Raw genomic sequence first — 57,127 nt, 5'->3', positions numbered from 1 at the left:
CATCTGGGTGGTCCGGTCCGCCTCGATCACCGCGTCGAGCCCGGCGGAGAAGGATCCGTTCTTCGCGCCCAGCGGCGACAAGGTGTATCGGCATCCGACGTTCTACGAGATCCCCGACCACGTGCCACACATGTGAGGCGGCGCAGATGACCGAAGCATCGGAGCACAACGCCTACGAAGGCCTGGTCGACGCGAATTCCCACGGGCAGTGGGCGTTCGGCACCGGCTTCGACGATCCGCTGGCCGGCGTGGACACCACGGTGCCGGACGACGTCGAGCCGACCGCGCTCGCCACGTACTGCCTCATGCTGGCCGACGACGCCCTGATCAGCGCCCAGAGGCTCGCCCAATGGTCCACGCGGGCACCGGAACTCGAAGAGGAGGTCGCGCTGGCGAATGTCGGCCTCGATCTGCTGGGACAGGCGCGGCTGTTACTTGCCCGGGCCGCCGCGGCCGATGGTTCGGTGGTGCCGTTCATTTCCGATACCTCCCCGGTGCCCGCCGAAGACGCGCTGGCCTTCTTCCGGCCGGAGAACGAATTTCGCAACGTCCGCCTGTGCGAGCTGGACAACGGCGACTTCGCCAAGTCGATGGTCCGGTTGCTGATCTTCTCGACCTGGCGCCTCGCACTCTTCGATCGACTCCGCGCGTCTCGCGATCCGGTGCTGGCCGCCGTCGCGCACAAGGGCGTCAAAGAGCTGACCTATCACCGCGACTACGCAGCCCGGTGGACGGTCACTTTGGGTTGCGGCACCACCGAATCCAGGCGGCGCACCGGCGACGCGCTGGAGCTGGTGTGGCCCTACGTCGATGAACTGTTCGTCCCCACCGACGAAGAGATTTCCCTGTCCGAGGTCGCGGTCGGCGTCGATCCCCGTGACGTCCGTGCGGAATTCGACGCAGTGCTCGACCAGGTCCTGCACGCCGCCGAGCTGGCTCCCCCGCTCGCCCGCGTGGGCACGGTCGGCGGACGCGCGGGCAGGCGCGGCATCCACACCGAGGCGATGGGCTCGTTGCTCGCGGACATGCAGAGCGTCGCCCGCGCGCACCCGGAGGGACGCTGGTGAGCGCCGGCGAATTACGCGCCCGCGCCGTCGCCGCATCGGTGACCGACCCGGAGCTGCCACCGCTGACCCTCGACGACCTCGGCGTGCTGCGCGAGGTCACGGTCGACGCCGACGGGAGTGTGCTCGTCACCATCACCCCGACGTACTCGGGTTGCCCCGCCATGGCCACCATGCGCGACGATCTGGAGCACAAGCTCCGCCAGCACGGATACAACCGCGTGCGGATCAGAACTCGCCTGACGCCGGCCTGGAGTTCGGATTGGATCTCCGCCGAGGGTCGCCGAAAGCTGAGCGCGGCAGGCTATTCCGTGCCGGGTCCGGCGCCGCGGCGCGCAGCGGGACCGGTCCCGCTGACCCTCACGCCCAAGCCGCGCGCCCTCATCTGCCCGCAATGCGGATCACCGAACACCGTCCTGCACTCCGAGTTCGGCGCGACGCTGTGCAAAGCCCAATACCGCTGCTCGGACTGCCTGGAACCGTTCGACCACGTGAAGGAGATCTGACCATGACCTCCGCACGAACCAAAGCCTTCCACCCGCTGACCGTCGCCGATGTCGAACCACTCTGCGCCGACGCGGTCGCCATCCGCTTCACCGTGCCCGAGCGGCTGGCCGGCGAATTCGACTTCCGCCCAGGCCAATCGCTGATGCTGCGGCGCACCGTCGACGGCGTCGAGCATCGCCGGTCCTACTCGATCTGCGCGCCGGCCGGCGCACCGCCGCGGGTCGGCGTGCGCGAGGTGCCCGGCGGGGTGTTCTCGTCCTGGCTGGTCCATCAGGTCAAGCCGGGCGACATCATCGACGTACAGGGACCGACCGGAACATTCACCGCCGAGCCGGCGGAGGGTGGCAGGCACGTCCTGATCGCGGCGGGGTCGGGTATCACTCCGATGCTCTCGATCGCCGCCTCGATGCTCATCAATCCCACTGCGGAAGTCGTTCTGCTGTACGGCAATCGGCGCACCCGGTCGGTGATGTTCGCCGAGGAGATCGCCGATCTGAAGGATCGATTCGGCCCGCGACTCGACCTCGTCCACGTACTGTCGCGGGAACCGCGGGAAGTGGAGTTGTTCAGTGGCAGATTGGACGCGCAGCGCCTGCGCGCGATCCTCGGCAGCGTCGTGCCGACCGACGACATCGACCACTTCTGGCTGTGCGGACCCTACGGCATGATCACCGACGCGCAGGAAGTCCTCGCTGAGTTCGGTGTCGACCGGAGCCGGATCCACCACGAACTGTTCTACGTCGACGTCCCGCCGCCACCGGTGATCCATCGCGAACCCGGAACCCGCGGTCCGACAAGCGAAGTCACCCTCGCGCTCGACGGTCGCTCGGTGACCGGCGCCCTCCCCCGGGACCAGCCGCTGCTCGATTCGGGCGCGCAATTGCGTTCGGATCTCCCGTTCGCCTGTAAGGGCGGCGTCTGCGGCACCTGCCGCGCCAAGATCACTCGAGGCGACGCCGATATGCGCCGCAATTACGCGCTCGAAGAATCCGAGGTCGCCGCCGGCTTCGTGCTCACCTGCCAGACCTATCCCCTCAGCGACACCCTGACCGTCGATTTCGACGACTGAACCTGGAGTTCCCCGATGACCGGCGTCCTGCCCACTCCCACCGACACCCCCGACATCGAATTCGCCACCCGCGACCGCATTTCGGCTCTGCAACTCGAACGATTGCGCTGGTCGCTGGAGCACGCTTACGCCAACGTGCCGCATTACCGCCGGGCATTCGACGATGCCGGAGTCCATCCGAGCGACGTGCGTGATCTCGGCGATCTGGCAAAGTTCCCGTTCACGACCAAGCAGGAGCTACGCGAGAACTATCCGTTCGGAATGTTCGCGGTGCCGCAGAGTCAGGTCGCGCGAATCCACGCGTCCTCGGGCACCACGGGGTGGCCGACGGTGGTCGGGTACACCGCGAACGACATCGGCAACTGGGCGGAACTGGTCGCGCGCAGCCTGCGCGCGGGCGGGGTCAGACCGAACGACAAGGTGCACGTCGCCTACGGATACGGTCTGTTCACCGGCGGGCTCGGCGCGCATTACGGCGCGGAACGGCTGGGCTGCACCGTGATTCCGATGTCCGGCGGCATGACCGAGCGCCAGATCCAGCTCATCACCGACTTCGCGCCGGACGCCATCCTGGTCACCCCGTCCTACATGCTCACCATCGCCGACGCGATGGTCGCCAAAGGCCTCGATCCCGCGAAGACCTCGCTGCGCGTCGGGGTATTCGGCGCCGAGCCGTGGACCGAACACATGCGACGGGAGATCGAGCAGACTCTCGCTATGGACGCCGTCGACATCTACGGACTCTCCGAGGTGATGGGTCCCGGCGTCGCCATGGAATGCGTGGAGACCAAGGACGGCCCGCACATCTGGGAAGACCATTTCTATCCGGAGATCATCGATCCGGAGACCGGTGCGGTGCTGCCCGACGGCGCGGAGGGCGAATTGGTGTTCACCTCGCTGTCGAAGGAAGCGACACCGATCATTCGCTATCGCACCCGCGACCTGACCCGCCTGCTCCCCGGCACAGCCCGCACGATGCGCCGAATGCAGAAGGTCACCGGCCGCACCGACGACATGATCATCCTGCGCGGGGTCAATCTGTTCCCCACCCAGATCGAGGAACTGATCCTGGCCGTCCCGGCCCTGGCCCCGCAATTCCACTGTGTGCTCGAACGCACCGGCCGGATGGACACCCTCACCATCCGAGTCGAAGCCCGCCCCGGCGTTTTCGACGATCAACGATGGACGTCGTCCGCAGCGCTGCGCGAATCGATCAAGAACCGCATCGGCGTCACCGTTGCCGTCGACGTGGTCCCGCCCGCCACCCTCGAACGTTCGATCGGCAAGGCGCGCAGGCTGATCGACAACCGCCCCCGGACCTGAGGGTCGGCATTATCGAAGTCAGGCGGCGGGCCGGCCGGTGGCGTGGGCGTCGGCGAAGTTCCACAGGAGCGGGATCAGTTCGGCGGGGGATTCGATCTGCGGGAGGTGGCCGGTGTTCGGCATGATGACGAATTCCGCGCCGGGGATGGCGTCGGCGTAAGCGCGGCCGTTTTCGGGGTCGACGATCCGATCGGCTTCGCCCCAGATGACGAGGGTGGGCAGGGTGATTTCGGGGAGGCGGCCGAGCAGGGTCGGGTCGGTCATCGAGCCACCGTAAACCTCTAGGGCGCTGCGGTTTCCAGCCATCATCCGCAAGACGGCGGGGTTGAGTTGAGTCGGTTCGATCCGATAGGGGTCGGGGTCCGCGTAGCTGTAGTCCGCGATCTGGGTGAGGTCGAGGGCGAAGAAATCGATGACCGGATGGTCGGGGACCTCGATGCCGACGGCGTCGACGAGAACCAGGCCGGACACTCGGTTCTGTTGCAGGAGAGCGAGTTCCGCGGCGATCCAGCCGCCCACGGAGTTGCCGACGACGGTGACGTCGGTGAGGTCGAGGGTGTTCAGCAGCTCTGCGTAGAGGGCGGCGAGTTCACCGATGGTGGTGAGCCGTTCGGGGCGGTCGGTGCCATCGAAGCCGGGGTGGGTGGGGGCGTAGACGTGGGCGTTTCGTTCGGCGGCGAGGCGGTCGGCGAAGCCGGTGACCGACATGGAACCGGCCCCGCCGTGCAACAACAGGATCGGGCGGCCCTCCCCTCGTTCGTCGACGCGGACCGCGATGGTGCCGAGTTCGGGCAGGGGCACGTCGACGGTGCTGGTGGTGCTCATGTAAACCTCCTGAGATCTATATCAGTAACCTTATACAAGCATACTGATATAAACAACCTGAGTTATGCTGCTGCTATGACCTCGATCGGAGACGTGGCCCTGTCGATCAAGCGCGTCCAGCACCGCCACCACCGCGCCCTCACCGCCGCCCTCGCGGATCTGGGCGTCTCGCTGGTGCAGTGGGACACCCTCCGCCACCTCGATCGCCATCCCGACGCCTCACTACACGACCTGGCCCAGTTGACTTTTCAGACTGACCAATCGTTCGGGACACTGGCCACGAGAATGGCCGAGCGCGGACTCATCGAGCGAATGCAAGGCCCCGGCCGCGCCGTCCGCCACCGCCTCACCCCCAAGGGTGAGCAGATCCGCGCCGAAGGTGCTCAGCGAGTGCGCGCCGTCCAACGCCGATCCTTCGCCGCCCTCTCCCCCGCCCAGATCGATACCCTCGGCGACCTCCTCGACCTCATCCTGACCACGCCGCTCGACCACGAGCCGGGTTGACGACGTAGCCGACTCACCAAGCGCCGATGAAGAATTCGAGCACGGACAAGCGCTCGCGGCGAGCAGCGCGATACCCGCCGAGACGACCAGCGTGCGGGACCGAGCGCGACCGGCGTCGAGCCGAGCGGCAACGAAACCGCCTGTGCCGCCGAGGATTCCGAGCACCGGCGCACCACCGAGGAGCAGATAGAACACGCTGGCCAGTGCGGCATCGCCGGCACCACCGAACCCACGAGCGTAATCCTGCGCCAGCGGCACCGGAAACCGGTAGACCACCGCGACCAGAGCCGCCGCCAACGGCGCCAGCACAACCGCGGCCACCGCGCCCAGGCCGGCCGTTCTCAGGGCGAACACATTCTCCGTGGAAGCATCGGACATAGCTCGAGCATATGGACCTCGCCCGCCCCCGGAAGCTGGGAAACTACCCGTGTCGGTGAGTAGAACTACCGGACCGGCCGGCACTACCGAACGCACGTACTCACCGCCGACCGGAGTTACGCATCAGTCGGCGCTCACGATCGTGAAATCGCTTGCGCCGCTGCTTTTCTGCGTGAGCGTGAGTCCGGCGTCACCGCTGGTTCCGCGGGCGGACCAGTACATCGGTTTGTCGCTCTTGTTCCGCACCAGGCCGCCGGATTCCTGCTTCCACATGAGACGCTCAGGCTTGGCGCGTTTTTCGCACTTGTCGGCGTTCGTCGCGTACGCGTTCTCGTCTATGCATACGCCTTTCACGCTGTAAACCATCCCGTAGCCTTGGTCGTCCACCTCCCGCTGGAACCACTGCTGGCTCTCGTTGCCCTTGTCGCAGGCGGTGAACTTGATCGCCGTCTTGCCATCGGTCTGCGTCGCACACCGGGTTCCGCCGTCGCGGATCTCGGCTTGGATCAGAAACGTCACGTTCGGGTCCGGAAACGCAGTCGTTGCGGCGTCGGCCGTTACGTCGACCAACCACAGCGGCAGCACTGCGGCGATAACGAGAGCAACGCGGACGTAACGATTACCAGTGTTCTCGCCCGGTAATTCTTTGTTGCGCACGATATCTCCTGACTGTGAATGTCGGCCAGCACGACTGATGTCGGCTGCACGGACCAGCAGCTGCCAAGGTACGAGCGCAGAGTCGGCCCCGGGGAGTATTCGGTGCCGGGACTCGCGCGGATGGGTGCGCGGTGAGCTCGCGCACCTCCTCCGGGTCCCTGTCGTCGCCCGCACCACTGGCTCGGACCGGTGCTCGGAATCAGCTCGACGGCAGCGCTCCGGGGCGGCACACGGCAGGTCGTACGGGATGGTGACTACGGCACGCGAAATGGCGCCACTATAACGACGAAACGTCTGCGGTACAGCGCTGATTCAACAAACTAACGTTAGTTCCAGGCCAGTCTTAAAAGCGTGTTTTCAGCAGTTAAGACGGTGCTTACATGGGGTGCTCATTCGATGTTTCGGCAGTACAGTCGCCGGTGCCGAGCAGCGAGTGGTGGAGCTCGCTTTCATATACACGGAGGTTTCCAGGTTATGCCGACTGTTGCCGGACGTCGCAACTATCACGGGAAGCATCGGGCCGCGAAGTCGCCGAGGAACGGCACACCCCGACTGTTCGCCGCGCTGGTCGCGGGCACCCTGCTCACACCCGTCGGGCTGAGCCTGACGACCACCGCCACCGCATCGGCGGCGGCCCCGAGTTTCGGCTTCCGAGCGAAGGTTCAGGGCTACGACGCGGACGGCCGGGCGATCATTCACTACAACAACAGAATCAAAGATGCCGGCATCGAAAATGCGGTCAAACACTTGAATTCGACGCCGGGCCTGAACTTCGTGCTGAAACCGGGAACGGGCAACGGCGCGATCAACATCAGCAACGAACGTTTCGAAGGCGGCGTGGCCGGCCTCGGCGGCTGGGATAACGGCGGCCCGTTCGTGAAACTCGATCCGAAGAATCAGAACTTCGATCCGGACGACCGAACCGAGATCGCCGCTCACGAACTCCTGCACTCGATCGGCCTCGATCACAACGACAGCGGATGCAGCATCATGGCCAGCTCGGTCAATCGCTGCAACAGTGGCCCGACTCCGTTGAGCAAGAACGAAATCGGTCAGCTCAACAGCATGTATCAGCGCGGGAAGGCGGACCCGAACAAGCCGACGAGCACCACACCGGATAGCACCACGAAGCCCGGCGGCCCGAAAGACCCCGGCACCCGGCCGAACTCACCGCAGCCCGGGCCGGGACAGGACGCGGGAGACGACTCGCAGAGCGGGCCGGGGCAAGACAGCGGCGACGATGAGCAAAGTGGGCCGGGCCAGGATTCCGGCGACGATTGGCAGAGCGGGCCCGGAGCAGACGACGGAGACAGTTCACCGAGCGATCCCGGTGACGAATTCGATTGGCTCGGCGGCGACAACTCGTCCGACGACGGCATGTTCAGCGACGATGGCGGCAATCCGTTCGACGGCGACGGCTTCGACTGGCTCGGCGACAGCCGCACCGACGACTCCGGCGACCTCTTCGGCAGCGACGTCAGCGACCCGTCCAGCAGCGGCGACGGTTTCGACTGGCTCGGCGACAGCGGAGGCGACCCGTTCGGCGACGCAAACCAATTCGGCACCGGCGACCTGTTCGGCGACAGCAACCAGTTCGGCCGCGACTCCGGCAACTTCTTCGACACCGGCGACTTGTTCACCGGCGGCGGCAACGACGGCTTCGATTGGTTCGGCAAGTCCGGCAACAAGCAATTCAGCGGTGGCGACATGTTCAGCGACCTGGCCGGCAGCCTGTTCTGAACTCACCTGAGGAGTAGATGTCGAACTCCCCTGCACCCCAGGGGAGTTCGACCTTCAAAACCCCTCCGTTTTGGCACACTGTGCAACATTGCATGCCTTGCACACTTGCAGCCCAAGCCATTTCGAGCCGAAACGGAGCTACGCGGGGTAACCGATCACCCGTTGCCCGGGAGGGCCGCGTGAGGGTCCAGCGAGATGCCGAGACCGCGGAGGCGGTGGTCGATGAGCAGCCAGGCCTCGGTGGCGAGTTGGTCCACCAGTTCCGGTTCGCTCATGTCGCGGTGGACGAGCCACCAGCGGACCGAGGCGTCGATGAGGCCGAGCAGGGCGACGACGAGGCGGTCGGCGGCCACTGAGTCGGCGCCGAACTTGGGGATGTATCTTGTTGCGGCGGCAGAGATCTCGGAGGCGAAGGCGCTGCCGCCGATTCTGGGTTCGTCGTTGCCGCGGCGGTAGTTTCGTCCGAGCAGGAAGATGTACAGGTTCGGATGTTCGCTGGCCCAGCCGACGTGTTCGGCGATCGGGGCTCGGATGATGGCATACGGGGAACCCTCGATCTCGAGCGCGGCCCGGATCTGCCGGGTGAGATCGTCGTGCGCCCGGCGCGCCACGGCCAGGTCGAGCTCTTCCTTGCTGGCGAAATGCCGGTAGACGTGGCTGCGCGCCAACCCTGCGCGATCCGCGATCTGGCCGGTCAGCGCCTCGGGCCCGTGCTCTTCGATGACCGCGATGGCCGCGTCCACGATGGTTCGGCGACGCTCGTCCCGGCCCGGGGCGCGACTGGTCGAGCGCCGCGCGGCGGCGGTGTCGGTCCAGCGTCGTTGCTCCACGGGGTCTCACGCTATCGGACGTTCAGCCAGGCCATACCGAATCGTGTCTTGTCCGCGCGGCCGAGTTGGTACACACTGTTCCCGCCGGGTACATGCTGTACCCGCGAACCCTGGTTACATATATTTGCCAGTGGTGCGCCGAACCAAAGGAGCTTCGATGGCCGCCTACCGGTCGAGTTGGATGAACGACGATCTGGACGCGCTGCGTGACCTGGCCCGCGCCTTCTTCCAGAAGGAGGTCACCCCGAACATCGACAAGTTCATCGACCAGCATCATGTCGACCGCGACCTGTGGAACAAGGCGGGCGAGCTCGGGCTGCTCTGCCTGTCCATCCCGGAGGAATACGGCGGCGGTGGCGGCACGTTCGCGCACGAGGCGGTGCTGATCGAGGAGCAGGCGAGGGCGCTGGACACGGCGTGGGGCGCGAGCCTGCACAACGGCATCGTCGCGCACTACCTGCTCGCCTATGGCACCGAGGAGCAGAAGCGGCAGTGGCTGCCGAAGATGGCCAGCGGTGAGGTGGTCGGCGCGATCGCGATGACCGAGCCCGGCACCGGCTCCGATTTGCAGAACATCAAGACCAAGGCGGTCCGCGACGGCGACGAGTACGTGGTGAACGGATCCAAGACGTTCATCACCAACGGCGCGCAGGCCGACCTCATCATCGTGGTGGTCAAGACCGACAGCACGCAGGGCGCCGCCGGCGTCAGCCTGGTGCTGGTCGAGGCCGACCGGGCCGGATTCCGGCGCGGCCGGGTGCTGGACAAGATCGGGCAGAAGGGCCAGGACACCTCCGAGCTGTTCTTCGAGGACGTCCGCGTCCCGGTGGCCAATCTGCTCGGCACCGAGGAGGGCCAGGGCTTCGTTCAGCTGATGCAGCAGCTGCCACAGGAGCGCCTGATCATCGCCGTCGGCGCGGTGGCGGGCATGGAGACCGCGCTGGAGCACACGCTGCGCTACACCAAGGAGCGAGAAGCGTTCGGCCGCACCATCTTCCAGTTCCAGAACACCAAGTTCAAGCTCGCCGAGGTGGCCACCGAGGCCAAGATCGCGCGCGTCTTCACCGACGACTGCATCGCCAAACACATTGTCGGCGAACTGGATATCGCCACGGTCGCGATGGCCAAGTGGTGGACCACCGACCGCGCCATGTCGGTGGCCAGCGAATGCCTGCAACTGCACGGCGGCTACGGCTACATGACCGAGTACCCGATCTCACGCCTGTGGGTGGACAACCGGGTGCAGATGATCTACGCGGGCACCAACGAGATCATGAAGGAGATCATCGCCCGCACCCTCTGAGGGCACCAGGCCTGCGCGGCGGACTCAACCGCGCAGGCTCAGCCGTCTTTTTTCCAGGTCGGGAACGCCCCCGGCGCCAGCTCGACGAAATCCGGCAGCCCACGCAGGGCGGCCTCGGCACCGCCGGGCGTGTACGTCGCCACCAGGCGCAGCGGTCGCCAACCGGTGTTGTACGTGGAATGCAGGGTGCCACGCGGGATCCACACCGCGTCGCCCGCATTGATCGCGAATTCGCCACTGTCACCGACGGTTTGCCGCCCCTCCCCCTCGATCACGTAGAGGATCTCGTCGGACTCGGGATGCTCGTGCCGGTCATGACCCTTGTTCGGGTTGATCACCACCTCACCGAGCGTCGACGACGCTCCGTCGACGGTGTCGGGCGAGACATGCCATTTGATCGATCCCCAGTCGAAAACCATGGTCGCAACGGCGTTCGGATCGCGGTACATAGGACTCTCCTTCGAAAGATGAAGCCGGGCGGGATCTTCCACTCAAGACCGGTCGGTCGGGACGTCCTTGAACGCCCGCAGCTGCTCGGCGATGGCCCGCTCGGTGGGCAGCCGCTCCATCGACGAGGCACCGAAGAACCCCGCGACGCCGTGGGTGCGCTCGAGCACATAGCGCACGTCGGCGGGCTCGGCGATCGGACCGCCGTGACAGAGCACGATGATGCCGGGATCGACCGCGGCGGCCGCGTCCCGCATCTCCTGCACCCGCCGCACCGCTTGGTCGAGGGTGATCGCCGTGGTCGCGCCGATGCTCCCCTTCGTCGTTAGCCCCATGTGCGGCACGATGATGTCGGCGCCGGCCTGCGCCATCGCGGTCGCCTGTTCCGTGTCGAACACATAGGGCGCGGTGAGCAGTTCGCGCTCGGCAGCCAGTTGGATCATCTCGATCTCGAGATCGAAACCCATGCCGGTCTCTTCCAGATTCGCGCGGAACACGCCGTCGATCAGCCCGACGGTGGGAAAGTTCTGCACGCCGGCGAATCCGATCGCGCGGAGTTCGTCGAGAAACCGCGGCATCAGCCGGAACGGATCGGTGCCGCACACACCGGCGAGCACCGGGGTCCGTTCGACCACGGGCAGCACTTCGGCGGCCATCTCGACCACGATCGCGTTGGCATCGCCATAGGGCATCAGTCCGGCGAGCGAGCCGCGCCCAGCCATCCGGAACCGCCCCGAGTTGTAGATGATGATGAGGTCGGCGCCGCCCGCCTCGGCGGACTTGGCGGAGAGTCCGGTGCCCGCGCCGGCGCCGATGATCGGGTGACCGGCCTCGAGCTGACTGCGGAACCCGGCGAGAGCCTGTACACGATTCACGATGCGCTCCTGATGAGTCGGTGCAAATGCTCGGCGGCCGCCGTCGCGAACGCCGTGCTGTTGATGTCCTGGTCGCTGTCGATCACCTCGACCGGGGTTCCGGCCACCGCCGCGAGTACGGCCTCGACGCAGGCCGCGTCCGCCGCGCGGTCCCAGAACGGCCCGCCGTCCACATCGACGGCGGACAGTCCGCCGCGCGGCACGAACAATGCGGTGGGTCCCGTTGCCGCCGCCAGCTTCTGGCCGAGTACCGCACCAATTCTGGTCGCCTCCATGGCATTCGTCCGCATCAGCGTGACGGTCTCGTTGTGCACGAGCAGGTGTCGTTCACCGAACCGCTCCGGCACGGTATCGCGCGGCCCGAAGTTCACCATGTCCAACGCGCCGAGGCTGACGACCTGCGGAACGCCCGCCGCGGCCGCCGCGGTCAGCCGATCCGGCCCGGCGGACAACACCCCACCGACGACCTCGTCGGCCAGCTCGGTGGTGGTGAGGTCGAGGACACCGGCGAAATACCCGTCGGCGACCAGGTTTTCCATGGTGCGGCCGCCGGAGCCGGTCGCGTGGAATACCAGCACCTCGTAGCCCAACTCGGTCAATCTCTTTCGGGCCGTGTCCACCGCGGGGGTGGTCACGCCGAACATGGTCGCGGCGACGAGCGGTTTGCCTTGCCCAGCACCGGAATCGGACCGTCTGCGCGCATACTCACCGGCCATTGCGGCTATCGCGGCGGCGGCGTTGCCCAGCACCTGACGGGAGATCGAATTGATCCCCGCCACGTCGACAACGCTGTACATCAGCGTCACGTCCGTCGTCCCGACGTAGGGCGAGACATCCCCGCCGGCCATGGTGGAGACCAGCAGCTTCGGCACGCCGACGGGCAACGCCCGCATGACTTTCGCGGCGATCGCGGAACCCCCGCTGCCGCCGAGCGCGAGCACCCCGCTGAGCCGGCCCCGCGCATGCAACTCCAGCGCGACGGCGCGCGCACCGGCCGCCATCGCGTCCAGGGCCGCGCCACGGTCACGCCGCTGTCGCAGCTCGGCGAGATCGGCGCCCGCCGCGGCGGCGACGGCCGACGCGTCCACATCGGCCGCGAGAGACGCGGTGCCCAGCACCCCGGCATCGACGAGAACGACGTCCGTGCCACCCTCGGCGATCACGTCACGGACGTACGCGTACTCCTCCCCTTTGGTGTCGAAGGTTCCCAGCAACATGACGGCCACGCGACGTCCCTCCTGTCGATCCGCTTCCGACGTCCCCTCCCAATCTGTCCCAGATCAACCGCCCTCGAGGGCCGAATGCGGGATAGGCATTGGCCGGCAAGGCGTTTCCTTACCCGATCTCGACCACCCTGGCCCAATCCGGTGGCGCGTCGGGAACGTAATCGGGATCGTCCTCGTTCCACGAGTCGCCGGCCGAGCGGCGGAAGAGACCGACCACCGTCCGGCACGCCGGCCGCCTGGCCGGCCACGGTGTCTGACCATCGGTGAGCACCACGAGCACATCGGGGCCCGGCCGGTTTCGCAGCGCCTTCGCGAACCCGGCGCGCAGATCCGTGCCACCACCGCCCACCAGCGGTATCCCCTCCGCCCGGCACAGGGGGTGCACGACCCCGGCCGCCGCGTCGCACGACAAGACGCTGACCAGGTCGCGGCGCCCACCGACGGCGCGGCTGATCGCGGCCACCTCGAGCAACGCCGTGCCCAGTTCGGTGTCACTGACCGACCCCGAGGTATCGATGAGCACCGTGACCCGCGGCGGCGTTCGCCGCAGGCTCGGCAGCACGACGCCGGGTATCCCGGCCGAACGCCGAGCCGGACGACGGTAGGTGTAATCCTCGCCGACACCGGGACTGGAGACCGCGGACCGCAGAGCCGAGCCGAGCAGGTCGCGCCACGGCTGCGGTGGATGAAAGGTCTCCTCCGCCCAGCGCTTCCAGCCTTGGGACGCGTTCCCCGGACGCCCGATGATGCCCCGCGCCACCAGGAATCGGACCGCCTCGCGTTCCTGCGCGCTGAGACCGTCGGCACCGTCCGGGCCCAGATCCCACTCGCGATCCAATCCGTCCGCACCGCTGCCGCAGTCGAGCCAGGCCATGCCGTCGGTCAGCGGACCGAGCCGGAACTGGCGCAGATAGTCCTCCATGAGTTCGCCGGTGCCCAACCGCAGCATCGACGGCACGACGGCGCCCGCCGGCTGGACCAGTCCGTCGCCGAACGCGTCGTCGTTGATCTCGCAGTCCGCGGCGATGTTCATGCGCAGGCGCTCGGCCGGGCCGGTCAGTCCGTGCTGCTCGGCGAATCGGTCGCTGCGACCGTGATGGTCGCGCAGCAGGTGGGACACCTCGTGCACCCACACCGAGGCCAGGTCCTCCACCGGCATCCGGTCCACGAACGCGGGCGAGACGTAGCACCGCCAGTGCCGATCGACCGCCATCGTCGGTACCGTGCGGGACTCGACGACGGCCAAGGCGAACAGGGCCGTCGCCAGATAGGGCCGGACCCGGGCGGCGTGCAGCCGGGCGGCGAAGAGCTTCTCGCGATCCAGCGTTTTCGGCGCGGTCATCGGCCTGCCCGCGCGGCGACGCGTCCGGCCGCCTCATCGGCCTCCTTGGACACCGACACCACCCCGGCGAGCTTTTCGATGGCCGCCGGAACATCCCAGTCGCCCTGCCGCAGCGTCGCGAGAGTCGTTGCGGGAACGACGATCAGGTCCGGAGCGCCGCTTTCGAGGGCGCGGACCAGGATGGTCCACGCGGCGTCCCAGCGCGACCGCTCCGGACGTTTCCGGACCGCTGCCACCACTCCGTCGAGCACCGCTTGGCGCAGATCCCCGCGTTCGGGCAGCACGGAGCCGACCGGATCGGCGAGCAACTCCTCCGGGTCCGGCAAATCCATCCGGTCCAGCCCGGCCAGCAGTTCGAAGCCCGGTCCGTCGCCGACCGTGCCCCGGACCAGCAGGGAAAGCACATCGCGGGAAGATCCTGCCGCCGTGGCGAAAGCGACGAGCGACAACGCCATCTCCCAGCTTCGGGGCGACGGCCACGGGCCACCCCTGCGCGCTTCGCTGGTGGGGATCTGATGCACGAGCGCGGGCCGCGCGGCGAGCAGGACGCATACCGCGCGGCGCGCGAAAGCCACTGCCTCGGTAAGCTTTTCCGGCGCCAGGCGGGGCAGCGTCGCGTGCGGCCAGGTGCCGCCGAGACCGCGGACGACGACCTCGTGCTCGTGCGTCCACTGGAGGTGCACGAACCGGTTGGCCAGCGGCGGACTCAGTTCCCAGCCGTCGGCCGCCGAGGAGCGCGGGTTGGCCGCCGCGACGATGCGGACATCGGGCGGCAGTCGCAGGGTGCCGATTCGGCGTTCGAGGACCAGGCGGAGCAGCGCGGCCTGCACAGCGGGCGGCGCGGTGGACAGTTCGTCCAGGAACAGTAGTCCGCGGCCGGCGCGGACGAGTTGCACGGCCCAGTCCGGCGGCGCCATCGGGACGCCCTGTACCGCCGGATCGTCTCCGATCACGGGCAGGCCCGAAAAGTCCGACGGCTCATGGACACTCGCGATCACGGTGGTCAGTGGGAGGTCCAGGTCGGCGGCGAGCTGGGTGAGGGCGGCGGTCTTGCCGATGCCCGGTTCGCCCCACAGGAGAACCGGAAGGTCGGCGGCCACGGCCAGCGCGAGGGCTTCCAGTTGGTTGTTGGGGCGTGGTTCGGTGGTGACCTCGCGCAGCATGGTCAGCAGTTCGCCCGCGACCTCGAGTGGGGCGAGCGGGGCGGGGTCGGCGGGCGTGCGGACAGCAGTAAGCATGGGTGATCACCTTGGGGTCGAGTTCGAGTGCGACGAAGCGTCGTCGGGTCAGTGCGCGTGGCGCGGGTGGGTGCGGTGTTGGGCGGGACGGGCCTTGCCCCGCGCCGGAATCCGGTTCGTACCGGTATTCGAGAGACCGGCCTTGAACAGCCCGTACGTGATACGGCGGTGCACGGCGGCCTCGAGTTCGTCGAGCAAGGCGCCGTGGCGCAGGGACGCGTCGGCGCCGAGGAGTCCGGTCACGACGGCCAGTGCGCCCGCGGTATCGCCGTGGTCGAGCCGTTCCCGGACGCCGGTGAGGGCGTCCGGGTGACGGTGTACCGCGTCGATGACCTGTAAGCAGGGCAGCGGCGTGCCGGTCAGCGCGACCAGCAGTTCCTCGCGGCGCAGTTCGTCCCGGTCGTGGTCGAGCGCGGCCAGAACGCCGTCTACTAGGCCGATTCGGTGTTGTTCGCCTCGGCACTCCACGAGGCGTGGCCGGCCGGGCGGGTCCTGGATTCGCGGCGTGTCGCCCGTCGCGAGACCGGGCATTAGGGCCGCGGTGACCAGCGGGTGCAATTGATCGGCCGACATCACGCCGGAACGAATCAGTTCCAGATCGGGCAGGACCCACGTCGCCGCGTCGGGCAGGACCGGGAGCGCGCGGACCTGACCGGCCGGGTATTCCGCGGCGATCCGCAATTCGGGGCCGTCCCGGTCCAGCACCAGCCGTTGCCTGCCCCGAATCCGCACGGCGAACGTATTGGACGCCAATCCCTCTGCACGGCAGAGGATCTCGCCCTCATCCGCCCATCGGCCGACGGCGCAGGTTTCCGGCACCGTGGCGAGCCACCCTGGGTCCGGCAGGACTCGATGCTCCGCGGCCCCGCACCGTACCGGCAGTTCATCCGTCCTGCGGGCATCCCACAGGTGACGATGCAGATCCAGGCGGAAGCGCCGGTCGGGGCGCGGGTGCGGGTGCAGGCCGGTCGCGGATCCGTCCCACAGCGCGAGGCTGATCCGTTGGCCGGCCTCGGCCCAGGCCGGCGCGGTACGCACCACCAGGTGCACGGGACGTGGGCCATCGCGCTCGTATCGCGCCAGCGTGACGGTCAGCCCCGGCCGGAGCAGTCCGTCCGGCGCGACCCGCGGCATATGCCAGCGCAGCAGGTCGGGAGCCAGGTAGCGAAGGTCGGCCCGGACTCGGGCAGCGAGTTCGGACCCGTGGGCCCGCGCCACGGATCGTAGATCGACATCGACATCGAAACCTGTTGCGGCGCAAGCGCCTGCCCAGTCTCCCACGCGACGGCGGGCGGTGGCGGTCCGGATCATGTCGGGCGGCACGGCGAATTGGCGCACGCGCGGCCAGAAGGAAAAGCGGGAGTGATCTCCATTCGAGTGGTCAGTGCGCATCAGCACTCACCTTGCACGAATGGGACCCCCAATCTTTGCACAGAATGAGTAGTCATCGCCTCGATCATAGAGGCACTCCGGCGCCGCGGCCAACCGGGGCGGGTCAGTCGTCACGGCACCGCAAGAACTGACCGATTCTCGGCAATCCGGCGCATAGTCCACGACCCGGAATTCCCGTGTACTCGGATGCGGATCGCCGATTCAGCGATATTGCGCAGGGACACAACGAATCTCAGTACACCGGCCACCTGCAGGAGGTAGCCCTGACCGGGAGCAGCACAGATTTGACCATCGACCACAGCGATACCGTCCAGGACCTGCGTGCGGCCTGGGTGACCGACGTTCTGGCCGGGTATACGAACGACCACAGGCCTGCCCATGAGTATCTGCAGGCGAGCGGTGAATGGTCCACGATCAGCAGACACGACCTGCTCCGGCGCGTCCGATCGGCCGCACACGGATGGCGCACGGCGGGGCTGTGTCCCGGCGATCGGGTCGCGGTCGAGGCGGCCGATCCGGAGATTTTCATCCCGGCCTTCCTCGGCGCGCTCTGGAGCGGCGTGGTTCCGATTCCCCTCCCGCCGCCGCCTCCCGGCGCACGTCGCGCGGAGTGGGACGCCTATGTCGCGGCGATGGCATATGTCGCGCAACCCCGGGCGATCGCGTTGCGCGACACCACCGAAACACCCTCGGCCGGTCTACCTTCGATCGTCCTCGACGATGTGGTCACAGCGACGCCGGACGAGTCGGTACCGCACCGCCCCGGGCCGGACGCGACGGCCTACATCCAATTCAGCAGTGGCAGTACGGGAATCCCCCGCGGAATTCCGGCGCGGGTGGCTTCGGTATCGGCCAACGGCCTGGCGATCATGCGCGACGGCTTGCGCGGCGATCCCGCCGTCGACCGAGGTCTGTCCTGGCTGCCACTGCACCACGACATGGGTTTGGTCGGATTCGTCCTGTCCCCCTTGCTCGTTGGTGTTCCGGTCAGCTTCGTGCCGACTCGATCCTTCGTCCGTGACCCCGCGGTGTGGATACGCGCCATGTCCGAACGGCGCGCCACGATCAGCTTCGCGCCCAACTTCGCCTTCGCCCTCAGCACCCGCCGGACTTCGGCCGAGGAAATCGACGCCCTGGATTTGCGGCACGTGCGGGTGCTCGGCTGCGGCGCCGAGCCGATCAATCACCATGTGCTGCAACGCTTCCTCGACACTTTCGCACCCGCAGGACTGCGACCCGAGGCGCTGGCGCCGTGTTACGGACTGGCCGAGGCGACCCTCGCGGTCACGCTCTCACCCCCGGACCGCCGCTACCTCACCGACCGGGTACAAACGGCCGCGTTGTCCACCGGGCGGGCCATCCCGGCCGATTCGGATCAGGCCGACACCCTTGTCGGTTGCGGCCCACCACTTCCCGGGCACGAGGTCGCCATCCGGGACACCGCCGGCACCGCCGTCGAGGACCGCGTCGCCGGTGAGATCTGGGTCCGCGGCCCGTCGGTCGCGCACACTTATGTAGGCGCCTCGCCCGAGACGAGCACGACCTTCGCGGCCGACGGCTGGCTGCGCACCGGCGACCTCGGCTATCTGACCGACGGTGAACTGTTCGTCACCGGCCGGGTCAAGGATCTGCTGATCCTCAACGGCCGCAACATCGATCCGCAACGGGTGGAGTGGCTGGTGGAGTCCGTTCCCGGTGTGCGGCCGGGTGGCGTCGTCGCCTGCACCCGGCCCGGTCCGCAGTCCGAGGAACTGGTGGTCGTCGCCGAGTCCCGCGCCGCCGACGACCCCGGGCTGGCGCCCGCCGTGCGCGAAACGGTCGCCGCGGCCCTCGGCATTCCCGTCCACGACGTCGTGGTCCTGCGGCCCGGCAGCGTGCCCAAGACGACCTCCGGCAAGCCGCGGCGCCAGGAAACCCGGCGCCGATACCTGGAAGGAGCCCTGCGTGTCCAGCAAGGCTGAGATAGCGGTCAGTTACGACCTCGATCCGGAGTTCTTCCGGCTGTGGCTCGACCGCCGGATGAACTACACCTGCGCCGTATTCGACGACACCGACGACCTCGACACCGCGCAACTCGCCAAGCTCGACATCCTGCACGACTTCGCCCGGATCTACCCCGGGAGCCGGGTCCTCGACATCGGGTGCGGCTGGGGCAACAACCTCGCCTACCTCACCCAGGAGCGCCATGTCGCGCAGGCACACGGCATCACCCTCTCCGCGACCCAGTACGACGACATCGTGCGTCGCGACCTGCCGGGAGTTACCGTCTCCTGCTCGGACTTTCGCGACTTCGAACCGGCCCGCACCTTCGACGCGGTGCAGTCCATCTGCATGATCGAACACGTCTGCACCCCGGAGGAGGCCAGGGCGGGCCACGCCGTCGCGCGCTACCGCGAGTATTTCCGCAAGGCGTGGACATGGACCAGGCCCGGCGCCTACTTCGCGCTCCAGACCGGACTGCGCGACCGCATGCCTCGCCGCCCCGAGGAAGCGCGGGAGCTGCAGTGGCTCAGCCGGACCATCTTCCCCGGTGGCATGACTCCCCGGGCCGAGGACCTCATGATGGCCGTCAGCCCGTACTGGGAGGTCATGCAGCTGCGCACCCGGCGCGAGGATTACCAGCGGACCACCGCGCATTGGCGTACTCGGTTGCGCGCCAACGAGATCGAGATCCGCGACCGCTGGGGCGGCGAACTGTTCGAGACCTACGACCGCTACCTGACCTGTTGCGTCAATTCGTTCGCCCGCAGGCATATGTCGCTGTCGCAATGGTGCCTGCGCCGAGTCGACGATCCGGAGTGACCCGCTCCTACGAACCACCGGTTTTACCGCACGAAAGAGGAACCTCCATGACCAATGACGAACTGCTGGCCCTCCTCGAACGCGGCCTGCGCCAGCTCCATTCCGCCGCGCATCCGACCCTCACCGCGCATTCCGATCTGCACTCGGCGGGCATCGACTCCCTGCAACTGCTGGAGCTCGTCACCTGGACCGAGAAGGAACTCGGCATTCGCTTGCCGGACGAAAAGCTCTATGCCGTCACCGAAGTCAGCGGGCTGTGTGACCTCATCTCCGCCGAACTCGCGAACCGCCCCGTCGGATGAATCGCGACCTGCGTGAGTCCTTTCACCGCGAGTACATGACATTCTTCGAGAAGGCGGAGCGGACTCGCCGGTGGAATCTGTTCACCGACATCGACTGGGATGCTATCGATACCGCGCCACCCGATCCGCAACTCGCGACCAACGCCGAGACGTTCTGCGGCGTCGAGATGTTCCTCCCCGACTACCTCCAGACGCATCTGGAACTGTTCGGCCGCGACTACGCTCAGGCCTGGTTCGCCGCGAACTGGGGATACGAGGAGTCCAAACACTCACTCGCCCTGCGCGAGTACCTGCGGCGCAGTGGTCAGCGCAGCGAGGAGCAACTGCACGACTATGCCGGCACCGTCCTGTCCAAACGATGGGAGCGTCCCTACCCGAGTGCCCGGGAGATGCTGATCTACGGCATGATTCAGGAACTCACCACCTTCGTCGTCTATCGCTCCCAGCGCACGGTCGCCATCGAGACCGGGCACTCGGTGCTCGCCGATATCTACCGGCTCATCGGCCGGGACGAGATGGCGCACACCAAGTTCTATCAGCACATGGTCGCCCTGCATCTCGACGATGATCGAGAGGGAACCCTCCGCGATCTGGCGCATGTGCTGCGGACGTTCCGCATGCCCGCCGAGCAACTGCTCCCGGACGCCGAGGCACGGACCGAACTGATGCGTTCGACCGGGATCGATGGTCGCGTCTACCTTCGCGACATCGTCGCGCCCACGCTCACCGCACTGCGCCTGACCCGCCATGACCTGCCCGGGCCGCGGCAAGCGCCGCCGGTGGAACCGTCAGGTCTCGTCCTGCCCACGCGAACCCGGGAGTGACCGTGTCCGACCCGCAAGTCACCGATCTGTTCAGCGATCCGCTCTTCGATCCACACGCCCGATACGAACTGGGTACCGACGACCTCATGCTGCTGACGGTCGAACGAGCAAAGATATTGCACCAGAAGGGATTCGTCGGTAGCGAGGCGTGGTGCGGCGGAAGCAGACAAGCGCGGTTTGCCGATCTGATCCGCACCATGGGGTGGGTCAGCGCCTTCGACATCGCGCTCGTCTCGACGATCGGCAACCAGCAGCTGGCCGGCAATGCGCTGCTCGCGCACGGCGATCCCGCGCAGGTGGCGGCCTATCGCGACGAAATCGACCGGATGGAGCGGGTTTACGCGTTCGCGGCGACCGAGATCGGGCGGGGAACCAATCTCATGTCCATCGGGACCGAGGTGCACTACCGGCACGAGGATCGCTCGCTGTGTGTAGTGACGCCGTCCGATGACGCGGCGAAGTATTGGATCGGCAACAGTCTGTTCTCCGCGACGCATGCGATGGTCCTGGCCCGGCTGGTGATCGATGGTGACGATGAGGGGCACCATTGGTTCCGAGTTCCGTTGCGGGCGGCGGAGGGCGCGCCGCCGTTTCCCGGCGTGCGTATTCGCCGCGCCGATCCGAAGGGCGGCTTGGCCGGCAACCAGACGGGCATGATCCATTTCGATCAGTACCGGATTCCGCCCGACGCGCTGCTGAGCGCTTGGGCACGGATCGACGACGGCGGCGGATACGTGTGCGAGATCCCTAGACGTGAGCGCTATTTGCGTTGCCTGGGGACGTTCTCGCAGGAACGTATCTTTCCGGTGACCGGAGCCGCCGGGGTGCTGCGGCGCTGTGCCGCGATCACCCTTCGCTACAGCACGCACCGGGAGTCTTCCGGTCGGACCCTGCTGAGCTTTCCGCATTACCGCGAACGGCTCATGCCGGTGGTCGCCGAGGCCTTTGCGCTACAGCATCTGACCGAGCAGCTCATCGAGGAGTGGACGAGCAGGTATCCGTCCGAACCGATCGCCATGCACGGGCGGGCGCTCTACGGGCTCACCTCGGCCGCCAAAGCGCACGCCTCCTGGGTGACCAACGCGGCTTTGGTTGTGCTGCGGGAACTTTGCGGTGGGCACGGGTTCCACAGCTACAACGAGATCGTCACCGCGCGGGTGGACGGGGAGATCAATACCACGTTCGGCGGCGACAATACCGTGCTCTGCTACGAGAGCGTTCGCGTCGCGACGCGGAACGCCGACGCGATCGCGCCCACCGTTTCCGCCGTCACCGAGGACGGGCTGACCGCGGGTGAACAAGGCATCGACTTGCTGGAAGCGCTGGCGCAACGGCTGTTACGGCGCTGGCAGGCGTCGCAGCGTGGTGCGCTGTGCCGACCGCACGTACACGCGAGTTGTTCCGCCCAGTTGCTGCGTCGCTGGACGAATCGTTCCCGCGGTGCGGTCGACGATGCCGTGCGACTGCTGTACACGGTGAGCTGCCTGCTCGGCCTGTCCGACTATCTGGTGGCGGAGGACCTGATCGACGGCGCGGGTATCCGCGGTCTGCTGGCGCAGCGTGCCGCCCTCAGTGACCGGTGCGCCGACCGGTACGCCGAGGTGCTCGACCAGCTGGACGTGCCGGCGGCACTGCTCGACGTGCCCCTCGCTCATCCGGATTACGTCCGGCGCACGGTGACCGCCGCCCGCGCGATCGGTGAATCAGACTAGCTGACAGTCGTTTTCGGGCACCTTCGTGCCCGGCAGCATGACGCGCATCAGTGCGCCGCCGCGCTCGGAGGTCTCGACGGTGATCGTTCCGCCGTGTCGCGCCACGACCTGCTTGACGATCGCCAGGCCCAGTCCGGATCCGGGCATGGATCGGGCGGCCGTGCTCCGGTAGAAGCGTTCGAAGACCAGCTCTCGCTCGTCGGGCGGTATTCCGGGGCCCGCGTCGTGCACCGCGAGTTCCAGTAGGCCGGTGCCGGTTTCCCGCATCGACACGACTACCTCCGCGCCTTCGGGGCTCCACTTGGCGGCGTTGTCGAGCACATTCAGTATCGCTCGCTCCATGTCCGCCTCGTGACCGTAGAGGAACCACGGACGCAGCTCGGCGACGAAGGTGATACCGGTGCGGCGCCGGCGCGCGCGTTCCAGCGCCCGCTCGGCGACCTCGCTGACATCGACCTGCTCGTAGGCCTCCGCGGCGACATCCTCCCGCGCCAGATCCACCAAATCGCTGACCAGCGTGGACATTTCCCCGATCTGCGCGAGCACGTCCGTGCGCAGCCCGACCATGTCCTCCTCCGGAATCGCGGGCGCGCCGGGACGATACGAGGCGATCAGCAGTTCCATGTTGGTGCGCAACGAGGTCAGCGGTGTGCGCAGTTCGTGCCCGGCGTCGGCGACCAGGCGGCGTTGCCGGGCCCGCGATTCCGCCAGCGCCAGCAGCATGGTGTTGAAACTCTCGGTCAACCTGCCGAGTTCGTCGTCGCCGGTGACCGGGATCGGGGTCAGCTCGCCGGTGCGGGCGATCCGCTCGGTCGCCGAGGTCAATCGCGCGACCGGGCGCAGTCCGGTCCGGCCGACAGCGGCTCCGGCGGCGGCCGCCAAAACCACGCCGCTGCCGCCGATCACGAACATCAGCAACGCCAGCCGGTCGAGCACGCTTTGCGTCGGCCGCAGCGACTGCCAGATCACCAGCGTCGTACCGGTTTTCATGCGCTGGGCGAGCACCCGCCGGTTATCGCTGGTACGCAAGGAGAACTCGGCCGCGCCGCGCGCCACCGCCGACTCCACCTCACCGATCGGCACCCGCACCTCACGCGGCAGCGCGACCCACTCGTTGGTGCCCGGATATTGCAGCGCGATCGACACATCACTCGAGTACAAACTGCCCAACGTGAGCACGAACCGGAAATCCAGCGCATCCAGATCGCTGTCGATCATCCCCGTGGCCCGCGCCTGCAACTGCTTGTCCACGTCGGCGTACAACGCACGCGACACCATCGCGTACGCGGCGATCGCCGCCAACGCGACCGCGACCGCCACCACCGACGCCGCCAGCAACGTGACCCGCCACCGCAACGTCACCGAACTCGTCCCCGCCACCTGCCGCGGCTCCCGCGCACCCGCCCGCGGCGACACCCGCGCAACCACCGCCCGATGCGAACCCGCCGCCCCGACAGCCCCATTCCCCCCGCGAACCACCTGAATGCGCATGCCTACAAATCTGGCCCCACCGACTGAGAGGCGACTGAGAGCACCCCCAGTTCGGTCAGCGAACCGAACGATCGACGTCGTCCCGGTGCCGTGTCAGGCTCGGCGGCAGCAAGTGGATCGGGCATTCGACAGAGGGGCGGAAATGAGCAATCCCAACGGAGACACCACGGTGGTCGGAGTGAACAACTCCCCCGCGCCGGGCGGCAACGGCGGCTGGTTCGAGAGCGCGGAAGGCGAGGGGGTCCGCGGCTGGTCCAAGAACCCCAACCACGGCGGCGTGGTCGGGGTCAACACCGGCGGTGGCAACGGCGGATACTTCGAAAGTGCCGACGGCGAAGGTGTTCGAGGGATTTCCAAGAATCCCAACCACGGCGCGGTCGTCGGCACCAACAGCGGCGGCGGCAACGCCGTCTACGGCCTGAGCGACAGCGCGAACAGCATCGTCGGCGAAAGCCAGGGCGCGGGCGCCGGAGTCGTCGGACTGAACAATTCGTCGCCCGGCGGCAACGGCGGCTGGTTCGAAAGCGCTGGGGGCGAAGGGGTCCGGGGGTGGTCCAAGAACCCGAACCACGGCGGCGTGGTCGGGGTCAACAGCGGCGGTGGTGACGCGGGATACTTCGACGGACACGTGAACGTCACCGGCAACCTCACCGTCCACGGCGACATCTTCCTCACCGGCGCCGACTACGCCGAGGCCTTGGCCACCACCGATCCCGCGGTCGAACCCGGAGTGGTCGTCGTCCTCGGCGCGGACGGTGAGATTCATCCGTGCCGCCGCGAGTACGACACCGCGGTGGCCGGCATCGTGTCCGGAGCCGGTGGCGTGCGGCCGGCCATCGTGCTCGACCGCCAGGACAACAGCGCCCATGTCGCGCTGATGGGCAAGGTGTGGTGCGCCGCCGACGCGGACGCGGCGCCCATCCGCCCCGGCGACCTGCTGACTACCTCGGCGACCACCGGTCACTGCCGCCGGGTGACCGAACCGGAGCGCGCGTTCGGCGCCGTGATCGGCAAAGCGTTGACGCCACTCACCGGCGGGCGCGGTTTCGTCCGCGTCCTCGTCAGTCCGCGCTGAAACCCGTTGCGGCCATGGGTATCTACACGTTCACGCTGGAGCAGTTCCATATCGACAACACGCGCTCCCGCAACGACGACACCGACACCGTACAGTTCGGCCTCGCCGCCGGCCGGCGGTCGTTCGGCTCCCAGTCGCACGACGCGGGCGATGTCGACAACGGCGATCACGGTGTCGGCCTGAGCTTTTCGTCGGTCGTGCTGGCCGACGCGGCCACCCCCGCGGTCATCGACTACCAGATATACAACGGCGACACCGGACATTTCGAGGGCGGCCTGGCGGCAATCAGCGATCGGCTCTCGGCCAAGGCGCTCGACTTCTTCACCGAGGCGGCACAACCCGGAAACGAAGTCACCGAACTCAACTACCTCGATGTCGGCCAGACCACCCCGGACGACTTCAACGCCGCGGACTTCAACGACGCGTCCTGGTTCGACTTCGTCCGGCTGATCCGCATCGGCACCTTCTTCTTCCCCGACTGCGACGGCTTTGTCGCGGTCGGCACCGTCGGCATGAACAAACTGGGGTGGGACCGCGCCATAGACGCCGCCGGCGGCACGACATTCCGGAAAACGATCCGTTACCCGGGCTCGGACTCGAATGCCGGTTGCGGCAGCAACTCCGATTACACGGTCACCTGGTCGGTGACCAGAAACCGCGCACACGGACCGAGCCTGCGCGGGTTCCTGCGCGAATACGGCCTCGGCGCGGCGGGAGGCTTGCGCGCGTTGGGGCCTGACCTACGGATGAGCGTTCGACAACTGATGACCTGAAGGGGACAGCGATGGGGGTTTATCGGTTCACCCTGGAGCACTTCCATGTCGACAACACCCGCTCGCGCCACGAGGACTCCGATACGGTGCAGTTCGGCGTGCGGGCCGGGAATCGGTCTGCGGGATCGCGATCGTTCGACGCGGGCGACGTCGACAACGGTGACCATGGTGTCGGACTGACATTCGCCGCGGCAATTGCCGACCCGGCGACACCCGTGGCGTTCAGCTATCAGATCTACAACGGCGAACTCGACGAATTGCCGAAAGACCTGGCCACCATCAACGATCTGTCGATCACCGCGGCGATCGACGCTATGCGCAGTTCTGCCGCCGAGCCCGACGGCGCGGTCGAATATCCCGCGGGCAGCGAACTCGATGGCAGCGGCATCGGCTTCCTCGATTTCTCCTGGCTCAATGTCTTCAACGACGTCTATCGTCTCGGTCAGTTCCTGTTTCCCAACTGCGACGGCTTCGTCGCCGCGGGCACGGTCGGCAAGAACAAGACCGGCTGGGACCGGGCCATCGATGTGGCGGGCGGGACCACCTACCGTCAAACTATCCGCTACCCCGGCGACGACTCGCGCGCCGGCTGCGGCAGCAACTCCGACTACACCGTCACCTGGTCGATAACCCGCAGCCGGGCGTCCGGCCCGAGCCTGCGCCACTTCCTCCGGGAGAACAACCTCACCCCCACCCCAGGGTTACGCTCACTCACGCCGGGCGAACCACTCACGCTCCGCCGGCTCATGCATTGAGAGCCGCGTACGAGATTCCACCGACCTCGCGGTCCGGAGCGAGACCGCCCGTGGTGCGGGTTTTTCCTGCGCCACAATGACATTCACCGGCTCGGTCACGAAGGACCGGGCCGGTGAACGGGTCGTGCGGGCAATCAGCGGACCGGGCTGGTCTGTGATTGCTTGTAGGGGGCGCCGGACAGTTGGGCGGCGGTGGTGAACGACTTCTTCATCTGCGGCCAGAGGGTGCTGTCCACGCAGGTGTAGCGCGGCATGAAGCCACCGCACGTTCCGCCGTTCGGGCCGACCTCGATGGTGAAGCTGGCCAGTCCGAGCGCACCGTGCGCCTGGTCGTCGGTGGTGCCCCAGGTCGAGTAGCCGACGGTCTCCTCATCGGTGCCGACGGTGAACCCGGCGGGCACGACCTTCTTGATCAAGGCGCGCAACTGTTCCCGATTCTTCGGCGTCGCGGCGGTCGGAATGATCCCGTATTGCCCGTAGGAATGCAGATCGATCACCACGCCCTTGGCGGTATCCGGGACGTCGGCACTGCCGGCCGGGCGCTGATTGGTGAACAGCTTCGCGTAAAGGCTCTGAATCGCTTGGGTTTCCGGCTCCGAGGCAGCGCGCGGACCCTGGAAGGTTTGCGAGCAGGGATTGCGCGAATCGCCACCCCAGCGGACGGTGAAGTTACGGTTCAGATCGACGCCGGGACCGTTACCGGACCCGTCGACGACCGAGCAGGACGACGGCGTCTGGCTGTTGTCGACGTTCTTGCGCTGCATCTTCGGCCGGTTGCCGCCGCTGGCCACCACGTCGACACCGTCCGGGTTGGTCACCGGGACCACCCAGACCTCGGTGTTGTCCAGGATCGAGGTCGCCGTGCTGTCGGTGCCGTAGCCGTTGGCGAGATAGTCGATCCAGCGCCACGCGATTTCGCCGGTCGCCAGTTCGCGGGCGTGAATCTGCGCGGTCAGCAGGAAACGCGGCTTGGTCGACGTGGGCGACAACGCGCAGCCATTCGGCGCGAGAGTCGTTTTCGCCGATGCCTTTTCCTGATCGGTCGCCTGCTTGGCGATTCCGGTCAGGCAGATGACGTTCATGGTGCTGCCGCCGGAACCCCGTCCGGCCAGCCAGGTTTTGCCGATATCGTGCACCTGCGCGATTCCGGGATACTTGGCGGCGACGTCGCGGGTATGGTTCAGCAATTCCGCCGAGGTATGGTATCCGCCGTAGTACGACTTGTTCGCCTCCGGGGCGCGCAACTCCCCCGGCGTCGACTTGTATACCGGCTCGCGCTTCGACGGCTTCAGGCCCTTGTCCCGCAGTGCCTGGGCGCCTGCCTCGTCGACCGCGATGGTCACCTTGCCCGGACCTGCGGGAACCATCTCGATTCCGGCGCCTTCGATGATGTCGCGCTGCGCTTTCGACGGGACCGAGACATCCCAGTAGTACGGGGTGTCATCGGCGGCGTGCGCGATCATCGGTTGCAGCGCAACCGTCGAGAAACCGCCGACGACCACGGCGCTGATACAGGCGAGCAATTTCCGAGATCTGCTCATAGACTTCCCTTGTCTCTCGCGCCACTGTCCGGCAACATATTTCGCGGCGTGGCGTTGTTCGATGCGGGCCATGTCGGCTCCTCCGAAGGGACGGGTGAATTCCCTATGGGCGGAGATTAAGCCTGTAGGTCGGCCCGGTGCAGCCCCAGTCGAAGTGGGGAAAAGGGTTGTCCGTGTTTACCTGTCCAGTGCCGCTTCGAACAGCGGCCAGGAGTTGTGCAGATCCTGTTGCCAGTAACCCCAGGAGTGGGTGCCGGACGGTCGGATTTCGAAGGTCGCCGGAATGTTCAGCTCCCGGAGGCGGTCCCGGAGCTGGAGCGTGCACACGCTGGTGATCGCTTCCAGCAGCGCGCCGCTGGTGAGCTGACCGACGAGTTTGCCTGCGTCACCGCGGGTTTGGTCGAGCGTGTCGAGTGGTCCTGGTTGTCCGGTGCCGGTGCTGATGTAGAGGGTGGTGTGGTGGAGGTCTTGGGCGTGGAGGTAGGGGTCGTTGGCGGTCCAGGTGGGGTCTTGGGGTGGTCCCCACATGTTGAGGGGGTTGCCTTTCCAGCGTCCGACGACGGCGGCGACCATGGCTTGGCCTTGGGGGTCGGAGGTGCGGATGCAGCCGCTGTAGGAGCCCAGGGCGCGGTAGAGCCCGGGTGCGGTGAGGGCGAGTTGGAACACCGAGGTGGCGGCCATGGAGATGCCGGCGATGGCGTTGGCTCCGGTGCCGTGGAAGGTGGTGTCGATCAGTGGTGGTAGTTCCCGGGTCAGGAAGGTGGCCCAGCGTTGGCGGCCCAGGACGGGGTCGTCGGTGTGCCAGTCGGTGAAGTAGCTGCCCGATCCCCCGATCGGGATCACGATATTGACCTGTTTATCCGCGAAAAACGACACCACATCGGTCTGATCCGCCCAGTTGCTGCCCTCGCTGCCCCCGCTGGCGCCGTTGAGCAGATACAGAACCGGCGCGGGGCGCGAAATATCTTGCGCCGTATAGACTTCCAGCTCGACAGGAGCCGCCATCGCGGTCGAGTAGACCGTCACCAGCAACTGCCTGCCCACCCCCGGCCGCATCGAAACGATATGCGATCCGTCCGATTCGGGCGCGCCGGCCGCCGGATCAGCGACCGCGACCGGGGTCGCCCCGGCGATCGAAAGCACGACAGCGGCGATCAGGCGACACGCGACGCGTCGAATGCGTTGCCGCACCGGCATATTCGCAGCGAAGGTGGCCACCTGCTACCTCCTGGCCGATCGATGGTTGTGCTGGCGTGGCACCGAACCTAAGACGCGCTGGTGAGCACCGACAAGGTATCCGCGGGTTGTTTGGACAGCGGACCAGTCGCGCGGCCTCGCGGCTGGTGCACTTCACAGAATCGGCCGTTCTTCATGGACCACGATGTGGTTCATATCGTTAACTCGGTAACTGTGACGGCGGTTGCACCGCCTTTTCTGGGGTTTCCCCTACGGCACGAATTGAGGGTACCTGTGGTTGGTTTCGGGTTCATCGAGGAATGGGTTCCAGCGCCGGGACGGCTCACCAGTTGGACCGCGACGCCGCAATCGCTGGACGCGGCGCGACGCGCGCCGATCCATCCGATACCGCCCGCCCATCAGCAGGAGCAATATCTGCGCGTCTTACATCGCGACGCGGAGGCGGGATTCGGCGAGTCCCGGCTGTGCATGATCTCGTTCACGATACCGGGATCCCCCGACTACACCGCCTGGACCAGCGCCTTCACCGCATTCCTGCGCCGCCACGACACATTTCGCAGCTGGTTTTCCGTCGCGGACGACGGCAACGTCCGACGCCATGTGATGTCTCCCGCGGACATCGACTTCCAGCCGACCGAACACGGCGAGTTCGCCGACAGCGCGGGAATCCGCGCCAACGTGGAAATGCGGACACCGAGCGCGCTGTGGTGGGATTGCTTCAGTTTCGGCGTAATCGAGCACGCGGATTCGTTCACCGTATACGCGGCCGTGGACCATGTGCACACCGACGGGGTCGGGCAGGCATTGACCTGCGTCGATCTGTTGCTGCTCTACGGCAACGAATTGTCCGGCGGCAAACTCGAACCGCAGCCGGTGGACGGGCACCTCACCTATTGCGAGCGCGAACGCTTCGGCAGCGCCGAATTGACCGCACAGTCACCGCCCATTCGCACCTGGCTGGAGTTGCTGCGCCGCAATGACGGCGACGTGCCGCATTTTCCGGCGGAACTGTCGGCGGGCACGGAACGCGGCGCGCAACGCACGGTGCACCTGATCGACGAGGCCGACGCGCTTCGTTTCGAGCAGGCCTGCCAGGCCAACGGCGCCCGCTTCACCGGCGGCCTGTTTGCCGCGGCGGCCTTGGTGGAGGCCGAAATGTCCGGCGTGGACTGGTATTTCGGCCTCACCCCGGTCAACACGCGCAGCACGGCGGGTGAGACGAGTTCGATCGGCTGGTACACCAGCCTGGTTCCGGTGGAGTTCGAGGTCGAGCGCGCCGACACCTTCGCGACGATCGTGTCGCGGGCACAGCGGGCATACGACCGCGGCAAGGAGCTCGCCGATGTGTCGCCGCATCGCGCGTTGGAGCTCGCGCCGCCCGAGCTCGGTATCCGCACACAGCTCGGCTGGACGGCGCGGATGCTGTCCTACGTCGACGTGCGCAAGATCCCCGGCGTCGAGATGTTCGATCAGATCAACGGCGGCATGTACGCCAGTCGCGGCCGGTCGAGCGACGTCTACATCTGGATCAACCGGTTCAACGACGTCACGCAGTTGAGCCTGCTCTTCCCGGACACCCCGGCAGCGCACGCCGCGATCGAGCGCTACATCGCCGCGACCAGAACGGTTTTCGCGGCCGTCGTCACCGACGGCGACTACGCGCCGCGCGTCGACGCGTTGTCGTGACCGCGTCCACCGCACTGCCGGTCGAGCCGGAGCCCACCGCGATCCCCTTGTCCGCGTGGGGTTCTCTGGGTGCGTGCCTGCTCGCCGTGTTCTTGCAGATGCTGGATCTGACGATCGTGAACACCGCGCTGCCGGAGATCGCCGACGACCTCACCGCCTCGGGCGCGGCTCAAGTGCTCGTGGTCTCGATCTACAGCCTGACCTTCGCCTGCACCTTGCTCACCGCCGCCAGGGTGGGTGCGATCCTGGGGCGACGGCGAGTGTTCTTGCCGGCGCTCACCGTGTTCGTGGCGGCGTCGCTGTGGTGCGGGCTGTCGCGGTACGGCGAGGAACTGATCGTGGCGCGGGGTGTGCAAGGCCTTGCGGCGGCGGCGATGTCGGCACAGACGATCGCGATCATCACCGCGTCGTTCCCGCCGGCCCGGCGTGCGCTGGCGTTCGGAATCTACGGCGCCGCAGCCGGTCTCGCGGCGATCGCGGGGCCGCTGGCGGGCGGTGCGCTGGTGGCCATCGATCCGTTCGGGGCGGGCTGGCACGCCATCTTCCTGATCAACGTTCCGCTGGGCCTGGCCGGACTCGCTCTGGCGTACAAGTATCTGCGGCGGGATTTTGCGGAGGACCGGGAAGGTCTCGATCTGCCGGGAGCGGTGCTGTCGACGCTCGGGCTGTTCCTGGTGATCTGCCCCGCGACGATCGGACGTGAACGCGGCTGGCCCCCTGCGCTTCTCGTGCTCGTTCTGAGTGGATGCGTGATTCTGGCGCTCTTCGCACTCCATCAATATCGGCTGACTCGCCGCGGGGGCACGCCGCTGGTGTGCGCCGAGCTGTTCGCCGATCGCGGCTTCGCTCTCGGCGCGGTGCTGACCGTGGGGTTCTTCGGCGTCTTCGGTGGGTTCCTGTTCAGTGTCTCGGTCGCGGCCCAGTCCGGGCTCGGCATGACCGCGATGCAGACGGCGGCGCTGATGGTGCCGTTCGCGCTCGGCGGCGCGCTCGGCGCGCTGACCTCACCGCTGCTGGTGGCCCGCTGCGGGGCGCGCGCGCTGACCGTCGGCATGCTGGTGTTCACGGTCGCCGTCGTCGGCATCGCGGTGCTGATCGACCCGGATCGGGCAGCCGTCGATGCCTTGCTGCTGAGCGGTCCGGTGTTTCTCGCGGGTATCGGCATGGGCTGCTTCGCCGCTCCGCTGCCCGCCCTCATGCTGGCCGGCGTCGCCGACCGCGTCACCGGTTCCGCCTCCGGCACCGTGCCCACCTTGCAGCAACTCGGCACCTCGGCCGGGGTGGTCGCGCTCGGCGGGTTGTTCCTGCACCGGGTCGGCGGCACCGCGTCGGCGGCGGCAGTCCGGTCGGAAGCCGTTCTGGCCGAACAACTCACGACGGCAGGCGTACCCACGGACCGCCAGCGGCCGATCCTCACCGGCTTCGCCGACTGCACCGAACGCGTATTGACCTCCCCCACCCCCACTTTCAGCAGGCACACCTGCGCGGCAGGCCGGGACATCTTCGGTCCCGCGCTGGACTCGGCAACCGACATCGCCACGGCCCACGCCTATCTCAGCGCCTACACCACAGTGCTGTGGGTGGTCGCCGCCACCGCCCTCGCCCTGACCTCGGTCACTCTCGCGATGCCCCGCCGCCCTGTTCGGGACGACCGATGAACAGCGACGCCGGCGGGACATCGAGTGCCTCCGGGCTGAATCGGCCCGCGGCGAGATGCGCTGCCCCGCCCTCGAAGCCGGATCCGGAATTCGCGGCCGCACGCATCACCGCGACGGACGACGCGCCTGCCCTTTCCGGTTTCGATCGCCGCGGCGTGCAAACATCTGCTGGACAAGTTCCGGATTTCGCGGTCGTACCGGTCGTCATGGTGGCGGTGGCGACAGCGGCATTCCTGATCGCCAGGGCAAGTCGCTATGGCTACTTCGGTGACGAGCTGTATTTCCGCGCGGCTGGGCGTCGGCTCGCGGCCGGGTATGTCGATCAGGGGCCGTTGATTCCGCTCGTGGCGCGGCTCGCGGATGCCCTGGCTCCGGATTCCCTTGTCCTGCTGCGCCTTCCCTCGATAGTGATGGCCGTGGGCGGCATCCTCGTTGCGGCAGCGCTGGCGCGCGAGTTCGGTGGCCGGGCCGGCGCTCAGCTGCTGGCGGGCTTTGCCTACGCCGCGTGCCCGTTCGCGATCACCCAGTCGGCGACGTTGTCCACGTTCGCTTTCGACGCGACGCTCTCGGCGACTGTGTTGTGGCTCGTCGTGGCGTGGGTCCGGCTGCGGCACGACCGGCTCGTCCTCGCTGCCGCCGTGGTCGCCGCCGTCGACCTGCAGGTCAAGTTGCTGCTGCCAGTGTTGTTGGCGGGCATCGTGTTCGGCGTCGCGCTGTTCGGCCCGCGCGAGGTGGCGCGTCGGCCCACGGTGTGGCTCGCGGCAGTGATCGTCGCGGTTGCCATGACACCCGGTCTGCTGTGGCAGTCCACGCATGGCTGGCCGCAGCTGGAGATGGGCGGGATTATCCGTGCCGAGCAGGTGGCCGCCACCGGTGGATCATCCGGCCTGCCGGTGCAATTCGCCTTGCTCGCCGGACTGCTCGGCACTGTGCTGGCGCTGTATGGGTTATGGGGGCTGCTCTACCACGCTGCCCTGGCTCAGTACCGATTCCTTATTGTCGTTGCCCTCACCCAGCTCGGGTTCGTGCTGGTCAGCGGTGGGCGGCCGTACTATCTGGCGGCACTGTTGCCGGCGCTGTTCGCCGCGGGGGCGGTGACGACCCGGGACAGCGTGCCGCGGCGCTGGCGGCGCGGCGGTGCGGTAGCGCTCACGGCGGTGACGGTGACGATCGCGGCGGCGGTGGTCTCGGCACTGCCGCAACAGGTTTCGCGGCTGTCCGGGCCGACCGCCGATCAGCGTGAGTTGTCCACGCGACTGCGGGTTTACGGTACAACTGGCTGGCCGGAGCTGATCACCGCCGTCACCGACGCCTCCGCCCGCATCGATCCGGCCGAACGCGGCCGCACAGCGATCATCACCCAGACCTATTGGCAGGCAGCCGCGATCGACCGGCTCGGCGGTATCGGCCACCCACCGGTCTACAGCCCGAACCGAGGGTTCGCCTATTTCGGCACCCCGCCGGACACCGCGACCACGATCCTCTACGTCACGGTCGGCGACGCCGAACCCGCACTGCGCCCGCTGTTCTCCCGGCTGCGCGCACTGACCCGAGCCGACGACCCGCTCGGCTTCCCGGGAATCGACCGCCGCGTCACGGTATGGCGCTGCGACGGCCCGATCCGCCCCTGGTCCGAAACCTGGCCCCGGCTCCGCACACTCACCCTCGACTCCGGCCTCTGACCTGAAAGGACCGCCACATGGTCGCCTCGCCGCTCGGAGCTACCGTGTTCCACCCCGCCTGGTCCAACGACGAGTTGCTCGAACGCAAAGGCGGCCGCACCGTTTCGGTCGTGCTGCCCGCGCTGAACGAGCAGGACACGATCGCCGGGGTCATCGCCTCGATGCACGGGCTGCTCGGCACCTTGATCGACGAGCTGATCGTGATCGACTCCGGCTCCACCGACCACACTGTCGCCGACGCCCGTGCCGCCGGGGCCACCGTCTACACCCGCGAGCAGGCCCTGCCCGCCATCGAACCGCGCCCGGGCAAAGGCGAGGTGCTGTGGCGGTCACTGGCGGTGGCGGCCGGCGATCTGATCGTGTTCGTCGACTCCGACCTGATCGCGCCGAGCCCGCTGTTCGTGCCGTCCCTGCTCGCGCCGCTGCTGCTGGATGACGAATTATGCCTGGTGAAGGGCTTTTATCGACGTCCGCTGTCCGGCACGGGCCGGGCGGATTTCGGTGGCGGGCGGGTCACCGAACTGCTGGCCCGCCCGCTGTTGACCGCGCTGGTCCCCGACCTGGCCGCGCTGATCCAACCGCTCGGCGGCGAATACGCGGCGACCCGGGAGTTTCTGACCGCCATCCCGTTCGCCCCCGGCTACGGCGTCGAGATCGGGATCCTGCTGGACGCGTGGAAACGCCACGGCGCCGGCGCGATCGGGCAGGTCGATCTCGGCATCCGCGCGCACCGCAATCGCCCGACGCACGAACTCGCCGTGATGAGCAGGCAGGTGGTCGTCACCCTGCTCGCCCGGATCGGCATTGCGGATTCGGGAGTGGCACTGCGGCAATACCTTCCGCACGGGTCGAGCTGGCGGACCGCCGAGACGGAACTCTCGCTGCTCGATCGCCCGCCGATAGCCGAGCTGATCGAGGCCGACCGCATGGTCACGCGCGAGATCGGAGTCCGCTGATGGCACCGGCGAATTCGGCGCGCACGCGCCGCGGCACCGGCTGGTTGACGACGCTGATCGTCGGCATCCTGCTGGCTGCGGCGAATCCCGGTGTCACTGCGGCGGATCCAGGCGCCGTCGCTTCACACATCGACCACGTGCGGTTCGAACAACCGCGCCTCATCGATGCCGGGGTCTACTCCGCGGCGATGAACTCCGTTGTCCGCGTGCGGATCCTGCGTGCGGTCGACCCGGAAGTGCCCGCACCCACCCTGTATCTGCTCAACGGCGCCAATGGCGGTGTCGACGGCAGTTGGCTCGACAAGACCGATGTGGTGTCGTTTTTCGCGGATAAACAGGTCAACATCGTGATCCCGATCGGGGGATCGGGCAGCTACTTCACCGACTGGCACACCGACGACCCCGTCCTGGGCCGCCAACGCTGGGCCACCTTCCTGACCCGGGAACTACCACCACTGATCGACACCACCTTCCACGGCACCGGAGCCAACGCCATCGCCGGCATCTCCATGGCCGCCACCTCGGTGTTCCAACTCGCCCTCACCGCACCCGGGCTCTACCGCGCCCTGGGCTCCTACAGCGGCTGCATCCGCACCTCCGACCCCCAAGGCCAAGCCATGGTCGCCGCCGTCGTCGGACGCTGGAAAGGCAACCCCCTCAACATGTGGGGACCACCCCAAGACCCCACCTGGACCGCCAACGACCCCTACCTCCACGCCCAAGACCTCCACCACACCACCCTCTACATCAGCACCGGCACCGGACAACCAGGACCACTCGACACCCCGGAGGCACTGCACGGCGACCTGATCCAATCGACCTGGCAGCTCCTGTTCGGCTCTCCGCTCGAGGCCGTCATGAACCTGTGCACCCTTCAGCTGCGAGATCGCTTCCAGCAGTTAGGCATTCCCGCCACCTTCGACTTCCACCCGATCGGCACCCACTCCTGGGGCTACTGGCAACAGGACCTGCACAACTCCTGGCCCCAATTCGAAGCAGCCCTCAGCCAGCGCTGAGCGGCGGAACCCTGACGATGCCCCGCCACCTCAGCGGTGCCCCGGTCAGGGTGTCGCTTTCAGGTGTGCCAGCGCCGTGATCATGCGATCCGCGATGTCCGGGGGCCACGGGAAGGCGACCGTCGCCGCGCGCTGATGTGCGAGGCCGTGCAGGCCGAGCCATAGCCCGATCGTGTCGGCGGACAGGTCGTCACTGGTGGCCTGACCGGCTTCGACGCAGTCTTGCAGCAAGCCGGTGAGCAGGTGCAGGGTCGTGTCACCGAGCGAGACGACCTCGGCCTCGGTCAGCGTCGTGTCGTCCAGCGCGGGCATCCACAGGCCGCCGAACATGGTGCGGTAGCGCTGCGGATAATGCTCGGCGAACTCCAGGTACGCGTGGCAGAGCACGAACAGCCGCTCTCGCGGATCGTCGCCCGCCGCGGCCAGCGCCGTGCGCAGATGCTCCTCGAGTTCGGCGAACGCCTGTTGCACCACCGCCAGCATGATCGTCGGCTGATCGGGAAAGTGCCGGTAGATCGAGGGCGCGGCGATGCCGACGCGCCGCGCGACGGAGCGCAGCGTGACGGCCTTCTCGTCGCCCGTCTCATCGAGCACCTCGACGGCCGCGGCCACGATCTCGTCGCGCAGGCGGGCGCCTTCCCCCCGGCGGTTGCGTACCCGAGCCGGAGACTCGGTCATGTTGTCAGCCATACCGTTAACTTACACCTGAAAACTTATCCGCGTTACCCCTTGATTCTGCAAAGCTAACGTGTGTATGTTTACAGACGTAACCACTCACTGAGCGCGGAGAACGACATGAACACGACCACTGTGACCACCGAGGTAGTGCTGCCAGGCAAGGTCGAGGCGACCGGCCTGCTGATCCGCACCCGCGATCTGTCCGCACCCGCCACCGGCCAGGTCGTCCTGCGGATGGACGCGACCGGCGTGTCCTTCGCCGAGCAGCAGATGCGCCGCGGGAAGTACTACGACCAGCCGCCGTTCCCGTTCGTTCCCGGCTACGACGTGGTCGGCACCGTGACCGCCGTGGGCCCCGAGGTCGATACCGCGATGATCGGCCGCCGATACGCCGCGGTCGTCAAGGTCGGCGGCTGGGCCAGCCACCTGCTGATCGACGCCGCGGATCTGGTGCCGATCCCGGACAGCGTCACCTCGGCCGCCGCGGAGACGGTCGTGGTCAACGGGATCACGGCCTGGCAGATGCTGCATCGGATGGCCGAGGTGCCGAGCGGCGCGACGATCGTGGTGCTCGGCGCCAACGGCGGCGTCGGTTCGACCCTCGTCCAGCTGGCCAGGCACGCCGGTATCCGGGTGATCGGCACGGCCTCGCCCCGCCATCACGAGATGATCCGCGAGCTGGGCGTGATCCCGGTCGATTACCGCGACCCGGAGATGTACCAGCGCATTCGGCAGCTCGCGCCGGACGGTGTGGACGCCGTATTCGACCATGTCGGCGGCGCCGGGCTGGCGCAGTCCTGGTCGTTGCTGCGCAAAGGCGGCACACTGGTGTCCTACGGCACCGCGGCGACCAAGGACGAGGACGGCAATTCCCAACTGCCGGTGCTGAAGTCGTTCGCGCGGCTGGCCGCCTGGAACTACCTGCCCAATGGCAAGAGCGCCTACTTCTACAACTTCTGGGCGGGCAAGCGCCGGCTCGGCGCGTTCCGCAATCGGCTGCACGAGGACCTCGTGGAGGTGCTGCGTCTGCTGGCCGATGGGGTGCTGACGCCACAGATCGCCGCGCAGTTCCCGCTGGCCGACGCCGCGCAGGCGCTCGCGCTCGCCGAGTCGCGCACCGTCGCCGGCAAGGTCGTCATCACCGCATAGCAGATCTCCCCCACCTGCCAGTTCAACCCCGTTCGTAATCAAAGGAATTCAGCGATGGCCACCATGTCCCTCTCCGCTCCGTCCACCTCCGCCCCCGACCGGCCCGGCGAGGTCGACAACCGCGCGACCTATCTCAGCTTCGCGTTCGCGTACGTGTTCGGGCACGGCGCCGCGGCCCTTTCCAGGGGTTCCGATCCGGTGCTCGGCCTGCCCGGCTGGCTGCCGATGGTCCTACTCGGCGCCGGTCTCGCCGCCGGCACCGTATTCGCGACCGTGGCCGCACTGCGCGCTCAGCGTGCGGCCGACGCCTCAGAGGTGTTGTCCGGCAAGCTGCTTGGCGTTTCCTGGGCCAGCGCGTTCGCCGCCCTCTTCCTCATCATCACCGGCATCACCTCGCTACTGGACCGGTCCGACCTGCAAGGCGTGCTCTGGCCCGTCGGTTCCGGTCTCATCGTCGGCCTGCTCTACCTCGGCGAAGGCGCCGCACGCCGCAATGTCCTGCACTATTGCCTCGGCACGTGGCTCGCCCTGGTCTCCACCGGCGCGCTCCTGCTCGGCACCCCCAACCTGTTCTGGGTGCTCACCCTCGGCGGCGGAGGCGGCTACGCCGTCGCGACCGTCCTCGAGCGTCGCCGGCTCGCCGCCCTGCGCTGAAAACCGTTGGCCCGCAAGCGACCGAGCGCTGAATGTTCGGAGTCCCAGCGGCTCCGGGCATTCCGCTGTCAGCGGTGCCCGCCCTGCATCCGGCCCTGCACGAGCTGCAAGACCTGAAGCACGCTGCCCGCGAAGTTCTGAATGTCGCGCAGGTCTGGGAGTCCGCCGTGCGGGTCGGTCAGGGCACTGAGGTCCAGGTTGGTCGCGGTGAAGAAGAAGGCGTAGCTCTTGCCCCGGACCGCCGCGTCGAGCTTGGGGGTGATCGTGTGCAGTCGAGTGAAGAGGAGTTCGAAGTTGTCGCCGGTGGCGGCGAGTGCGCTCATCAGCTGACGGGTGTTGACCAGGAGGTCACCGAGTTGCCGGCCGGTGGTGTTCGCGTAGTCACCGAGCGCCGCCGTCGTCACCGACACCTTGGTGAGCAAATCGGCTACCGCCCGGTTGTTTTCGGCGATCGTGCCGATCATCTGCGGCAGCGTGCCGGCCACCGCGCCGATCTCCGCGCGGCGGCCCTCGATCGTGTTCGCCAGCGTGCCGAACTCTTGCAGCAGGCCATCGACTTTCGCGCTATTGGCGTTCAAACCGCTGACCACGCCGGTCATTTCGGCGATCAGGTGCGACAACTCACCGCCGCGTCCACCGACGATCGAATCCAGCTCCGACGTCAGCTTGCCGAGCCGCACGAGGCCACCGCCGTCGAACAACAGCGAAACCGTCAGCAACAGCTGCTCGACGGTCGCACCCGCCGAGGTCTTGTCCTGACCGATGGTGTCACCGTCTCCGAGTATGCGCCCGCCTGGTTGGGCCTTCGGCCTCGACACCGCGACGAACATATCTTCCAGCGGAGCGGCCTGCCGCAGTTCGGCGGTGCTGCCCTCCGGCAGTTCGATGTCCCGGCGAATGGTCAGGTCGACGATCGCCTGGAAGTTCTTGGTCCTGATGCCGGAGACCACCCCGACGTCGGAACCGCCGATCCGCACCTTGGCCCGGTCCGGCAGGTTCAGCGCGTTCTCGAATACCGCGTGCACCGTGTAGGTCTCGCCGCCGACGCCGGGCATGGGTAACGGCAACTTGTCGACCGTGAGGCCGCACCCCGCCGTGATCGCCACTACGGCCGCTGCCACCACAACCTTGAAAGTCCTTCGTATGTCGAGGGTTTCGAGTCTCACGAGCACTGTCAACTCCCCTCGTCATGGTTCGGAGATTACCAGCGGAACAGCGGCCGACGCGGCGAAATCGAAGGTTCAACTGGACATTTGCCCAATAGCGGCGGTCCGCTGGGCGACACTGAGCCCTGACTCCGCGGAACGCCGAACCTACGCTCCCCAGCAAGTGCTCGAACTCCGTGACGAATGGGGGAACTCATGTTCACCGGACGCACACTGTGGTCGTCCAACCAGCCGGTCGCCGCACCGGCATTGACGGTGTACAACAACAGGCTGGTCATGGTCTGGTCGACCCAGAGCGGCACCATGTACACGGCGTCAGGAATGGAAACCGACGGCGTGGTGAATGCGAAACCGTTGCCGGCGGATTTCAGTTTGCAACGCCCGTCACTGGCAGCGCATGCCCAGACCGGCCTGCTCTACCTCGGCTATACCCGCACCGATGGCAAGAGGTGGCTTGCGACCTGAGCCTCGGCGCGGTGCAGTCGCAGAATCCGCCGTTCAGCAGTTACGGCAGGTCGCCTCAGCCCGCCGAATACAGCATCGATACTCCGGGATTGGTGATCCATCAGTCCAGGGGTGTGCTGCTGGCCTGGACGGGCATGGACAGCGCGAACAATCTGAACGCGCGCTACATCGGCGTCAATGTCCCGCCGACCAGGCCTACTTTCACCGATCGGCTCATCGGCGGCCCGAATCTGTTCACGCTCGGCGGGCGCTACGTGGCGGGATATACCGGCAAGAACACCAATATCTACCTGCTGTTCGGCGTCGACAATCTCGACGAGAACCAGGCCGAGCGCTGGAAATTCGCCGATACCAGCCCGTGGCCGCCCGCGGTCGCGACCATCAACGGGGTCACCTACGTTGCCTGGTTCGGCACCGATGGCGAGAACAAGCTCAACTTCGCCGACCTCGGTTCTATGCCGACCATCTACCGCGGAGGCAGCGGGTAGCCGAATCCAATTGTCACAGTTGCTTTCTCGTCGTCTCAGCCGTTCCCGTACACGCGCTCCGGGACGACGAGAACAACTGCGCGCCGATCTTCGGCCATCACCCGGTCGTACTCGTCCCAGTCGTCGTGCGTCCCACCCGCCGCGGTGAACACCTCCCGCAACAGCACCCGCAACCGTTCACCATCGATGCCCGGCACCTCGTCGTCGGGACCCACGATCCACACCGGCCCCTCGACCGCCGTCCAGGCCCAGCCGACCCGCGCGACCACCGTCATCCGCGCCCGGAGCCGCAGATTCTCCAACTTCCGTGTGCCACCGCGAATCACCATCCCCACCACCTGCTCACCGGTCTGCGGATGCGCCAGCACACCCGCGTTCACCAGCGAGGATTGAACGGTGCCGTCGGCTCGCGAGGTAGAGACGACACAGAGGCCATGATCGCCGTCGATCAGCCGGGCAAAGTCCGCGATATCGGTCACGGAGGAAAGTCTACGGACCCGGGTCTGCCAGTGCGGCAGTGGCGGAGGGTCCGCTTCTCGCCAGGTGAACGTGACCGTGGGGGCAGGCCGCATGCGCTGCCGTCGACCAGCCGGCCGGCCCGGCATATCCCGCCGGTCGTGGCGAAATCGGGGTTACGCGAGGACACTGGGGGTGGAGCGCTGAATTCACCTCCAGGAGCAATGTGATGGCATCCGACAGACCTTTCGGGATCGGTCCGGAAGAATTCGAACGCGCGCTGCGGGAGGCGGGGATCGAGATCCGCGACCTCATCGGGAAGGCCGGCGAGTACGTCGATCGCCGCGGCGTGAACACGCTGGCGTCGCTGTTCGGTCAGTTCGTGCAGCCGGAGCGGCCGCGGACGACGAAACCGGAGGACGAGACCACCGGCGAGACCGGCAGCGGGGTGTGGGTCATCTACAGCATCGTCGACGACGGCGAGGCCAGGATCGAGCAGGTGTTCCCGAGCGAACTCGAGGCACTGCGCGCGCATCGGGACAACACCGACGAACGGCGTCGCGTCCGCTTCCTCCCCTACGGCGTTCCCGCGACCGCACTGGACACCCCCTGACCCTGGTCGACTGACCCGATCGCTGGCGAGGGCCGACACGCGCGACCTACCATGCGGGCACCGGCTTCGAGCCACGCCCGGATGGAGGAGCACGATGACCATCTCGTTCGACGGTCCGCCCATCGAGATCGACACTCGCCCCGCGGTTCTCGACCAGTTCACGGTCGACGAGACAGGGCAGGCCGGACAACGCCCCTGCGGAGTCGCCTATCCGGCCGACGCGGACGAGGTTGCCGCGCTGGTCCGCTGGGCGCGCACGACGCGAACCCCACTCATCTCCCGTGGCGCCGGAACCAGCTTGGAGGGACATCTGCTGGCCCAGGGCAATGAGCTGATCGTCGACCTGTCCCAAGCGAATTCGATCCTGGACATCTCCCCCGCGGATTTCACCGCGACGGTACAGCCCGGCGTCACCCGCACCCAGCTCAACGCGGCGACCGCGGAACTGGGTCTGCAATTCACGGTCGATCCCGGCGCCGACGCTTCGCTCGGCGGAATGGCCGCGACCAATGCCAGCGGTACCACGACTGTACGATACGGCGGAATGCACGCGAATGTCCTTGCCTTGCAAGCGGTACTCGCGGACGCGACGGTGGTGCGGCTCGGCCGCGCGGTCCGCAAATCGTCGAGCGGCTACGACCTGAAGGACCTGATCATCGGCTCCGCCGGAACGCTCGGCATCATCACTGAACTGACCGTCCGACTGCATCCGATTCCGGAATGGATACGCTCGCTGCGTATTTCGTTCCCTACCGTGCCTGCCGCAGTCGATGCCGCGCTCGAAATGATCGGAGCCGCGCTGCCGGTGAGCAGACTCGAACTGGTCGACGCCCCGGGCATGACCGCGCTCAACGAGTTTCGTGGCGCCCGATACGCCGAGTCACCGGCCCTGTTCATCGATATCGAATCATCCTCGGAGCCGGCGGGCATCGCCGAGGAGCAAGAGATCCGGCGAATCGCGCAGGCCCACAGTGTCATCGATATCGCGGCCGCCCACACCCACACCGAGCGGCACGCGCTCTGGGAAGACCGGCACAACCTCTTCTTCGCGCTCAAGGCCCGCCACCCCGGAAGCCGGTTCATGGTGACCGACACCGCCGTCCCGTACTCCCAACTCGCCGTCGCGGTCGGCACCGCGACCCGGCTCGGGGAAGAACTCGGCTTGGACATCAGCGTCGCCGGGCACATCGGCGACGGCAACGTGCACACCATCGTTCCCTACACCGACCTCAATTACGCTGCGGTGCAAGACTTCTCCGCCCGCCTCGTACAACACGCCCTCGCCGTCGGCGGAACCGCGACCGGCGAACACGGCATCGGACTCATCAAGAAGAAGTACCTGCGTGCGGAGCACGGCGCGGCCGTCGACCTCATGATCGCGATCAAACGCACCCTCGATCCGCTCGGCCTGTTCAATCCGGGAAAGGTGCTCGACGCGTAAACGTATTCGACACCCATGGGGTGGGCGTATAGAACGGACCGGTGACTTCTCCGCATCTAGATCGAGCACGCGCCATCCTCCGCGACACCCCGGTGGTGGACGGCCACAACGATCTTCCCTGGGCCATGCGCACCGAGGCCGGTTACGATCTCGACGCCATCGACCTGGCGGCCGATCAGACCGGACGGCTGCACACCGATCTCGATCGGCTGCGCGCCGGCGGCGTCGGAGCGCAGTTCTGGTCGGTGTTCGTCCCCAGCAACCTGGCCGGGGACAGCGCCGTCAGCGCCACCCTCGAACAGATCGACTTCGTCCGGGCGCTGATCGATCGGTTCCCGGATCGGCTGCAAGCGGCCGCCACCGCCGAGGAGATGGAGGCCGCTCGCGCCGCGGGGCGGATCGCCTCGCTGATCGGCGCCGAGGGCGGGCACAGCATCAACAGCTCGCTCGCGACGCTGCGCACACTGCATCAATTGGGCGTGCGGTATATGACTCTCACGCACAACGACAATGTGCCGTGGGCGGATTCGGCCACCGACGAGCCGAAAGCCGGCGGGCTGACCGTCTTCGGCGAAGAGGTGGTGCGGGAGATGAATCGCCTCGGCATGCTGGTGGACCTGTCCCACGTCTCGCCGGACACCATGCGTGCGGCGATCGCGGTTTCCGAAGCGCCCGTGATCTTCTCGCACTCCTGCGCGCGTGCGATCTGCGACCACCCACGCAATATCCCCGACGATGTCCTGGCGACGCTGCCCGCCAACGGCGGCGTGGCGATGACCGCCTTCGTCGCCTACTTCCTGGCGCCCGCCGCCAAGGAATGGGCCGCGGCGGCCGACGACTACGTGCTCGGCCAGGGGTTCGACCGGATGGACTGGTCACCGGAGGCGATGGAACACCGCCGCGAGTTCGAGGCCACGCACCCGCGCCCGCAGGTGACCTCGGCGGCGGTGGCCGACCATCTCGATCACGTGCGCGAAATCGTCGGCGTCGACCATATGGGTCTCGGCGGCGACTTCGACGGCACCGACTACCTGCCTGCGGACCTGGGCGACGTCTCCGGGTATCCGGGTCTGATCGCCGAACTCCTCGGCCGCGGCTGGTCCGCGTCCGATATCGGAAAACTGACCTGGCACAACGCGGTTCGCGTGCTCCGCGACGCCGAAGATGTCGCAAGAGACCTGCGACGCACGCGTAAACCGTCCATCGCCACCATCGACCGACTCGACGGAGCCGCAGCGCGCCGGACGGAGCTGTCCAGCCAGGCGGATGCCTGATTCAGCCGAACGGCGGCGGTCGAAATGACCGCCGCTCAGTATGATTGAACTCCCCGGCCGCGGGTTCCGAGAGGAACGAGATGTCCCGTACAGACCGGACGAAACCGTTGTGGGTGCGCTTCGCCGAGCACAACCCTCGACCCGTCCACGATCATCGGTACGGCACTTGCGATTTGCCGTCGCGCGTCACGCGCGAGAACACCGGCTCCCACTGCCGCTGGGCATTCCCCGCGTTCGGCACGGCCTGCTGCTCCGCCCCCATGGGCGCGCCGCGAACAGGAATGGGGAGCGATGAACAGGGCGCGTAACCGCAAGGACCGGTATGCGGCTCGCAGGTTCACCGACGGAGCGAATCGCGATCAGCGCCTTTGAGGCTTCCTCGGACACGGTCCTACTCCGCTTATCGGACAGTGCCGAAAGGGGTGAACTCGGCATGTCGGGCGGCCGGGTGCGGGATCATGGGATCAGTCGGGTGATAGGGAGTTCCGTTATGTCGCAACCGATCAGCTCGAACAGAAGGGGTTTCCGGGGGCTACTCGCGGCCGTTCTGGCATTGCTGCTGGCGGCCGCGGGGCTTGCGGGAGCCCCGGCCGGGGCGGAACCCGGGTTGACGGCGGAGCAGTTGGCCGGGCAGCGGGTGATCTATTCGTATCCGGGGCTGGTTCCGCCGGAGTCGTTGTTCGAGGACATTCGGGGCGGGCGGGCCGCGGGGGTGATCTTCTTCGGGGAGAACATCTCTAGTACCGACCAGATCGCCGGGGTGGTTGCCCGGTTGCGGCGGGCACAGGCCGAGAGTCCGATCTCGGCGCCGTTGCTGTTGATGACGGATCAGGAGGGCGGGCTGGTGCGGCGGCTGCCGGGTGAGCCGGTGCTTTCGGCGAAGCAGGTCGGTCAGTCGGCCGATTCGCTGGGAACCGCGGTCAACACGGGGTTCGGGGCGGGGAACACGCTGCGCGGCCTGGGAATGAACGTGAATCTCGCGCCGGTGCTGGATGTCTACGACACACCCGGCAACTTCATCGACCGTACTCAGCGCTCCTACAGTGATAACCCGTTGGTTGTCGCCGCACTCGGCTCGGCGTTCATCGCGGCTCAACAGTCCACCGGTATCGCGGCCACGGCCAAGCACTTTCCCGGCCTCGGCTCTGCTCCTGCCGGTCAGAACACCGACCTCGGCCCGGTCACGCTTCCGGTGAGCCGATCCACGCTGTGGTCGCGCGACGAGGTCCCGTACTCGGTGGCCGTGGTCGCGGGAGTGAAGCTGGTGATGATGTCCTGGGCCATCTATCCCGCCCTCGACGCAGAGCGCCCAGCCGGGTTGTCGCCCACGATCATCGATCAGGAATTGCGCGACCACAACGGATTTCGTGGCGTGACCATCACCGATGCGCTGGAGGCCGGCGCGCTGAACGCCTTCGGGGACACCGGCCGGCGCGCGGTGACCGCCGCCGCCGCCGGCATGGACCTGATCCTGTGCTCAGCCCGCGACATCGGCCAAGGCCACGACGCCACAACGGCTTTGGCCGACGCCTACACCGATGGCCGGCTGGATCCCGCGGCGTTCCGCGCGGCCGTCGGTCGCGTCGACAGTCTGCGCGCCGGGCTTCGGTGAACAACGCGGGCGCCGCGGCCGATCCGCCTGCGCGGCCGCAGGACTAGCGTCGAGGCGTGATCGTTTGACCCACCAGTCGCGGGATCCGAGAGTCCGTCGTCGCAGCTCAGACGGGTGGCTTTGATCGCGAATCCGGACACCGGACGGGGCAGCATCGCATCTTGTTGTGGTGACCACTGGGTTCGGCGGCGGTGCTCGAGTCGGAATCGCTGTGGTTCAACGTCTAGACGTGCTGAAGAAGAATTCCATCCGCGGAACGGGTGGTGCCGAATACGTTCTAGGCCCCGCTGATCGACCTCGACACCCGCGCTTCGTACGCTGACCTCAGGGAATTAGGGCATGCATCTTGCTTTGCTGACACCAGAATGGTGGTATGAGGCCAGTCCAGGTGGGATCGCTACCTACTGCCACATTTTCGCCGACCAGGCCGCGAACTCGGGGCACAGCGTAACCGTGTTCACTCCTGCGGGCGGCGCCAAACCGCCCTCGTCTGACCGGGTACATGTCGTGGCGGTCCAGGTAGCATCAGCTACCCCGTGGGGCTACGCCGAGGCATTCCGGGACACGGTGGACTCTTGGATGCAGCAGGGCTATCGCATCGACTGTGCCGAGGCCGCCGACTATCTGGGTTTCGCGGCTTTGATCGACCCGTCGGTGCCTGTCGTGACCCGCCTGCACACGCCCTACACATATCTGCTGGAACGTCGCGGCGGTGCGGAGAGTATGTCCGACCGGGACGTGCTCGAGCTGGAGGAGCGGCAGATTCGTCGTTCAGCGCTGGTGACCAGCCCGAGCGCGTGGCTCGCCGAGATAGGCACCCGGTTATGGGACCTGCCGTACCGACCCGCCGTGATCCCGAACCCGATCAGATCTCTGCCTCCCAATCACGACGGCGTCATGGATTCTGAACGGAATACGGGCGCGACCCTGCGCGTGCTGTATTTCGGCCATTTGGCCGAGCACAAGGGTGTCTTTACCCTCGCGGCGGCATTGAGAGACTGGTTCGACACGGGTGCGGACGCCACAATGACCTTCGTCAGCCAGGAAGCGCCATGGAAGTACCTGGCCGAAACACGGATACGGGAGATCCTGGGTTACCACGCTGAGTCACCCCGGTGCCAGTTTCTGGCCGAACAGCGTGGCGAGCAGTTGCAGCGCACGATCGCCGCGGCCGACCTGGTTGTATTGCCCTCGCACCACGACAACCTGCCCTACACCGTGATCGAGGCAATGGCGCACGCCAAGCCCGTCGTCTCCACCACCGGTACTGGCACCGCGGAGATCATCGATCACGGTCACACGGGGTTCCTCGTCCCTCCCGGCGACGCTGCCGCCCTTGCCGGCGCCCTCGCCGAGATCAGCGTTGACCGCGCCGCTCTGACCGCGATCGGCCGCCGTGCACAGGCATCACTGGCGCGGTACGCCAGCCCGCAGACCACCGCACGACTCCTCGACCTCTACAGCCGCACCGTCGGCACTGGGCGAGATGTCTTATCCCCGCGGACCGGTCGATGAGATGAACGATCTCTCGGAGACTGGCCGCGAGAAGCGGCGTTCCATCCGGACGGCTCACCGCTACGAATACTGGATCGGTAAAGCAATCGGCCACGGGTATCAGCCCTTTCGGGGACGCCCCTCGGCCGGGCAACGTCGATAGTTCCGCGAAAGGACACCGGATGAATCGAACGGATCTGGGCAGGCGAATCGCAGCTTTGGCGGGAGCCGCGGCAGCGGTCACGGCAGCGGGCGGATTGCTTCCGGCAGTCGCGCACGCTGCCACTGGAGAAGTCACAGTCACCACCGACGCCGGGAATGTAACGTACAAGATCAGCAAACCAGAGGGCTACGATCGCTGTATCGGTGTAGGCATCGACAATCCATCCAACCCTACCGAGGTTGCGATCAAGAACGAAACCGAAAAGCCGCTGAAATTCTATTCGAACAGCGTTGACTGCGGAAAAACCAGCAAGTTCGGTTCGGTTGATGCTCAAAATCTCAAGCCGGGAGCGACAGCAAAGGACGACTCCGTGCAATATGGGTTCTCTTTCGTCGTTCCACAGTATGAGGATTCCTAGCTACGTGGCTATAGAGCGAGAAGGGGAACGGACCTGCTCGAAGACCTCGACAAGCGAGTGAGCATGCGAGGCCGGGTCAGTGGCCGGAGGCTGCTCTGTCAGTGGTGCCCGTTGAATTGGAGTCAAATCGGATGATCGCGGCATTGGCGTCTCCGTTGTGCGGATTCCGCGATTTCCTCGGTGTTTCCGCGGCGGATCTCCTGCTCGATCAGCTCATGACGGATCTGGGCGGGCGAGACCGTCCAGATCCTGGTGTCCGGGACCTGGCCGCAGCGGTGGGGCAGGTCACCGGCACAGTCTGCGACCTATTGGGTGTGGCACCATCACGCACTCCCCAGCTGACGTTTTCCGTGGAAACCGGTGACGATCAAGGTCAACCGGGTCCGACCGCGACCTCCTCGGCAGGTGGCGACTCAGCACAAGTGGCTTTCGTGTACTGGCTCCATGCCAGGCCCAGGCAATTCCACGGCGGGCCACTGCGTGTCTACGATGCTGCCATCCACGACGGGCACCCGACACTGGATGCCGGCTATCGCGATTGCCCGGTCGAACATGACACCATCGTCTTCTTCCCCGCTTGCTTCTGGTCCGAACTTCGTCCAGCGAGAAGGCTTGACGAAGTGGTGCCCGTGAACTCACCGTTCGCGGACCTTTACGGGGTCCGTTTCGCCATCCGCGGATGGATCGCGTGACCAGCACGCCAGGACTGGATGCATCGATCCAGGTGACGGTCGAGGCCGCGTCTAGTCGCCCGATGCTCACTGTCGCGATCGTCGTCGACGAAGGGAAGCTCTCGCAGACCGTACTCACCCTGAGCGACCTCGGCTACCACGAGCAACTCGAAATCTTATTGGTCACTAACCCGGCACAATGCCAACTCGTCTTAGACGCAGTAACTTCCCCGCACATCTGGCGGGCGAAGGCGCATGTTCGTGTTGTGCCCTGGCAGCCTGGTACTGCGGCGTTGAATACGATCTTCACCTGCGCTCAGGCTGACTGGGTTATATGCCTGCGGCCAGGAACCCGCCTCGAGGACGGAGCGCTCAGCGACTTGGCGAATTTCGCTGCGGCACATCCTCATTGTCGCGATCTCCTCCAAGGCCCGATGGCCGGAAATGCGGGAGGCCAAGACCTCACCCATCTGAAGCCGGTGTGGCATCGGGGACGGTTCGGTGTTCCCGGCGATGGCCTCTGCTCGACCTTGTCTCCTGGGGGAACAGTTGAGATCGGGCTACACCGCCTCGATGTGTTCGCCTGCCGCAAAGCGTGCTGGCCCGGTATCCATCCCCGGCTGGCTATGAGCGAGGGACCTGCCGGATACCTGCACAAGAAGTTCCGGGCACAGCAAGGCCGTGCATTATGTGTGCCGTTTCTGCGGTGGAGCACCACGATCGATGATCGTCCGCAGGACCCAGCCTGGGAGCCAACGCAATTCTTCGAATATCTGCTGTGCTGGGAAGACACCGGTGAAGCCGTCGAACCAATCCTGGATCATTACGCCGAGGGCCGGGGAACATCCTGGGTCGATCGCCAACTCGCACACTGGCATGCAGCCCGGAATAACCCCTTCGATACCTTCGATGCCATTGTCTGTATCAACTCCGACCGCCAACCCGATCGATGGGCCCGCATCAGCGCACGCTTCGACTCATTAGGTATCGCGGAAAAGGTCCAGCGCCTGCCGGCGACCCTGACACCAGAGCGATATCCAATCGGCTGCGCCCTGTCTCACCGGCGGATCGTTGAAGAAGCCCGCACAGAAGGCCTCGACAGCATCTTGGTCTTCGAGGACGACGCAGTGTTCCTACATGGTGCGATCTGGGTGTTGCGCCACAGCGTCCGTGAACTGATGAAACTGCCTTGGAAGCTGTTTTACCTGGGCGGTTTCTACTCCGATCAACGGAACCCCCTCGGCATCGACAACCCGGTACCGGGGGCATCATTTCTGCGCCACGCACCTGGTCTGGTCACAACCCACGCCGTCGCTTACCACCGACGAGCCTTCGATCAGATCCTCGACGAGCTACCTGCTGATCCTGAATCCATGGGCGATTTCCTCGCCGGCCACGGCGGCCACATAGACGTCTACTACGCCGAAACATTCAACGAGGGCGTATACCGGTGCCAGCCGACCATCGCCAGCCAGGAAAGCTACATCCATTTAGAACACCCACACCTACGCGACCAGTTCCCAATTACTCCATGACCGACGTCAATCATCAACGGGCGGCGCAGAGTCAGACATGCAGACCAAACGCCCGATAGTCGGCACGGCCGTTCGATCGGTCGCGTCGACACCCTGCGCGCCGGGCTTCGGTGAACAACGCGGGCGCCGCGGCCGATCCAGCCGAGTGGCGGGTTCATTCAGCTGATCGGGGGGATCCGCCTGCGCGGCCGCAGGACTAGCGTCGAGGCGTGATCGGTTGACCCACCAGCCGCGGGATCCGAGAGTCCGTCGTCGCAGCTCGGACGCGTTTCGCCGGTTCGATCACCAGGCGGCCTGCCGGTCCGCTCCGCACCAGGGCCCTCCCCTGTTCTCTGGTTCAGGCGATCGGCAGGCCATTTCTGTGCTCAAGTCCGAGGCAATTGGAGACGGACGGTCCAGCCGCCGTCCGGCAGTGCGTGTGCCGTAACCGTTCCGTTCAGCAGCTGCGCGCGTTGGCGCAGACCGGCGAGACCGGATCCCGCGCTGGGCAGGTCCACCGGCGGCTCCACGGACGCGGCGTTCGTAATCGACACCGTCACAGTGCGATCCGTGTACGCGGAGGCGATGGTCACGGCCGCGCCGGGCGCGTGCTTGCGCACGTTGGTCAGCGCCTCCTGAATGGTCCGGTAGATGGCGCGCTCGCCCGCCGGGGTCAGGTTCGACGGCAGCTCGCCGATCAGTTCGACCGGCAGGGCGCTGCCGCTCAGCAACGCCGGAAGATGCTCGATGGACGGTTGCGGGCTGATCTCACCCGCCGCGGCCGGGGCACGCAGGACCTTCACCATGTGCCGCAGTTCGTCGAGGGTTTTGACGCTGAGCTTGCGAATGACATCCGCGGCCGTGCGGGCGCCGGGGTCGGTACTCACCATCTGCAGGGCCCCGGCCTGCACCGCGATGAGACTCACCTGGTGCGACACCACATCATGCATCTCCCTGGCGAGTTCGGCGCGTTCGCGATCGCGCGCGGCCGCCACCTGCAGCTCGCGTTCGTGGGCGTAGACGCGGTCGATCTCGTCCATCTGCCGGGCCAGCCGCTGCCGGGTCGCCACCAGCCAGCCCAGCGCGGCCGGTCCCGCGCCGACCAGCGTGGCGAAAACTATTTGATGGAGCAGGAATTCGAGATCACTCAACCCGAACTGGCCATCGGGCGAGGTGTACAGGCAGGACGACGCGAGCAAGCCGGCGGACATCGCGACGACCCACCGCGGCGCCGCACTGCGCGCCACCGAATACAGCGCCGCCATCGGCGCCAGCAGTGCGCCGACCAGTATCGTCGCCGGCAGCGCGCAGGCGAACGCGACAATCGGCGCACACCGGCGCACGAGCAGCGCCGCCGCGGTGAGCAGCGCGACGCCGATCACCCACGCGGCAAGGGGCACATCGCGATTGCACCAGACGTCGAAGGCCCCGATCGCCGCCAGAACCAGGTCGGTGACGACTGGCCAGCCCGGTGTGCGTCGGCTCATGGCAGGTCGGCACGCAGGAGGCCGGCCCGCTCGGCGATCAGCGCGGCCTGCACCCGCGTGCTGACGTTCAGTTTGGCGAAAATCGCACTGACGGAGTCCTTTACGGTCCCCATGCTCACATGCAGGCGCACACCGATGTCCGCGTTGGACAAGCCGTCCGCGATGAGCACGACGATGTCGCGTTCCCGATCGGTCAGCCGCCGCACCAACTCGGGCGCACCGGTGTCGACGGTGTCGAGGAAACTCTCGACCACCGCCTTGGTGACCTTCGGCGACAGCACCACCGCGCCGCCCGCCAGCGCCCGGACCATCGCGCCGAGATGCTGCGGCTCGGTGTCCTTGAGGATGAAACCGGAAGCACCCCTGCGCAATGCGTCGGCGATGTACTCGTCTGCGGCGAACGTCGTCAGCATGGCCACGACCGGTGGCTGCGGCGCCTCGAGCAATTTGGACAGAATGTGCAGCCCGTCGACATCCGGCATCCGGATATCGAGCAGCACGACCTGCGGGTCCGCGGCCCGAATCGCGGCAAGCGCGCCCACCCCGTCGCTGGTGACGACGACCTCGATATCGTCGGCGGCGCCGAGGATCAGCGTGAAACCCGATCGCACGAGCGCCTCGTCGTCCACTATCGCCACGCGGATGCGCGGCTGTTCCAGCCGGTCGGCGGGGGTCGTCATCCGATCGGCTGGAGGACGGGCCGCGACTGCGGTTCGGCCGGGCGCAGGGTCTGAGCGAGTTCGGCGCGCATCCGTTGCAGCCGTTCGATGGTCGCGGCGAGTTCGGCGTCCAAGGCGCGCACGGACTGTTCGGACGGCCCGGCCTCGTCCATCCGGCCGATCTGGGCCAGCGAAAAGCCCAGGTCGGCAAGGTGTTTGACCCGTAGCAGGCGAGCCAGGTGGGTCTCGTCGTAGCGCTTGTAGCCGTTGCGCTGTCGTTCGGGTTCGGCCAGCAGGCCGACGTCGTGATAGTGCCGCACGGTCCGGATGCTGGTGCCGGCGAGTTCGGCGAGCCTGCGGGTGCTCCACGCCACGATATCCACTCCTCGGTCCTCGAATGCGATTCCGTCAGCCTCGCCGCGGAGCTGACCGTTCGCATCGGTAGTTTTCGCCTATACGCGCCCGGTGGTCACCGGGCGATCGGGAGATTTCCGGTCTGCCGCAGCACATTCGTGCCGCAATGTATTTCGCCCCCCGCCACGTGCAGGGTCTCCCAGTCGTCGACGTAGTGCACGGATACGCCCGCCGAGCGGTAGGCGTCGGTGACCGCGGTCTCGAATACGTCGCGCCCGTCGATGACCGGACCCCATTGCCGCGGTGCGATGTAGTTCGACGCATTGATCAGCACTCCGTTGATGGCGCCCGGGTAGAAGCTCACCAGTGCGTCCGGTTCGTCGTCGATGCCGGCCGACAGCTCGTAGAGACCTGGAATGCGCACGAAGTCTTCGGGTTTCGTGCCGGTCTCCTGGAACACGCGCTCGACGTTCTCGTCGATCTTGCGGGCCGCGAATTCGTTGTCGGCGACGAAGCGCTGGTCGGCCAGGACGTTGTCGATGGTCCGGTCGGGTGCGCCCGGTTGGGAGAACGCCCGTTCCGCACCGTGACCGGCTCGTTGCCGCTCGCGCAGCAGCTCGAGCCCGCGCCGCGGATCGGATACCGCCGGCCGCCATCCCCGACCGGACGGGGCCGGCAGGAACTGGATGAATTCGTCGACGTGGCCGACCACGAGCCAGGTGGTGTCCAAGGTCAGTGGCGGCTGAATCTGCTGGGCGGCAAAGAATTTCTGCAATTCCGGGCTGCCGGTGGTGGCGTCGTTGCGGTTGCCGGTTCCGATGATCACCCGGCCCTGCGGAAATTCGTTGCCGTTGTGGGTGTATGGCGGGATGGTCTCGACATTTCCGAACGAATCCACGTGGCGATCCCCGGCGCCGCCGATCTGGATCGCGCCCATTCCGGGACCTCTGAGGTCGAACACGGACCGGCCGCCTTCGCGCTCGGGTTGCGGCGAGCGGATCGCGACGCGCAGCGAAATGGTCTTTCCGGCCGGGCCGGGCATCGATACGTAGCCGAACTCCACGAAGTCCTGCGCCCAGGTGTCGGTGGTGTTCATCGTGATCAGCGGCGCGGTCACGCCGCTGGCTTGCGCGGCGGCGGCCAGATCGCCGACGAATCGGTCATACGCCGGGTCGTTCTCGCTCGACGAAATCACGACTGCCTCGGCGTTCTGGTTGTGGCTGTGCAGGAGGACCGGGGCCACGCGCAGGGCGATGTCGTCGGTGATCGTCCGGCCACCGGTACGGACGGTGAACCGAATGGTGACGGAGCCATCCCAGACCGCCCGATCGCGCACCACATCGCGCGAGTCGACGCCCAGGGTGGCACCGTCGCGCAGTTCGGCTTCGGTCAGGTTTTCCCTGGGGCGCAACCTGATCCAGGAATCTTGCCGTTTGACGAAGACGCGGATCTGTTCGGCGCCAACGCCTATCGGTTCCACGCTCCCGGTCATGCCGTTGACGCCGCGCCCGATCGGCATGGTCTTCATGGGTGCCAAGTAGTCCGGTGCGCGCGCGACGTCGTCGGCCGCGTCGTGACAACCGGCGAGTTCGGCGTCGGAGACCGGGCTTCGGCTCGACGGGCAGCGCCGCGCCACATCGCCGATGTTCGGGAGCACGATTGCGCCGTATTCGGCGGTCCACCTACCTTTTTCGATTCCGCCGCCGACATCTTTCCCGTCGACGACGCCGTCTCGATTGGCATCGGCCCGGATATCCGCGACCAGCCGATCCTCGGACGCCGCCGAACAGCCGGTCAGAACCAGAGCGGCAACGCCGGCGACCAACCAGAGCTTACGATATGCGAGGTCAAATATCGTTTTCTGATTCACCTTGCCGACGCTACCCACGAGCGATCCGCATCAGCCCCCGCCGAATGGCTGAAAGGGAGGGCCGACAAGCCTTTCGATTACCGCCGATCGGCGGTCCGCGCCGGTTTGCCGTCAATTCACGGTGATCGTGACCTTCCATGGCGTGAGACTCGTCGGACAGGTTTTGTCCGAGCTGGGCCGGCAGTTTCGCTGCGCGGTGATGGTGACCGTGCCGGGCTCGTTTGCGTGGAAGACCGCTGTCGCGCCTCCGTTCGGGGTCGTGGAACCTTTGGTGCGGGCCAAGACCGCGGCGTCATCGGAGACCGGGACTGCCCAGCTGTAGCTCAGTCCGTCGTCGCGGTAGGCGTTGAGGCGAACCTCGACAGAGCCGCCGACCTCGACCACCTGGGAGTGTCCGTCGTCGGCATTGGTGAGCACACTGCGCCCGGCCGACGCCGGACCAGCGGCGAGGCCGATAACGGTGGCCAGCGCCAGCCCTGCACTCCAGATCGCGGCAAACCTCTTGATCCCCTGCACGATTCCTCCTTATCGATCCCGCCGGAAACTTCCGCGAGCAGAGTAGCCGCGCATCGTCGACGACCAGGCTCGGCGGACCGGCGGCGTGTCGCGAGTCCCCCTGGTTACGCCAACCCGGCCAGGGTCAGGACATGCGCGGTCCGGGCCGCTGTGGTGACGGCCTGCAAGTTGTCGGCCAGATCGACCTGTTCCAGGTCGGAGGCGAACACCAGAAATCCGTCGGCGACGGCGAATGCCCAGTCGGTCGGTTCGAGGCGGCGGCATACCTGGATCAGCAACGCACGCAGCCGGTCGTCGGACAGTCGTGTCCGGTCGAGGTAATCGGCGAGTTCGTAGAGTTCTGCGGCATCTTCGCGCGCAACGACGATTTCGTGGTATTCGGCGTCGGCGAGGAGAGCGGCGACGCCTTCGTCGCCCTCCTCCATCGGGAACATCAGCACAGGGGGCAGGATGTTGAATTGCCCCGGTGAATAGGACAGCACAACGCACGCGGGTGTGACCGGCGGGGGGTCGGCCGCCACGGCTGCCGGAATCGCCTCGACAAGCCGGTCGACGAAGGCGCGTTCGATGTCTTCGAGAGTTCTGCCTGGGGGCAGCGCGCGGTAGGCGACCTCCGGGCCTCGCATCACCAGGCTGATCTCATCGTTGCCGTCGTAGGTGACCTGAATCTGTATCGGTTCGCCATTCGAATATTCCTCGTCGACCCGCGTAAGACGTCCGGCCGTGTAGTGGAATCGGGACAGTCCGCTGCCACCTGTCGCGCGACACTGCGATACGGCCAACCGGCCCTCGTTGTTGTAGGCGAAACTTTCGAACCGGATGGCCGATTTATCCGGGGAATCGGTATAGAGCGCCAGTTCTTCGGTGCCGAGCCCACCATGGGTGAAGAACGTCTCGTAGTGCTGTCCCCCGATCGACGCGGCGCAGCGTTCCACCCATATCCGGCCGGTGTCGTCCTGCCCATACCAGCAGGTGGCGCCCTCGTCGCTGGTCAGGCGTTCACCGACCGCAAACCGGTTGACCAGGAAATGGAGCGGGTCGACCGAGTACGCCGTGCCGGAGTAGGGAACCCACTGCGTAACCTGAGCTTCGGCCGCCTGCTTGCGCGCAGAGTATTGATTGCTGAGCCAGGACATGTCGGACACCGGCCCATCGTGCCATGCCACCCGACCTCGACGAACCGGACAGGGTTGAGCGGTCAGGACGCCGGCAATCGGGGAGCGCCAAAGCGCCCGTTGCCATTCCGATCACTGACACTGCCACCAGAACAGTTTGCTGACAGCACTTCTCAACGCCTTCATAACGAGTTGAGTGCGTTCGGCTGGCTCACCGCCCGGGGCTGCCCGATCGGCCTGAACCTCCGGGGTTTACCGGGGTAGGTCGTTCGAATGACTGTGGTGGGGGCGCGTCATCCATAGGCTTCTTGTTGTTGTCGTCCTGTGGTGGTCCCCAGTCCGTTCCGCTGGAGTTGCCTCGAATCATTTGCGGACGGCGACCCCGGCGTAATAAGCAGAGCAGGAGTACCAGATGACCATGCCGTTTCCCGTCCCGCAGCCAAGCTACCTGTCGCCCGCGGACGCGCCGGGGAAGCAGAAGAAGTGGGTGTGGCTGGTCGGCACCCCGGTACTGGCTCTCGCCCTGGCGGCACCCATATGGAGCGGCACTCTGGCAGCGGCCGAGGCCGCTCAGCCGGATATCGCGGCACCCGTATCAACCCTCCCGGTCGAATTCTCACCGGCCGAGCTGGACATCACCTCCAGCCAGCGCAACGCCATCCGGTCTGCCCAGCAGTACC

The 57,127-nt window shown here is 66.8% G+C and carries 54 protein-coding genes and 1 pseudogene (2 of these 55 cut by a window edge); 34 read left to right on the top strand and 21 right to left on the bottom strand.

All coding sequences use genetic code 11. From position 1 onward, the window contains the following. The 5 genes in view from paaB to paaK are tightly spaced (at most 15 nt apart) and all read left to right on the top strand, a layout consistent with a single transcriptional unit that may run on beyond the window. On the top strand, positions 1 to 136 hold the final stretch of the coding sequence (gene paaB, locus ACFYO1_RS13490; protein ID WP_387230281.1) for a 1,2-phenylacetyl-CoA epoxidase subunit PaaB. Its footprint begins 167 nt before the window's first position; 136 of the gene's 303 nt are visible here — the last part of the coding sequence; its start codon lies beyond the left edge, outside the window; its stop codon occupies positions 134 to 136. A gap of 10 nt (positions 137 to 146) precedes the next feature. Beyond that, complete coding sequence (gene paaC, locus ACFYO1_RS13485; protein WP_387230279.1) at positions 147 to 1,067, top strand: 1,2-phenylacetyl-CoA epoxidase subunit PaaC; 921 nt, start codon at positions 147 to 149, stop codon at positions 1,065 to 1,067. Beyond that, positions 1,064 to 1,570: a 1,2-phenylacetyl-CoA epoxidase subunit PaaD gene (paaD, locus tag ACFYO1_RS13480; RefSeq protein ID WP_387230277.1), complete on the top strand. Its 507-nt coding sequence runs from the start codon at positions 1,064 to 1,066 to the stop codon at positions 1,568 to 1,570. Before paaC ends, paaD begins: the two co-directional genes overlap by 4 nt. Before the next feature lie 2 nt (positions 1,571 to 1,572). Continuing rightward, positions 1,573 to 2,640 (top strand): 1,2-phenylacetyl-CoA epoxidase subunit PaaE, encoded by a 1,068-nt coding sequence (gene paaE, locus ACFYO1_RS13475; protein WP_387230275.1) that lies wholly within the window; start codon positions 1,573 to 1,575, stop codon positions 2,638 to 2,640. 15 nt (positions 2,641 to 2,655) lie between these two features. Beyond that, entirely contained in the window at positions 2,656 to 3,963 is a 1,308-nt protein-coding gene (gene paaK / locus ACFYO1_RS13470) for a phenylacetate--CoA ligase PaaK (RefSeq protein ID WP_387230273.1), read from the top strand. Between the two features lie 18 nt (positions 3,964 to 3,981). Here paaK and ACFYO1_RS13465 read toward each other — a convergent pair whose 3' ends face one another. Beyond that, positions 3,982 to 4,788: an alpha/beta fold hydrolase gene (locus ACFYO1_RS13465; RefSeq protein WP_387230271.1), complete on the bottom strand. Its 807-nt coding sequence runs from the start codon at positions 4,786 to 4,788 to the stop codon at positions 3,982 to 3,984. A 75-nt stretch (positions 4,789 to 4,863) separates the two neighbouring features. Here ACFYO1_RS13465 and ACFYO1_RS13460 point away from each other — a divergent pair, with 75 nt between their 5' ends. Beyond that, positions 4,864 to 5,292: a MarR family winged helix-turn-helix transcriptional regulator gene (locus ACFYO1_RS13460; RefSeq protein WP_387230269.1), complete on the top strand. Its 429-nt coding sequence runs from the start codon at positions 4,864 to 4,866 to the stop codon at positions 5,290 to 5,292. 501 nt (positions 5,293 to 5,793) lie between these two features. Here ACFYO1_RS13460 and ACFYO1_RS13455 read toward each other — a convergent pair. Continuing rightward, on the bottom strand, positions 5,794 to 6,327 hold the full coding sequence (locus tag ACFYO1_RS13455; RefSeq protein WP_387230268.1) for a hypothetical protein: 534 nt from the start codon (positions 6,325 to 6,327) through the stop codon (positions 5,794 to 5,796). A gap of 474 nt (positions 6,328 to 6,801) precedes the next feature. Between ACFYO1_RS13455 and ACFYO1_RS13450 the strand changes: the two genes are divergently transcribed. After that, positions 6,802 to 8,067, top strand: coding sequence for a matrixin family metalloprotease (locus ACFYO1_RS13450; RefSeq protein ID WP_387230266.1), 1,266 nt, complete (start codon positions 6,802 to 6,804; stop codon positions 8,065 to 8,067). 155 nt (positions 8,068 to 8,222) lie between these two features. Here the strand turns inward: ACFYO1_RS13450 and ACFYO1_RS13445 are convergent, their stop codons facing one another. Then, entirely contained in the window at positions 8,223 to 8,897 is a 675-nt protein-coding gene (locus ACFYO1_RS13445) for a TetR/AcrR family transcriptional regulator (RefSeq protein WP_387230264.1), read from the bottom strand. A 157-nt stretch (positions 8,898 to 9,054) separates the two neighbouring features. Between ACFYO1_RS13445 and ACFYO1_RS13440 the strand changes: the two genes are divergently transcribed. Further along, a complete protein-coding gene (locus tag ACFYO1_RS13440) occupies positions 9,055 to 10,200 on the top strand; it encodes an acyl-CoA dehydrogenase family protein (RefSeq protein WP_378716812.1) in 1,146 nt (381 codons plus the stop codon). A 38-nt stretch (positions 10,201 to 10,238) separates the two neighbouring features. Here the strand turns inward: ACFYO1_RS13440 and ACFYO1_RS13435 are convergent, their stop codons facing one another. From ACFYO1_RS13435 to ACFYO1_RS13410, 6 genes are all read right to left on the bottom strand, one after another. Continuing rightward, on the bottom strand, positions 10,239 to 10,649 hold the full coding sequence (locus ACFYO1_RS13435; RefSeq protein ID WP_387230262.1) for a cupin domain-containing protein: 411 nt from the start codon (positions 10,647 to 10,649) through the stop codon (positions 10,239 to 10,241). A 42-nt stretch (positions 10,650 to 10,691) separates the two neighbouring features. Next, complete coding sequence (locus ACFYO1_RS13430) at positions 10,692 to 11,522, bottom strand: phosphoenolpyruvate hydrolase family protein (RefSeq protein WP_387230260.1); 831 nt, start codon at positions 11,520 to 11,522, stop codon at positions 10,692 to 10,694. Beyond that, positions 11,519 to 12,739: a Tm-1-like ATP-binding domain-containing protein gene (locus tag ACFYO1_RS13425; protein ID WP_387231866.1), complete on the bottom strand. Its 1,221-nt coding sequence runs from the start codon at positions 12,737 to 12,739 to the stop codon at positions 11,519 to 11,521. Before ACFYO1_RS13425 ends, ACFYO1_RS13430 begins: the two co-directional genes overlap by 4 nt. A gap of 118 nt (positions 12,740 to 12,857) precedes the next feature. Further along, positions 12,858 to 14,090 (bottom strand): VWA-like domain-containing protein, encoded by a 1,233-nt coding sequence (locus tag ACFYO1_RS13420; RefSeq protein WP_387230258.1) that lies wholly within the window; start codon positions 14,088 to 14,090, stop codon positions 12,858 to 12,860. Continuing rightward, positions 14,087 to 15,328: an AAA family ATPase gene (locus ACFYO1_RS13415; RefSeq protein WP_387230256.1), complete on the bottom strand. Its 1,242-nt coding sequence runs from the start codon at positions 15,326 to 15,328 to the stop codon at positions 14,087 to 14,089. Before ACFYO1_RS13415 ends, ACFYO1_RS13420 begins: the two co-directional genes overlap by 4 nt. A gap of 48 nt (positions 15,329 to 15,376) precedes the next feature. Next, positions 15,377 to 16,720 (bottom strand): hypothetical protein, encoded by a 1,344-nt coding sequence (locus ACFYO1_RS13410; RefSeq protein ID WP_387230254.1) that lies wholly within the window; start codon positions 16,718 to 16,720, stop codon positions 15,377 to 15,379. Between the two features lie 284 nt (positions 16,721 to 17,004). Between ACFYO1_RS13410 and ACFYO1_RS13405 the strand changes: the two genes are divergently transcribed. Genes ACFYO1_RS13405 through ACFYO1_RS13385 form a run of 5 tightly spaced genes read left to right on the top strand, consistent with a single transcriptional unit; the run spans position 17,005 to position 22,360 of the window. Further along, entirely contained in the window at positions 17,005 to 18,681 is a 1,677-nt protein-coding gene (locus tag ACFYO1_RS13405; RefSeq protein ID WP_387230252.1) for a fatty acyl-AMP ligase, read from the top strand. Next, positions 18,665 to 19,522: a class I SAM-dependent methyltransferase gene (locus ACFYO1_RS13400; RefSeq protein ID WP_387230250.1), complete on the top strand. Its 858-nt coding sequence runs from the start codon at positions 18,665 to 18,667 to the stop codon at positions 19,520 to 19,522. The genes ACFYO1_RS13405 and ACFYO1_RS13400 overlap by 17 nt, the downstream gene beginning before the upstream one ends. A gap of 47 nt (positions 19,523 to 19,569) precedes the next feature. Beyond that, on the top strand, positions 19,570 to 19,824 hold the full coding sequence (locus ACFYO1_RS13395; protein WP_387230248.1) for an acyl carrier protein: 255 nt from the start codon (positions 19,570 to 19,572) through the stop codon (positions 19,822 to 19,824). Between the two features lie 35 nt (positions 19,825 to 19,859). After that, the gene (locus ACFYO1_RS13390; protein ID WP_387230246.1) at positions 19,860 to 20,648 is read left to right on the top strand and encodes an acyl-ACP desaturase; all 789 of its coding nucleotides are present in this window, start codon (positions 19,860 to 19,862) and stop codon (positions 20,646 to 20,648) included. A 2-nt stretch (positions 20,649 to 20,650) separates the two neighbouring features. Beyond that, a complete protein-coding gene (locus ACFYO1_RS13385; protein ID WP_387230244.1) occupies positions 20,651 to 22,360 on the top strand; it encodes an acyl-CoA dehydrogenase family protein in 1,710 nt (569 codons plus the stop codon). Here ACFYO1_RS13385 and ACFYO1_RS13380 read toward each other — a convergent pair. Beyond that, positions 22,352 to 23,851, bottom strand: a complete 1,500-nt coding sequence (locus tag ACFYO1_RS13380; protein WP_387230242.1) for an ATP-binding protein — start codon at positions 23,849 to 23,851, stop codon at positions 22,352 to 22,354. The genes ACFYO1_RS13385 and ACFYO1_RS13380 overlap by 9 nt on opposite strands. 142 nt (positions 23,852 to 23,993) lie before the next feature. Here ACFYO1_RS13380 and ACFYO1_RS13375 point away from each other — a divergent pair, with 142 nt between their 5' ends. From ACFYO1_RS13375 to ACFYO1_RS13365, 3 genes are read left to right on the top strand one after another with little or no spacing between them, the layout of a single operon-like run. Beyond that, a complete protein-coding gene (locus tag ACFYO1_RS13375; protein WP_387230240.1) occupies positions 23,994 to 24,926 on the top strand; it encodes a hypothetical protein in 933 nt (310 codons plus the stop codon). 14 nt (positions 24,927 to 24,940) lie between these two features. After that, positions 24,941 to 25,699: a hypothetical protein gene (locus ACFYO1_RS13370; protein WP_387230239.1), complete on the top strand. Its 759-nt coding sequence runs from the start codon at positions 24,941 to 24,943 to the stop codon at positions 25,697 to 25,699. An 11-nt stretch (positions 25,700 to 25,710) separates the two neighbouring features. Continuing rightward, entirely contained in the window at positions 25,711 to 26,454 is a 744-nt protein-coding gene (locus tag ACFYO1_RS13365; RefSeq protein ID WP_387230237.1) for a hypothetical protein, read from the top strand. 134 nt (positions 26,455 to 26,588) lie between these two features. On the opposite strand, the gene ACFYO1_RS13360 is transcribed toward ACFYO1_RS13365, so the two are convergent. Both ACFYO1_RS13360 and ACFYO1_RS13355 read right to left on the bottom strand, forming a co-directional pair. Further along, the gene (locus ACFYO1_RS13360; protein WP_387230235.1) at positions 26,589 to 27,995 is read right to left on the bottom strand and encodes a M14 family zinc carboxypeptidase; all 1,407 of its coding nucleotides are present in this window, start codon (positions 27,993 to 27,995) and stop codon (positions 26,589 to 26,591) included. Positions 27,996 to 28,172: 177 nt separating this feature from the next. Continuing rightward, on the bottom strand, positions 28,173 to 29,192 hold the full coding sequence (locus ACFYO1_RS13355; protein WP_387231864.1) for an alpha/beta hydrolase: 1,020 nt from the start codon (positions 29,190 to 29,192) through the stop codon (positions 28,173 to 28,175). 273 nt (positions 29,193 to 29,465) lie between these two features. Between ACFYO1_RS13355 and ACFYO1_RS13350 the strand changes: the two genes are divergently transcribed. The 5 genes from ACFYO1_RS13350 to ACFYO1_RS13330 are packed head-to-tail and all read left to right on the top strand — an operon-like array spanning position 29,466 to position 36,190. Further along, positions 29,466 to 30,878, top strand: a complete 1,413-nt coding sequence (locus ACFYO1_RS13350) for a condensation domain-containing protein (protein WP_387230233.1) — start codon at positions 29,466 to 29,468, stop codon at positions 30,876 to 30,878. Then, complete coding sequence (locus ACFYO1_RS13345; RefSeq protein ID WP_387230231.1) at positions 30,875 to 32,536, top strand: MFS transporter; 1,662 nt, start codon at positions 30,875 to 30,877, stop codon at positions 32,534 to 32,536. The genes ACFYO1_RS13350 and ACFYO1_RS13345 overlap by 4 nt, the downstream gene beginning before the upstream one ends. After that, positions 32,533 to 34,218 carry a glycosyltransferase family 39 protein gene (locus tag ACFYO1_RS13340; protein ID WP_387230229.1) on the top strand — a complete coding sequence of 562 codons (1,686 nt, stop codon included), beginning with the start codon at positions 32,533 to 32,535 and terminating at the stop codon, positions 34,216 to 34,218. Before ACFYO1_RS13345 ends, ACFYO1_RS13340 begins: the two co-directional genes overlap by 4 nt. A gap of 17 nt (positions 34,219 to 34,235) precedes the next feature. Continuing rightward, the gene (locus ACFYO1_RS13335; protein WP_387230227.1) at positions 34,236 to 35,174 is read left to right on the top strand and encodes a glucosyl-3-phosphoglycerate synthase; all 939 of its coding nucleotides are present in this window, start codon (positions 34,236 to 34,238) and stop codon (positions 35,172 to 35,174) included. Beyond that, positions 35,174 to 36,190: an alpha/beta hydrolase gene (locus tag ACFYO1_RS13330; RefSeq protein WP_387230225.1), complete on the top strand. Its 1,017-nt coding sequence runs from the start codon at positions 35,174 to 35,176 to the stop codon at positions 36,188 to 36,190. The genes ACFYO1_RS13335 and ACFYO1_RS13330 overlap by 1 nt, the downstream gene beginning before the upstream one ends. A 45-nt stretch (positions 36,191 to 36,235) precedes the next feature. Here the strand turns inward: ACFYO1_RS13330 and ACFYO1_RS13325 are convergent, their stop codons facing one another. Further along, positions 36,236 to 36,880, bottom strand: a complete 645-nt coding sequence (locus ACFYO1_RS13325) for a TetR/AcrR family transcriptional regulator (protein WP_387230223.1) — start codon at positions 36,878 to 36,880, stop codon at positions 36,236 to 36,238. Positions 36,881 to 36,985: 105 nt separating this feature from the next. On the opposite strand from ACFYO1_RS13325, the gene ACFYO1_RS13320 reads away from it, so the two are divergent. Beyond that, on the top strand, positions 36,986 to 38,017 hold the full coding sequence (locus ACFYO1_RS13320) for a medium chain dehydrogenase/reductase family protein (protein ID WP_387230222.1): 1,032 nt from the start codon (positions 36,986 to 36,988) through the stop codon (positions 38,015 to 38,017). 54 nt (positions 38,018 to 38,071) lie between these two features. Next, the gene (locus ACFYO1_RS13315; RefSeq protein WP_387230220.1) at positions 38,072 to 38,671 is read left to right on the top strand and encodes an ABC transporter permease; all 600 of its coding nucleotides are present in this window, start codon (positions 38,072 to 38,074) and stop codon (positions 38,669 to 38,671) included. A gap of 68 nt (positions 38,672 to 38,739) precedes the next feature. Here ACFYO1_RS13315 and ACFYO1_RS13310 read toward each other — a convergent pair whose 3' ends face one another. Beyond that, complete coding sequence (locus ACFYO1_RS13310; RefSeq protein ID WP_387230218.1) at positions 38,740 to 39,792, bottom strand: MCE family protein; 1,053 nt, start codon at positions 39,790 to 39,792, stop codon at positions 38,740 to 38,742. Between the two features lie 240 nt (positions 39,793 to 40,032). Here ACFYO1_RS13310 and ACFYO1_RS13305 point away from each other — a divergent pair, with 240 nt between their 5' ends. Both ACFYO1_RS13305 and ACFYO1_RS13300 read left to right on the top strand, forming a co-directional pair. Next, entirely contained in the window at positions 40,033 to 40,302 is a 270-nt protein-coding gene (locus tag ACFYO1_RS13305; RefSeq protein ID WP_387230216.1) for a hypothetical protein, read from the top strand. An 11-nt stretch (positions 40,303 to 40,313) separates the two neighbouring features. Then, positions 40,314 to 40,790 (top strand): hypothetical protein, encoded by a 477-nt coding sequence (locus ACFYO1_RS13300; protein ID WP_387230214.1) that lies wholly within the window; start codon positions 40,314 to 40,316, stop codon positions 40,788 to 40,790. A 35-nt stretch (positions 40,791 to 40,825) separates the two neighbouring features. On the opposite strand, the gene ACFYO1_RS13295 is transcribed toward ACFYO1_RS13300, so the two are convergent. Beyond that, positions 40,826 to 41,269 (bottom strand): pyridoxamine 5'-phosphate oxidase, encoded by a 444-nt coding sequence (locus ACFYO1_RS13295; RefSeq protein ID WP_387230212.1) that lies wholly within the window; start codon positions 41,267 to 41,269, stop codon positions 40,826 to 40,828. Between the two features lie 206 nt (positions 41,270 to 41,475). Between ACFYO1_RS13295 and ACFYO1_RS13290 the strand changes: the two genes are divergently transcribed. From ACFYO1_RS13290 to ACFYO1_RS13255, 8 genes are all read left to right on the top strand, one after another. Further along, entirely contained in the window at positions 41,476 to 41,859 is a 384-nt protein-coding gene (locus ACFYO1_RS13290; protein WP_387230210.1) for a hypothetical protein, read from the top strand. A gap of 94 nt (positions 41,860 to 41,953) precedes the next feature. Continuing rightward, the gene (locus ACFYO1_RS13285; RefSeq protein WP_387230208.1) at positions 41,954 to 43,300 is read left to right on the top strand and encodes an FAD-binding oxidoreductase; all 1,347 of its coding nucleotides are present in this window, start codon (positions 41,954 to 41,956) and stop codon (positions 43,298 to 43,300) included. Positions 43,301 to 43,341: 41 nt separating this feature from the next. Then, positions 43,342 to 44,574, top strand: a complete 1,233-nt coding sequence (locus tag ACFYO1_RS13280; protein ID WP_387230206.1) for a dipeptidase — start codon at positions 43,342 to 43,344, stop codon at positions 44,572 to 44,574. A 490-nt stretch (positions 44,575 to 45,064) separates the two neighbouring features. Then, positions 45,065 to 46,186 carry a glycoside hydrolase family 3 N-terminal domain-containing protein gene (locus ACFYO1_RS13275; protein WP_387230204.1) on the top strand — a complete coding sequence of 374 codons (1,122 nt, stop codon included), beginning with the start codon at positions 45,065 to 45,067 and terminating at the stop codon, positions 46,184 to 46,186. A 339-nt stretch (positions 46,187 to 46,525) separates the two neighbouring features. Then, a complete protein-coding gene (locus ACFYO1_RS13270) occupies positions 46,526 to 47,701 on the top strand; it encodes a glycosyltransferase family 4 protein (protein WP_387230203.1) in 1,176 nt (391 codons plus the stop codon). Positions 47,702 to 47,862: 161 nt separating this feature from the next. Further along, a complete protein-coding gene (locus ACFYO1_RS13265) occupies positions 47,863 to 48,261 on the top strand; it encodes a hypothetical protein (RefSeq protein WP_387230201.1) in 399 nt (132 codons plus the stop codon). 131 nt (positions 48,262 to 48,392) lie between these two features. Next, positions 48,393 to 48,953 carry a hypothetical protein gene (locus ACFYO1_RS13260; RefSeq protein ID WP_387230199.1) on the top strand — a complete coding sequence of 187 codons (561 nt, stop codon included), beginning with the start codon at positions 48,393 to 48,395 and terminating at the stop codon, positions 48,951 to 48,953. Further along, positions 48,950 to 50,467 (top strand): glycosyltransferase family 25 protein, encoded by a 1,518-nt coding sequence (locus ACFYO1_RS13255; RefSeq protein WP_387230197.1) that lies wholly within the window; start codon positions 48,950 to 48,952, stop codon positions 50,465 to 50,467. The genes ACFYO1_RS13260 and ACFYO1_RS13255 overlap by 4 nt, the downstream gene beginning before the upstream one ends. Positions 50,468 to 50,832: 365 nt before the next feature. Here the strand turns inward: ACFYO1_RS13255 and ACFYO1_RS13250 are convergent, their stop codons facing one another. The 6 genes and pseudogenes from ACFYO1_RS13250 to ACFYO1_RS13225 form a co-directional block, all read right to left on the bottom strand. Continuing rightward, positions 50,833 to 51,933 (bottom strand): sensor histidine kinase, encoded by a 1,101-nt coding sequence (locus ACFYO1_RS13250; protein ID WP_387230195.1) that lies wholly within the window; start codon positions 51,931 to 51,933, stop codon positions 50,833 to 50,835. Next, complete coding sequence (locus tag ACFYO1_RS13245) at positions 51,930 to 52,613, bottom strand: response regulator (protein ID WP_387230193.1); 684 nt, start codon at positions 52,611 to 52,613, stop codon at positions 51,930 to 51,932. The genes ACFYO1_RS13250 and ACFYO1_RS13245 overlap by 4 nt, the downstream gene beginning before the upstream one ends. A gap of 50 nt (positions 52,614 to 52,663) precedes the next feature. After that, positions 52,664 to 52,996, bottom strand: a pseudogene (locus ACFYO1_RS13240) (MerR family transcriptional regulator); the annotation flags it as partial. A gap of 65 nt (positions 52,997 to 53,061) precedes the next feature. Further along, positions 53,062 to 54,771, bottom strand: a complete 1,710-nt coding sequence (locus ACFYO1_RS13235; protein ID WP_387230191.1) for a protein-arginine deiminase domain-containing protein — start codon at positions 54,769 to 54,771, stop codon at positions 53,062 to 53,064. Positions 54,772 to 54,927: 156 nt separating this feature from the next. Further along, the gene (locus ACFYO1_RS13230) at positions 54,928 to 55,332 is read right to left on the bottom strand and encodes a hypothetical protein (RefSeq protein ID WP_387230189.1); all 405 of its coding nucleotides are present in this window, start codon (positions 55,330 to 55,332) and stop codon (positions 54,928 to 54,930) included. Positions 55,333 to 55,436: 104 nt separating this feature from the next. Continuing rightward, positions 55,437 to 56,477 carry a hypothetical protein gene (locus tag ACFYO1_RS13225; protein ID WP_387230187.1) on the bottom strand — a complete coding sequence of 347 codons (1,041 nt, stop codon included), beginning with the start codon at positions 56,475 to 56,477 and terminating at the stop codon, positions 55,437 to 55,439. 382 nt (positions 56,478 to 56,859) lie between these two features. Between ACFYO1_RS13225 and ACFYO1_RS13220 the strand changes: the two genes are divergently transcribed. Continuing rightward, on the top strand, positions 56,860 to 57,127 hold the 5' portion of the coding sequence (locus tag ACFYO1_RS13220) for an Ltp family lipoprotein (RefSeq protein WP_387230185.1). The gene runs 242 nt beyond the window's last position; the window shows 268 of its 510 coding nt (coding positions 1-268); it begins with the start codon at positions 56,860 to 56,862; the stop codon falls past the right edge of the window.

The sequence above is a fragment of the Nocardia sp. NPDC006044 genome (assembly GCF_042871115.1).
Taxonomy (GTDB): domain Bacteria; phylum Actinomycetota; class Actinomycetes; order Mycobacteriales; family Mycobacteriaceae; genus Nocardia.
The sequence above is the reverse complement of the archived record's forward strand: the minus strand, read 5'-3'. Positions and strand labels throughout refer to the sequence as shown.

Coding starts and splice junctions, on each gene's coding strand:
- paaC (WP_387230279.1), top strand. CDS start 147: ATGACCGAAGCATCGGAGCACAACGCCTACGAAGGCCTGGTCGACGCG.
- paaE (WP_387230275.1), top strand. CDS start 1,573: ATGACCTCCGCACGAACCAAAGCCTTCCACCCGCTGACCGTCGCCGAT.
- paaK (WP_387230273.1), top strand. CDS start 2,656: ATGACCGGCGTCCTGCCCACTCCCACCGACACCCCCGACATCGAATTC.
- ACFYO1_RS13465 (WP_387230271.1), bottom strand. CDS start 4,788: ATGAGCACCACCAGCACCGTCGACGTGCCCCTGCCCGAACTCGGCACC.
- ACFYO1_RS13460 (WP_387230269.1), top strand. CDS start 4,864: ATGACCTCGATCGGAGACGTGGCCCTGTCGATCAAGCGCGTCCAGCAC.
- ACFYO1_RS13450 (WP_387230266.1), top strand. CDS start 6,802: ATGCCGACTGTTGCCGGACGTCGCAACTATCACGGGAAGCATCGGGCC.
- ACFYO1_RS13440 (WP_378716812.1), top strand. CDS start 9,055: ATGGCCGCCTACCGGTCGAGTTGGATGAACGACGATCTGGACGCGCTG.
- ACFYO1_RS13435 (WP_387230262.1), bottom strand. CDS start 10,649: ATGTACCGCGATCCGAACGCCGTTGCGACCATGGTTTTCGACTGGGGA.
- ACFYO1_RS13425 (WP_387231866.1), bottom strand. CDS start 12,739: ATGTTGCTGGGAACCTTCGACACCAAAGGGGAGGAGTACGCGTACGTC.
- ACFYO1_RS13420 (WP_387230258.1), bottom strand. CDS start 14,090: ATGACCGCGCCGAAAACGCTGGATCGCGAGAAGCTCTTCGCCGCCCGG.
- ACFYO1_RS13415 (WP_387230256.1), bottom strand. CDS start 15,328: ATGCTTACTGCTGTCCGCACGCCCGCCGACCCCGCCCCGCTCGCCCCA.
- ACFYO1_RS13410 (WP_387230254.1), bottom strand. CDS start 16,720: ATGCGCACTGACCACTCGAATGGAGATCACTCCCGCTTTTCCTTCTGG.
- ACFYO1_RS13395 (WP_387230248.1), top strand. CDS start 19,570: ATGACCAATGACGAACTGCTGGCCCTCCTCGAACGCGGCCTGCGCCAG.
- ACFYO1_RS13390 (WP_387230246.1), top strand. CDS start 19,860: ATGACATTCTTCGAGAAGGCGGAGCGGACTCGCCGGTGGAATCTGTTC.
- ACFYO1_RS13380 (WP_387230242.1), bottom strand. CDS start 23,851: ATGCGCATTCAGGTGGTTCGCGGGGGGAATGGGGCTGTCGGGGCGGCG.
- ACFYO1_RS13375 (WP_387230240.1), top strand. CDS start 23,994: ATGAGCAATCCCAACGGAGACACCACGGTGGTCGGAGTGAACAACTCC.
- ACFYO1_RS13370 (WP_387230239.1), top strand. CDS start 24,941: ATGGGTATCTACACGTTCACGCTGGAGCAGTTCCATATCGACAACACG.
- ACFYO1_RS13365 (WP_387230237.1), top strand. CDS start 25,711: ATGGGGGTTTATCGGTTCACCCTGGAGCACTTCCATGTCGACAACACC.
- ACFYO1_RS13360 (WP_387230235.1), bottom strand. CDS start 27,995: ATGAGCAGATCTCGGAAATTGCTCGCCTGTATCAGCGCCGTGGTCGTC.
- ACFYO1_RS13355 (WP_387231864.1), bottom strand. CDS start 29,192: ATGCCGGTGCGGCAACGCATTCGACGCGTCGCGTGTCGCCTGATCGCC.
- ACFYO1_RS13340 (WP_387230229.1), top strand. CDS start 32,533: ATGAACAGCGACGCCGGCGGGACATCGAGTGCCTCCGGGCTGAATCGG.
- ACFYO1_RS13335 (WP_387230227.1), top strand. CDS start 34,236: ATGGTCGCCTCGCCGCTCGGAGCTACCGTGTTCCACCCCGCCTGGTCC.
- ACFYO1_RS13330 (WP_387230225.1), top strand. CDS start 35,174: ATGGCACCGGCGAATTCGGCGCGCACGCGCCGCGGCACCGGCTGGTTG.
- ACFYO1_RS13325 (WP_387230223.1), bottom strand. CDS start 36,880: ATGGCTGACAACATGACCGAGTCTCCGGCTCGGGTACGCAACCGCCGG.
- ACFYO1_RS13320 (WP_387230222.1), top strand. CDS start 36,986: ATGAACACGACCACTGTGACCACCGAGGTAGTGCTGCCAGGCAAGGTC.
- ACFYO1_RS13315 (WP_387230220.1), top strand. CDS start 38,072: ATGGCCACCATGTCCCTCTCCGCTCCGTCCACCTCCGCCCCCGACCGG.
- ACFYO1_RS13305 (WP_387230216.1), top strand. CDS start 40,033: ATGTTCACCGGACGCACACTGTGGTCGTCCAACCAGCCGGTCGCCGCA.
- ACFYO1_RS13290 (WP_387230210.1), top strand. CDS start 41,476: ATGGCATCCGACAGACCTTTCGGGATCGGTCCGGAAGAATTCGAACGC.
- ACFYO1_RS13285 (WP_387230208.1), top strand. CDS start 41,954: ATGACCATCTCGTTCGACGGTCCGCCCATCGAGATCGACACTCGCCCC.
- ACFYO1_RS13275 (WP_387230204.1), top strand. CDS start 45,065: ATGTCGCAACCGATCAGCTCGAACAGAAGGGGTTTCCGGGGGCTACTC.
- ACFYO1_RS13270 (WP_387230203.1), top strand. CDS start 46,526: ATGCATCTTGCTTTGCTGACACCAGAATGGTGGTATGAGGCCAGTCCA.
- ACFYO1_RS13265 (WP_387230201.1), top strand. CDS start 47,863: ATGAATCGAACGGATCTGGGCAGGCGAATCGCAGCTTTGGCGGGAGCC.
- ACFYO1_RS13260 (WP_387230199.1), top strand. CDS start 48,393: ATGATCGCGGCATTGGCGTCTCCGTTGTGCGGATTCCGCGATTTCCTC.
- ACFYO1_RS13250 (WP_387230195.1), bottom strand. CDS start 51,933: ATGAGCCGACGCACACCGGGCTGGCCAGTCGTCACCGACCTGGTTCTG.
- ACFYO1_RS13245 (WP_387230193.1), bottom strand. CDS start 52,613: ATGACGACCCCCGCCGACCGGCTGGAACAGCCGCGCATCCGCGTGGCG.